This window comes from Streptomyces sp. NPDC055013 (assembly GCF_053608645.1).
Genome location: NZ_JBSGVW010000032.1, coordinates 57,672 through 115,342, shown reverse-complemented (window position 1 = coordinate 115,342; position 57,671 = coordinate 57,672). Strand labels below are relative to the sequence as shown.

The window sequence follows — 57,671 nt, the reverse complement described above, 5'->3', positions numbered from 1 at the left end:
ATCTCCACGTACGTGGCGTGGCAACTCGTGGCGTCCGGGATGCCGTTCTGGCTGGCACTGCCGGTGACCCTGGCGGTGTCCTTCGTCGGCGGCATGCTGGTCGAACGGATCGTCATCCGCCCGGTGCAGAACGCGCCCGAGCTGACGATGGTCATCGTCACGGTCGGTCTGTTCATCTTCGTCAACGCGATGGCCGGTCTGATCTGGTCGTTCACCGTGAAGGACTTCCCGCAGCCGTTCCCCGACGGCGGGATCGACCTGGCCGGGGTGCGCGTGGACTGGTCGAGCCTCGGCATCATCGCGGTGGTGGCCGTCGTGATGGGCCTGCTGTACCTGCTGTTCCAGCACACCTCCGTCGGCCTGGTGATGCGGGCGGTCGCCTGCAACCCCGCCTCCGCCCGCCTGTCGGGCATCAGAGTGGGCCGGGTGCTGATGCTCGGCTGGGGGCTGGCCGCGACAGTCGGCGCGGTGTCGGGCGTGCTCGTCGCCCCGCTGCTGTTCCTCGAGCCCAACATGATGGGCGGAGTGCTGATCTACGCGTTCGCCGCAGCCACCCTCGGGGGCTTCGACAGCCCGGTCGGAGCGGTCGTCGGCGGCCTGGTCGTGGGCGTGGCCGAGACGCTCGCCGGGGCGTACGTGGACGTGATCGGTGCCGATCTGAAGGTGGGCGTACCCCTGCTGATCATCCTGGCCGTGCTGCTGGTGCGACCCCAGGGCCTCTTCGGACGGGCGGCGGTGGAGCGCGCATGAGCACGATCGCCGCACCACTCGGCACCGACCGCGCCCGGCGCCTGCGGGCCGCGCTCACCGCGCTGCTCGCCGCGGGCGTCGCCGTCGGCGCACCGTTCTACTTCGCCCCCTTCCAGGTCTTCCAGCTGACCATGGTGCTGCTGTACGCCGTGGCGCTGGCCGGCCTGAACCTGCTGGTCGGATTCGGCGGGCAGATCTCCCTCGGGCACGGCGCGTTCTTCGCGGCTGGGGCCTACACGGCAGCGGTCATGCTCGACCGCTACGACACCGGCCACTCGGCCACGCTGCCGGTCGCGGCCGTCGGGTGCTTCCTCCTCGGCCTCGGTTTCGGCGTGCCCGCCCTACGGCTGCGCGGGCTGTACCTGGCCCTGGTCACGCTCGCCTTCGCGGTGTTCCTGCCACCGCTGCTCAAGCGGCTCGAACCGGTGACGGGCGGCTCGATGGGCCTGACCGTGGACAAGCTGCAACCACCCGCCTGGAGCGGGCTGGCCGAGGACCAGTGGACGTATTTCGTCGTCCTCGCCGTCACCGCGGTGGCCCTGCTGCTCGCCCGCAACCTGCTGCGGTCCCGGGTCGGTCGGGCACTGCTCGCGGTGCGGGACAACGAGAGCGCCGCGGAGGTCATGGGCGTACGTCTGTCGCTGCACAAGACCCTTGCCTTCGCGTGGAGCGCGATGTTCGCGGGCGTCTCCGGATGCGTCTACACCTGGGTGATCGGCTTCGTCTCGCCCGACTCGTTCAGCTTCGTGCTGTCCATCACGCTGCTGGCCGGCCTGGTGGTCGGAGGGCTCGCCTCACTGTACGGACCGCTGCTGGGCGCGGCCTTCGTGATGTACGTGCCGAGCGTGGCCCAGGACATCAGCGAGGCGGCGCCGGGCGTGGTGTTCGGCCTGCTGATCATCGCGGTGATGTTCGTGGCGCCTACGGGACTCGCCGGTCTGGCGGGCCGTGTCCGGGGCGTCGCCGTTCGCCTCACCCGCACCACCACTCCTGTCCCCGGCGACCGGGAGCCCGACGCCGAACCCTCCGCGCCTCCCACCCCGGCGGAGCCCGCACCTGTCGATGCCCAACCCGTGGGCGCACCGCCCCGCATGGAAAAGGAATGAATCACATGCGCATGACGACCACTGTGCGCGCGGCCGCGGCCGCGTCCGCCGCCCTGCTCCTCGCCACCGCCTGCAACAGCCAGCGCGGGCAGGACGACAAGGACGCCGCCGCCGACGGCGCCTGCCAGGGCCAGCAGACCACCGGCATCACCGACAAGACCATCAAGCTGGGCGGCATCTACCCCCTGTCGGGTCCGGCCTCCGCGTACGGCACGATCAGCAAGGGCGTGAGTGCCTACTTCAAGCACGTCAACGACAAGGGCGGCATAGACGGCCGCACCGTGGAGTTCACCGTCCGCGACGACGGCTACCAGCCGCCCAAGGCGGTCGAGGAAGCGCGCAGACTCGTCGAGCAGGAGAAGGTCTTCGCCGTCTTCCAGACCCTGGGCACCCCGTCCACGGCCGCCGTGTGGGACTACCTCAACAAGCGGAAGGTGCCGCAGCCCTTCGTCGCCACCGGCGCCTCCGTCTGGGGTACCGACGGCGACCACCCGTGGACCACCGGCTGGCAGCCCAACTACATCGCCGAGGCACGGGTGTACGCCAAGTACCTGAAGGAGGAGAAGCCGAAGGCGAAGGTCGCCGTGCTCTATCAGAACGACGACTTCGGCAAGGATCTGCTCGGTGGGTTCGAGGCGGCCCTCGCAGGCAGCGGCATCAAGGTGGTCGCCGAGGAGAGCTACGAGGTCACCGACCCCTCCGTCTCCGCGCAGATGACAAGCCTCGCCCGGTCCAAGGCGGACGTGCTGCTCAACGTCACCACGCCGAAGTTCGGCAGCCAGGCCCTCGCCGCCGATGCCAAGAACACCAAGTGGAACCCGCTGCACATCGTGAACAACGTGTCCTCGTCAGCCACCGTGCTCAAGCCCGTCGGATTCAAGAACGTCCAGGGAGTGGTCTCGGCGACCTACTTCAAGGACCCCGCCGACCCGCAGTGGGCCGACGACGCGGAGATGAAGACGTACCAGGAGGCGCTGCGCAAGTACGCACCCGACTCCGACCCGGCCAACCAGTTCAACGCCTACGGCTGGGCCGCCGCCTCCAGCTTGCACAAGGCTCTGGACGCGATGAAGTGTCCGACCAGGGAGGGGATGCGGGACGCGGTGCGCAACCTCAAGGACGTCAAGGTGGACATGCTGCTGCCCGGTGTCACCCTCTCCACCGGGCCCGATGACGCCTTCCCGATCGAGACGATGCAGCTGATGCGGTTCAAGGGCGAGCGGTGGCAGCTGTTCGGTGAGCCGGTGGACACCCGCAAGGAGTTCGGCCCGCTGGCGAAGTGAGCCGGCGGGGCGGCCCCGGTCGATGCCCTGACCTCTGAAAGGGTGTCGGCCGGTGGCCGCGACGCATTGGTCCTTCCGTGCCATTGGCAGACTGCTGGACCTGGGGAAACGGCACATCCGCGAACACGCCCGCACCGCGTACATCCATGTCAACCTGCCTGCCGTAGTCCCTCGCGCCCGCCACGCCGCGCCACGCCGCGGACAAGGCGCGTCCTCCGCCGGGATTCAATAGGCTGACATGGTCAGCAGGTCAACGTGCATTCGGGAACACCGAGCCACCGCCACGGACGCCGTCATGCCGATCACCGGCCGCGGTCAGGACCCGCGGCAGACCATCGGTGACCGTGTACACGGTTGCGTCCAGCGGTGGAGAAGCGGATGACGGAGCTCAGCGAAGGCCACGACGATCCGTTCGGCCTGCATCTCGCCGCCTTGGCGGTGCTCGACGATCGGGGGGTCGTCGTCGGATGGAACCGGCGGGCTCAGGAACTGCTCGGCCATCCGGACACAGCCGTGATCGGTCGCCCGGCACTCGAGGTTCTGGTCGATCCTCGTGATCGGCCGGCTGCCACCGAGGCCGCGGTGACCTGCAGAAGTGCCGGCGGCTGGTTCGGCGTCCTCACCTTGCGGCACCGCGACGGGCGGCTCGTGGAGCTGGGGCTCAGGGCCCAGGAGCTGTCACGCGATGGCCGGGACCGTGAGTGGTTTCTTGCGGGGGCACCCGCGGCTGACGTCCTGGAATGGCAAGGGGACCGCGCGGTTCTCGACGGGCTGTACCGCCAGTGCCCGATCGGTCTGGTCATCCACGGCCCCGACCTGAGGATTCTCCGGGTCAACCGGGCCATCGAACGCTTCACCGGCGTCCCGGCAGACGACTTTCAGGGGCTGCCCACCGGGCGGATGCTCCTCCCTGACGACGCACGCAAGGCTGTGGACCGGGTGCGCCAGGTGATGGAGACCGGAAGACCCCTGGTCTACTCCGAGCAGTTCGTTCGCCTGGAGCGGGACCCGGCACGAGAGCGGGTCGCGTTGGTCTCGTCCTTCCGGATGGAGGAGCCCTCCGGTCGTATCCTGGGTGTGGCCGAGTTGATCGAGGACATCACCGAACGTCATCGGGCACAGCGCCGGCTCGCGCTCCTCGACCAGGTCGGCAGTCGTATCGGAACCACTCTCGACGTGGCCGAGACCGCCCGGGAACTCGCCGAGGTGATGGTGCCTCACCTCGCCGACCATGCGTCGGTGGACCTGCTTGAGCCGGTGACTCGCGGTGAGGAACCGACGCGCGCCCTGGCAGGGCCTCTGGTGCGACTGGGGGCCTGCAGCGTCGGTGCCCAGCAGCCCGGCCCGCCCCACCCCCACGGCGAGCCCGTGGAGTTCGGGCCCGACACACCTCAGGCCGGATGCCTGGCCGAGGGACGACCTGTCCTGGAGCCGGTTCTCCCGCCCGACTGGTTCTCGGCGGTGGGCCATCAGGGGGCCCATGCTCCCGATCCGGGCACCCACTCCTTGATCGTGGTGCCTCTTGCCGCGCGTGGCATGGTGCTCGGTGTCATGACACTGTGGCGTTCACGCCGCCCCGATGCCTTCGAGGCGGACGATCTCACCCTTGCTCAGGAACTCGCCTCGCGCGCCGCCGTCGCCATCGACAACGCCCGGCGCTTCACGCAGCATCAGCAGACCGCGTTCGCGTTGCAGAGCAGCCTTCTGCCCCGGGCGATTCCGGATCAGTCGGCTTTCGAGGTGGCCCTGCGGTACCTGCCGGCCAGCGCGGGCCCAGGCCTTGGCGGCGACTGGTTCGACGTCATTCCCCTGTCCGGGGCCCGGGTCGCCCTCGTCGTCGGCGACGTGGTGGGGCGCGGCATCCATGCTGCCGCCACCATGGGCCGGCTGCGCACCGCGGTCCATACGCTCGCCAGCCTCGACCTGGAACCGGACGAGGTCCTCTCCCGCCTCGACGACCTGGTCAACCTGGTGGCGGCCGAACAGGAAGCAGTCGGCGAACGGCCCGTGGGTGAGCAGGTCGTGGGAGCCACGTGCCTGTACGCCGTGTACGACCCGGTCTCCGGACGCTGCTCTGTGGCCCGCGCCGGTCATCCACCGCCGGTGGTGACCGCTCCGGACGGGCAGGTGGCTCTGCTCGACCTGCCCGCCGGCCCACCGCTCGGCCTGGGCGGCCTGCCGTTCGAGGCCCGGGACATCGAACTGGCCGAGGGCAGTCTGCTGTGCCTGTACACCAACGGAATCATCGGTGAACGCCACATCGATGCCGACGTCGGCCTGACGAAGCTGTGTGCAGCGCTCACCCGCCCTGCCGACACGCTGGAACGGACATGCCAAGCAGTGGTCGACGCGCTGGTCCCCTCGCTCCCCAGTGACGACGTCGTATTGCTGATCGCTCGCACCCGCATGCTGCCCCCGGAGAACGTCGTTTCCTGGCATCTACCCCCGGAGCCTGCCAGCGCCGCCCGGGCCAGGGCATTGACCTCGGCCAAGCTGACCGAATGGGGTCTGGAGCACCTGGCGTTCACCACCGAGTTGATCGCCAGCGAACTGGTCACCAACGTCTACCGCTACGCCGACGGTCCCGCGACCCTACGGCTGATCCGTGAACGGAGCCTGGTGTGCGAGGTCAGCGACACCAGCCACACCTCACCACACCTGCGCCGCGCCCGTACGACCGACGAGGGCGGGCGCGGGCTGTTCCTGGTGGCCCAGATGACCGAACGGTGGGGCACCCGCTACACCCGCGAGGGCAAAACCGTGTGGACCGAACAACCGCTGACCGGCACGCCGGCCTGACCAGTCACCACCACCGCTCGGATCCGGGCGGGTGCGGTGCCCCGGACACGGTTTCCCTCATCGGCGTGTGATTCATCACAGGACGTTAGGTTGTGCACAATTTAATTGCTGGCTAGGTTTTGGGAATCAACGGCACTGTCACAGGGAGGCAGCACCATGGATCCCGTCCGCTATGAGGATTACCGACCCGTCGAACGCCCTTCATACCAAGCGGAGTTGGAAGCGGTCGTCGCACAGGTGGCACAGCGCACCGGTGCCTCGGTCGAGCGCGAGGCCGTCGGCCGCGCCGTCCGCACCGCCCACGGAAAGACGTACGGACTCCTCAAGGCCACCGTCACGGTCGGTGACAACCAGGGCTTCCACGGGCAGGGCGTCTTCGCCCGGCCCACCGTGTACGACGCCGTCGTCCGCTACTCCAACGGTCTGGGCCACCAGCGTCCCGACCACCAGCTGGGCGCAGCGTGCGGGATGGGCATCAAGCTGTTCGGGGTCCCCGGCCGGTCACTGCTGACCGATGAACCGGACGCCGGTACCTTCGACCTCAACCTGATCAACAATGACGTCTTCTTCGCGAACACCGCCCACGACTACATGGTCATCGAGGAGCTGTTCGCGGAGCTGCCCGAAGGCCTGGCGAACCCCGCCCGCCGCAAGACCTGGATGGCGGAGTTCCTGACCCGCCGGAGCACGCTCACCGATCCCGACGGCTGGCTGTGGGACGAACTGTTCGCCATGCTCTCGTTCACCACCGTCCCGCGCAGGAACCTGCTGTCGTACACCTACAACAGCATGGGGGCCTTCCGGTACGGCGACCACATCGCGAAGATCCGCACCGTGCCGGTGGCCGAGTCCCTGGCCGCCCTCACGCACCAGATCGTGGACGTGCGCGCGGACAACGAGGCGTTCCGCCGCACGCTGGTTGCCGAGGCCGCGGAGCGCGACCATTCCTTCGAGCTCCAGGTGCAGCTCAACACCGATCTGGCGCGCATGCCGGTGGACAACACCTCCGTGACGTGGCCCGAAGAGTTGTCCCCCTGGGTGACCGTCGCCCGTGTGGACCTCCCGCGTCAGGACATCGGCGGGGAGGACAACGTGGCGGCCGCCGACGCCACGTCGATCACACCGTGGCGCTCCCGAGAGGAGCACCGGCCCATCGGCGAGATCCAGCGGGTGCGGCAGGAGGTGTACCGGCGCTCGTCCATCGAGCGGCACCGCATCAATGGACAGCAGCGGAGTGAACCGGTCAGCAGCGCGCACCTGCTCGGCTGAGCCGGCCGAGCAGGCTGGCGGGCCCTACCCCTGCTCGGGAACGGCCATCTCGCCCAGCAGCGACCAGTCGTCCTGCGGAATGTTCGCGTTGACGATGCGGGGTGTCTCGGTCAGATGGGGCGGCAACGTCTGCTGCGCGGCCCTGAAGTGCGCCGACTGCACGTGAGCCGCGCCGGCTTCGTCATCGCGGAAGGCCTCGACCAGGACGTACTCCGTGGGGTCCGTCACGCTTCGCGACCAGTCGAACCAGAGGCAGCCGGGCTCCCGGCGCGTGGCTTCGGTGAAGTCGGCGGCGATGTCCGGCCACCGATCGGCATGCTCGGGACGGACTCGGAACTTGGCGGTGATGAAGATCATCAGCCTTCGTGTCTCCTCGGACGTATGTCGTCTCGGTTGCGGTCCGGCAGCAGATGTCGGAGGCCGGCGCGTGCGGATGCGTGGCGACAGGATCGTACGACGTCAGCCGCGCATGGGCAGTTCACCCGCGCCAGGGAAGTGCATGAAGCAGCACATCGTTCGGCTGCCCCCACGGTCGGTGATCAGATCACCGGGATCTTCACGAAGCGCGTCGCCGTCGCGAACTCCGTCTCGATGCGGGCCGCCGTGGCACGGAGTTGGGGGAGGAGGTCGGCGATGCACTCTTCCGGGGTGCGGCGGCTGTTGTGCATCGCCACGTTGACGGCCGCCACCACCTTCCGGTCGCGGTCGTGCACCGGTACGGCGATCGAGCGCAGTCCTTCGTCCAGTTCGCCTTCGTTCAGCGCGTAACCCTGCTCGGCCACCTGGTCCAGCAACTCCTCCAGCCGCCCGCGATCGGTGATCGTACGGCCCGTGAGGCGCTCCAACGGGCCGACGCGATCAAGGACATCCCGGCGCTCGGCAGGCGGCAGTCCGGCGAGGAGCACGCGTCCCATCGAGGTGGCGTAGGAGGGAAACCGGGTGCCCACGGTGATGTTGACACTCATGACGCGGTAGGCGGGGACGCGAGCGGTGTACCGGATGTCGCTTCCCTCCAGCACCGCCATGGAGGCGGAATCCTGAACCCGGGCCGCCAGGGCGCCGATGTGGGGCTCGGTGAGCTGGGCGAGCGAGGTCCGGGACATCGGTGGGAAGCCCAGCTCCAGGACACGCGGGGCGAGCCGGTAGCGACGGTCCTCGGCGACGACGTACCCGAGGTGTTCCAGCGTGATCAGTACGCGCCGGGCCGTGGCCCGGGGCAACCCCGTCGCCTCGGCCACACCGGTGGTCGACAGGGAATCGTGGCCCGGGCCGAAGGCTGTGATCGCAGCGAGGCCGCGGGCCAGCGACTCGACGAACTCGCGCCCGATGACCTGCTTCGACGTACCGGTCCAGGTCGCCGTCCCGACCGGCGGCTCCGACGTGGGGACGGGGATGCGGCGCAGGGCCTCCTCCATCCGCGCCACCGTTCGCTGAAGCCCGGGCAGGGTGGCGTCACGCAGAGAGGCCATGGTGTGCCGACTGGTGTGGCTGACCACGCTGACGCCGCAGACCCGGCGCCCACGCGGGTCGCGTACGGCGACGCCGAGCGCGAGCAGACCCCCGGCGATCCGCTGGTCGTCCTCGGCCCAGCCACGCCGCGCGGCCTCGGCGCAGACGTCCGGGGAGAAGAGTGCCCGCGGATCGCCCCCGGGAGGTTCGGCCGGGAATCCGTGGATCGTCGGCAGGGCCGGTTCCTCGTACCACTCGGCCCAGGTGTCGGGGGACCAGTCGGCTGCCATGAGCGCCCCGGGCGCGGCCCGTTCCACTGGCAGCAGATCTCCGATGCCGAAGCTGAAGATTCTCGCCCGGCGGTGTTTGACCTGGTGGATCATCCGCAGGCCGGTGCCGTCCGGAACGGTCAGCGACACCGACTCGTCGAGCTGGTCGGCGAGTTCGCGCACGTGCGGGCCGAGGACCTCGGGGATGCGTACGGCGTCGAGGTAGGCGTTGCCCAGTTCCATCACGCCGGGCAGGACCGTCACGTCACGGCCGTCGAGCCGTACGTATCCCATGTGGGCCAGCGTTGCGGCGATCCGGTCCACTGTGGACCGGGCCAACCCGGTGGAGTACGAGAGGTCGCGAAGGCTCAGCGTGCCGCCTGCCTCGGTCAGCGTCCGCAGCACGACGACCCCGCGGACCAGCGGGGTGATGGCCTCGGCCGGTGCCACCGGGGCGGAGGGTGAGCTGATGAGGCTGGTCATGGGCGCTCCGTGGGTCGATGGCGGATGGGGACGGGGCCGGCGGCGGGTCGGGGCTGATGGCAGCGACCCTAACGGCCCGGCCAACGGGTGGGCCGGGCCGGGCTGATGAGCCTCCGAGTCCCTCGGCGGGTGTGCCACAGGACCCCGGGTTCGTCCGCCGGTGGTGGCCGGACCGGCCCGGGGCCGTGCGGCACCGGGTCAGTCGGCGGAACCCGCCAGTGCCGGTTCGCGCTTGGCTGCCGTGTCCTGCCTGCCCCGCCGAGCCAGCGGGACCAGCGAGATCGCGACCGCGGCGAGCACGGCGGCCACGGCGAAGGTGGTGAAGCCGAGCTCCGCGTTGCCGCCCGCGATCACCATGCCGCCGAGCCAGGGGCCGACGACGGCGCCGGTGCGGCCCACTCCGGTGACCCAGCCGAGACCGGTGGCGCGCTCACCCGGCGCGTACAGCCGTGCCGTGGAGGCGTACACCATCACCTGGGCGCTGAAGAGCCACACACCGGTGATGAAGACGACCACGTAGGCAACGCTCAGCGGCAGTTGGGCGCGCAGCAGGAAGGCACCCGCTGCGGTGAGGAGGAACCAGATCGCCGAGACCTTGACCGGTCCGAAACGGTCCGCCGTACGGCCCGCGATCAGCATCCCGACGATACCGCCGGCGTTGATCACCATGAGGAACGTGATGGAGGAGGAGAGCGAGTAGCCGGAGGCACGCATCAGTTCGGGCAGCCAGGTGGAGACGCCGTAGACCAGCAGCAGGCCGGCGAAGGACGCGATCCACAGCAGCGGAGTCGCCAGGCGGGTGCCGGGAGCGAAGAGGGCGCCGATCGCGGCCATCCGTCCCTTGGCTCCGGCAAGAGGCACCTCGGCGGCACCCGGTCGCTCCAGTCCGTACCGGTCGGCGACGGCGTACGCCTGCTCCGAGCGGCCCTTCGCGAAGAGCACACCGGGGGACTCGGGCAGCCACTTCATCACCAGCGGCAGTGCGATGACGGCGGGGAGCGCGCCCGCCCAGAAGACCCAGCGCCAACCGTGGTCAGGGGCAACGGCCAGGCCGATGCCCGTCGCGGCCATGCCGCCCGCGTGGTACGAGGTCATCATCACGCCGGTGGCCAGCGCCGCCCGACCCGGCGGAGCGAACTCCGCCACGAGGGCCAGCCCGATGGGCATCAGACCGCCCAGCCCCAGACCCGATATGAAGCGACCTGCGCCGAACACCGTGGCGTCGGGCGCGACCGCGCACAGCGCCGACCCCAGGGAGAACAGCAGGATGCTGCCCGCGACCAGGGGCTTGCGGCCCAGCCAGTCGGTGAGCGTGCCGGTCGCAAGAGCGCCGATCAGCATGCCGAAGGTGGTCCAACTGCCCACCGTGCCCGCCGTCGAGGGGGAGAAACCGAGGTCCGGGTCATCGAGGAGGTGCGGCATGACCGCGCCGTAGATATTGACGTCCATGCCGTCGAAGAAGACGGCGAGCCAGCACAGCGCGATGACCGGGGCCACGGCTTTGAACGAGCGGGTCGGCGGGGACGCGGGAGGTGCCACTGGATGCTCACTTTCTGTCACATCATCGTGATGAGCGAGGCGGGGACGTGTCTCGGCTCAGGTGCGGGCGGACCGCTGCGGCCTCCGGCTCGGTGGGGCTGGAGAAGGGCTCACCGTCGCGGCTGTGTGCGACGGGTTGCCCGCCTGGTGAAATTTGGTTCAGTTTTGGTGCGGAGGAGTCTGCGGTTGGCTCGGAGGCCTGTCAACCGTTCCGGAGTACAGCGGCCGGATGTGCAGGATGCGGTGATCTTCAGGCAGAGGGAGCCGAGAGTGCGGGCTGCACCGAGCCGCGATTTGCGCGTGCGACGGCTGCGAGTGGCTCAGCCGGAGGAGGCGCAGTGGGAGGGGCGCAGTGAGTGGGCGCAGTGGGAGGGGGCGTAGTGAGGGGAGGAAGAGACTGTGGGCATGAGCCCATCGCGTCCGCCACGGGTCTCACAGCCCGCCCGACACCAGGGTGCCGTCGCGGCGATCCCGTGGGGCCGTCCGCCTACGGGCGGCCCGATCTCGTAAGCAAACACCCCGAGGCGCCGTCCCTGGGTGCCCAGTCCAGCAGCACCCTTCCACCTCAGGCGCCGCAGAACTCCGCTTCCAGTACCGCGTGCTCCAGGGCCTCTTCTCCCCAGTCACCGTTCCTGTTCACCGTGAGCACGTGCTCACCGTCGCGGGTCGCAGCTGCCCTGGACAGGGAGCCGGGGACCTGGCCGCCGTGGACCCAGACGGTCACTCCGCAGGACAGCCTGTCGGAGCGGATGCCGAGACCGTACGTGGCGGTGGCTTTCGCTGTCCCGCCCGTGCTCGCTCGCCCGGGTGGGACCTCCTCGCCATCGATGGGAACGCCCGTGAGTATCTCCTCCATCTGCTCGGCCGGAAGCAGTTCTCCTCGCAACAGAGCTCCGAGGAACCGGTTGAGGTCGGAGGTCGTCGAGATGATCTGGCCCGCCGCTCCGGCCACCGACGGGTTGAACTCGGTGACGTCGTGGATGGCCGCGTCCGGGTCGTCCTCGTAGAGCTTGGAGTAGTGGCGGGCGTGGGGGCCGGGTACACGCGCCGAAGTGCCGGGCACTGTGGTGGCGCGGAGTTTCAGCGGCTTGATGATCTGCTGCTGGACCTGGGAGGCGTAGCTGTCTCCAGTCGCCCGCTCGATGACCATGCCGGCCAGGATGTAGTTGGTGTCGGAGTACTCCCAGCCCTCGCCCGGAGGGAACACGGGGGCGTGGGAGAGGCCGATCCCCACGAGCTCTTCAGGGGTGGCCCGTCGTACCGGTGGGTGAGGAACGGCTTGCCGGTGAACCTGGCGAGAAAGCCGGCGTCGCGGTTGTAGTTGAAGATGCCGCTGGTGTGGTTGAGCAGGTGGCGGACCGTGATGGTCCGGCCGTCGTTGCCGTTGCCTCGGACCAACCCCGGCAGCCAGTGCTCGACGCTGTCGTCGAGCGAGAGGGCACCCTCGGCGTCGAGCCGCAGCAGCACCGTGGCAGTGAATGTCTTGGTGAGACTGCCGACCCGGAAGCGGTTGACCGGCCGGCGCGGCTCTCCCGTTTCGACGTCCGTCACACCCGACTCCCCGAACCACCGTCCCCGGGCGTCGGTGACCTGGGCGAGCGCGCCGGGTGTCCCCGCCGCCGTGATCGCGTCCAGCGCCGCCTGTGCTGCGACATGTGCCTTACGGGCACCGGCCGGCCGATCGGCGGAGCCCGGCCCGGCCACGGCAGTGCTCCCGGCGCAGGCCACGAGAGCCCCAGCCGGCACGAGGACGGCCAATCGACGCCGTACGGAGCGACGACCCGGACCGCGTTCGGGACCGTATCCTTTCGAGCCGGGCCCTTGGGGGACGCTCCTTATCGACAACTTCGATAACCACTTGCTGGCTGCCACTCGTGTTCCCCCTGTCCGCCGATGCCCGGCGCTTTTGAACGCGACAGGCCATGCCGTCGCACGTCCCGCCTTCCCTGTTCACCAGTCAACCCGCGCCGCACGGCACCGGGCATCGGGGATCACACCCACCGACCTCAGGGCCTGCCCTGAGTCTCCCCGGAGATCGACGCGGCGACCGGGCTGGCACTCCTTGTTGCGCAGGGGACCGTGCGTGGTGCTGCCTGCCGGAAAAGCTGCAATCTCATGGGCGTGGTGCGCGGGCGCGCCGCTCCAGCCATGTCGCGGCGAGGCTGGTGAGTGCGAGGAGTGCGCCGCCGGCGAGCAGGTAGAGGACGTGCTCCTGCCAGCCGGTGAGCCAACTGCCGGGGCCTATCGGCGACTCCCACCATGCGGCAAAGGTCAGGCCGACCACCGCTCCGACCAGGAACGGCCAATTGCGCCGCCACCAGGTGGTGTCGGCATCGCCCGGATCGACGGTGACCGAGGGTTCGGGAACCGGACGTCGGGCCGCGAGATGGTCCTGGAACTCGGCATGCCTGAACTGGTAGACGGGGCCGACCGCGCGCAGCAGCCCCAGCCGGTGAGCGTCGTCGAGGAACCTCATGAGCCGAAAGGGCAGATCGCGGTGCCGGGCCGCGTGGATGACCGTCATCGTGTAGGCCAGCCAAGCGCGCTGTCCGGTGAACAGGCCGACACAAATCGCGATGGACACCCATGCCAGGGCCCCAACGGCCAGATCGTCGACCCCGGGATTCTGCCAGAGCGTCATGGCGAACAGCAGACCCGCCGTGCCCACACCGCCGATCAGCCGGAGCAGCGCGGCATCACGATCGGCTCGCAGCGAGCCCAGAGGAGTGCCTGAGCGGTTCTCCCCCAACGCGATGTCAGCCCAGAGCAGGAAGCCCATCCCCATTCCTGTGAACGCGCCCATCACCAGCCCGTATACGAGGTTCGACACCACCGAGGCCGACCACGCGGGCGGCGGCTGCGCCACAGTCGCCCAGACCGCCCCCACGAGCGATGCCAGTAGCCCGCAGAGGCTGCCTCCCAAGCAGCCAAGGAGTGCACCGCCGAACACCCGACGTCGGAAACGAGCGCGGCGGATACTGTGGACGAAGCGGACGTACCGTGGCTCCGCACCCAGTGCGTTGTTCGCGAAGTACAGGCCGAACACCCCGAGGGACAGGCCGACGGCTCCGCCGCCCAACGCCTTGGCAACGGGACTGTTCTCACCTGTGCCGTGGGTGAGCACGCCGCCCGCCGCGCCGGCGATCGCCAACATGGCCGTCCACGCGATCAACTGCACGATCGGCAGGATCCGACGGGACACCGTCAGTTCGGCCAGGTCCCACCAGCGGAGATCGCGGCCACCGTTGGCCTCCGGCGGACCCGAAGTGGCCGATGCCCGCCGCGCGAGGCACCAGGAGAGGTACTCCAGCCAACGCCGTACCGCATCCGGGTCGTGGCTCTGACGCGGCCGCAGTTGATCGGGACTGCCGGGCGAGGGCGGATTCTGTTCCAGGAGGGCAGGGATGAGACGGTCGAGCAGATGACCCCGTAGCGCGGCCGGAGTGGCGAAGCGGCCGGATTGCAGGAGCTCGGCGGGAGACTTGTTGCCCACTGCGTAGGTCGCGCGCAGCAAGCCGAGGTCCAGCGGGGTGGTGACTGCCTCGGCGACGATGGTGAGCGGGTCGGTCCGCGGACCGGGGTCTTCCAAGCCGGAGAGCAGGATCTCCCACTCGGTGGTGAGGGGAGGGGCAAGATGCCTGCGCAGATGAATGGCAGCCGCCTGCGCGGTGAGGGGTTCCGGCTCGATGACCGTCGCAGTCCTCAGCACGCTGCCGTCCTCCTGGACGGCCTGCGCAAACTCGTCGGTTCGGCACGTCAGGATCAGCGGCTGCCGGGTGGTGAGGAGCGTGCCGAGCGTCCGGACGACCATGGCCCGCGCCGCGTCGGGCAGTTCGTCAAGGCCGTCCAGTACGGGCAGCACATGGCCCCCGGCCGTCAGCCGACGGGGGATGTCCGGGCCGAGCGCGGCGATCTGAGGGTAGCTTCGCCCCACCTCTACGGCTATCCACATGGTGAAGTCGGACAGGTAGGAGGGATTCCAGCTGGAGGCGGAGACCAGCACCGGTACGGGTACCGCGTCGTTGTCGGCTCCGGGCTCCAGCAGACTGAGCATGAGCTGCATGCACAGTGTGGTCTTGCCTACCCCGGCGCCGCCGGTGACGACCAGCCTCCGCTGAGGCAACCCAAGGAAAGTGTCGGCGAGTTCGGCTGCCTGCCGCCGTGCCTCGTCATAGGTCGACGCACCAGCCAGGAACACCTGCCCGTGGCCGTCGTCCCGCGACGTCAGACGCCACACCACCGGCATCGGGTACTGCCCGTCCTGGTCTCGTCGACGGGCCTCGTCGCTCCAGCGCTCCCGCACAGCGGCGGAAAGCTCGCGCTTTGCTTGCGCCACCGTCTCCACCGACGAGGCAGCAGCGCGTCCGATCGAGCGCCGGTGCCACACGAGCAGAGCCACAGCGAGGGGTACCACGGCGAGTAGCGCCGACAGCACGCCGGACAGATCTGCTGCGGTCCCCAGATCCTTGGCCAGCAGAACCGCTGTGAGCAGCAGTACGACCAGCCCCAAGCCGATGACACCGGCCGCATAAAAGGCGGCACTCCACCCCCGTCTCCCCATCCGCTCATGGTGGCAGCCCGGAACGACCCGAGGGGAGTACTCGGGTCCCGTTCCACCGGCATCGAGTTGGAGGTGGAGAGCGAGCGAAGTGGCCGCGCGATGCACCGACTGCCCGGTCGAGCCGATGGCTGCGACCGGGCATCTCGCCGGTGCGGCCTCAGTCGGCGGCCGCTCCCTGGAAGCGTCCGACCCAGTACGCCGTGCGATCCAGGTACGCCGTCTGTGCGGCCTCTCCCGTCTGCCCGTACGCCCCTCTGTACGTCTGGTAGCCGTGCCCGGCCGGCGGGGTGGAGTCGGCCGGCTCGATGGAACTCCCTTCGTGCCACTCGTTGAAGGAGGTGACCGACACCCAGGTCGGCGACCCGCCGATCGCCGGATCCAGGGCGTTGGACCACTGCCGGTCGTACGCCGCGCCATCGGCGCGCTCCACGGTGGGGGTTGCGTTGCCCGGCACCGCCCGGTCGTCGATGTAGCCCGGCGCGACGGACGGGGACCAGATCAGGCCGTGGGCGCGGGCGTAGTCGCCGGCCTGCTTCCAACCGGGAGCCGTGGCGCCCGCGATGCCGTCGTAGGTGTACATACCGGAGAAGTGCGCGATCTTGGTGGTGTCCGTGGTCTGGGCGAGGACGATGCTCGTGTCGGTGACCTGGTCCAGTGCCGTCCAGTCGGTGATGTCGAGGCTCTGGAAGACGTAGAACGCGCCCTTGCCTCCGTGGTCCGCCGCGCGGTGGAAAGCGGGGTGACTGCCGTAGGTGCGGTTGATGTACTGGATGTCGGCGGCCGTCGACGCCCCGGTGCGGCCCGAGTACGGCTCCAGATGCCAGGCCACTTGGATGCCCTGCTCCTGGGCAGCGTCGAGTACGCCGCGCGCGAGCCGGTCCTCGTAGCTGCCCCGGCCCCACCAGCTGTGGACGATCACGGCGGCGCCCGACCGGGCGACCCACTTCATGTGCTGGTCGACTGCGCCGTCGAAGTCACCGGAGTCGTACGGGCCGAGTGCCGGGTAGAGGTCGGCGCCGATGCCGTCGGGTGGCGTGTGCCCGCCCTGCTGCCAGTGCCGCCAGCCGCCGTTCACCGCCGGGCTGCCGTACCAGGGGTAGTAGAAGAGGTGGACGTCGTCGGACAGGGTCCCGGCGGTGGGTTCGGCGCCGAGGCTGAAGGTGTCGATGTCGAACAGGGCTCCGCCGCCTCCGGTGAAGCGCAGGATGAGCGGGCCGGACGCGGAACCGGTCAGGTTCGTGGTGACGGTCGTGAAGGTTTCCCAGCCTCCGGTGACCGGTACCGTCACCGAACCGAGCAGGGTGCCGTCGGCCGAGCCGGACCGGATCTCGATGGTGCCGCCCGCGCCCGCGGAGGACACTTTCGCCGAGAAGGTCTGTGCCCCCGCGGTGGTGACCTCGGAGTAGCCCGCCCAGTCCCCGGTCTCGATGTAGCCGAGCGTCAGTCCGCCGCTGGCCGGGGCGTGCGCGGCCACCTGCACACCGGAGCCGGAGCTGTACGACTCGGCCTCGATCTGTCCGTTGCCGGCCGGCACCGAGCAGTTGGCCGTCGCCTGCCCGGCGGCGTACCGCACCCCGCCCAGCAACACTGAACGGAAGGCCGGGTCGGCGTAGGACTCGCTGGTGTGGCCGAGCCCGGTGTAGAAGGATCGGCCCGTGCCCTGGCTGTGGCACCAGGTGATGGGGTGGTCGGCGCCCATCGAGCCCCCGCTGTAGGTGCTTTCGTCCAGTGCCTGGAGGACGCGCACGTTGGGGCGGGGGTTGGCGCGGTAGTTGTACCACTCGTCGGTGCGGGTCCAGGTCGCGCCCAGGTGGGCGGTGGCCGGGTGGGTCCGGTCCTCGTTGCGGATCGTGGCCCGCTGGATCGCCGGGTGGCTCTGGAACCGGGCGCCGACGAGCTGTCCGTAGTAGGGCCAGTCGTACTCGGTGTCGGCCGCAGCGTGTACGCCGACGTAGCCGCCGCCGGAGTCGACGTAGGACTGCAAGGCGTTCTGCTGCGCGGAGTTGAGGACATCGCCCGTGGTGTTGAGGAACACCACGGCCTCGTAGCTCGCGAGATTCGACGCGGTGAACGCCCCGGCGTCCTCGGTGGCCGTGACGGTGAAGTCGTTCTGCCCGCCGAGGGTGCGCAGGGCGTCGATGCCGGCCGGGATCGCGTCGTGCCGGAAGCCGGCCGTCTTGGAGAACACCAGGACCTCGAAGGCCGCCGCGTGCGCGGTGCCGGCCGGGGTGATCAGGGCGCCGAGCAGGCCCAGCGCCAGGGCCGCGGTGCAGCGGCGCAGCCGCCGCATCAGGATGGTCATGGTCATCGCCCCTTTCGCGCCGCGGAGGCCGACGAGTTGAGCGTGAAGGTGTCGACGTCGAACAGGGCCCCGGAGCCTCCGGTGAAGGAGAGGAACAGCGGGCCCGATCCAGCGCCGTTGAGTGTGGTGCCGACGGTGGTGAAGGTGTCCCAGCTGCCGGTCACCGGCACGGTCACGGAGCCCAGCAGTGGACCGGTCTGCGAGCCGGAGCGGAACTGGAGGGTGCCGCCGGCCCCGGCCGAGGAGACCCGGGCGGAGACGGAGGCCGCGCCGGCGGTGGACACGGAGGTGTACCCGGCCCAGTCGCCGTTGTCGATGTACCCCAGCGTCAGACCACCGCTGGCCGTACCGTGCGCGGCCGACTGCACACCGGAGGCCGAACTGTACGACTCCGCCTCCCACGGCGTCGTCGTGGTGGAACCGGAGCCGAGGGTGAAGGCGTCGACGTCGAACAGATTGCCCTGCCCGGTGGGGCCGCGGAACACCAGGAACAGCTCGGTGGTGCCGGCGGGCGCGCCGGACAGGTTGGCGGTCACGTCGGTGAAGGTGTCCCAACCGCCGGTCACCGGCACCGTCACGGTGCCGAGCAGCGTTCCGGTGGCGGAACCGGCGCGCACCTGCAGAGTGCCGCCCGCGCCGCCGGACGCCACCCGGGCGGTGAACTTCGCGGCACCTGCGAGGACGTACGGCTTGAACGAGATCCAGTCGCCGTCATCGGTGAAGCCGACCGTCTTGCCGCCCTCGGCCGTGGCGTGATTGGCGATCTGGATGCCGGACTGGGCGCCGAAGTGCTCGCCCTGCCGATGACGCGGTTGCAGGGTGCGCACGGAGTGCGTGGTCAGGCCGCCGGCGTCCGTGTACTCGGCGTCGAAGACACCGTACAGATTGGCGGCGCTGTCGTGTTCGCCGTCCGCGGGCACGGTGAGGTTGCCCTCGCAGCCGTTGGTGGAGGTGATGGCGTGGGTGTGGCTGTCATGGCCGAGGAGATAGGTGACCTTCACCTTGGAGCAGTCGGCGGTGCCGTCCTCGGGGTCGCTGACCTGCACCTTGAACGGCACGGTGTCGCCGAAGGCGAACGGCTGCCCGTCCAGGGGCTGTTGCAGCGTCACGGTCGGCGCGGTGTTGCCCGCGGTGACCACCAGGCTCGCGGTGCCGGTCAGGCCCTCCGGGTCACGGACCGTGAGGGTGGGCCGATAGGTGCCCGCGCCGGTGTATGTGTGGCTGGGGTTGGCCTGCGTGGACGTGGTGCCGTCGCCGAAGTTCCAGGAGTACGTCAGCGTCCCGCCCTCCGGGTCGGAGCTGCCCTGGGAGGAGAACCGCACGGTCAGCGGCAGGGCGCCGGAGGTGCGGTCGGCGGACGCCTTGGCGACCGGGTTGCGGTTGCTGCCCGCGATGTACTCGATGCGGAACAGGGCCGAGTTGTTGCTGCCGGTGCCGTAGTCCAGGACGTACAGCGCGCCGTCGGGGCCGAAGTCGGTGTCCATCACCTGGGTGCCGTTCCAGGGGACGTCCTCGATCGTCCCGTAGGACCCGTCGCTCTCGACCTCGATGGCCTTGATCCACTGGCGCCCGTACTCGGCGGCGAAATAGCGGCCGTCGAGGGACTGCGGGAACTTCACGGTGGAGGTCGAGTTGGGGTCGTAGCGGTAGACCTCGCCGCCCATCGGGGACTCCGAGCCGCCGCCGAACTCGGGTGGTGAGCCGTCCAGGCCGTACTTGATCCAGCTAGGCCTGGCAGGGGGCAGCTGCGCCTGCCCGGTGTTGCGGAAGGAGTTGTTGGCGGGCCCGCCCGCGCAGTTGTACTTGGCCGCGGAGGGGCCGCTCGGGAAGGTGTACTCGTTGTACGTCTCGCCGGTGGTGTTGGTGCCGGTGCAGTACGGCCAGCCGTAGTTGCCGGGCGAGGTGATGCGGTTGAACTCGACCTGGCCGCCCGGTCCCCGGTTGGGGTCGGTGCCGCCGGCGTCGGGGCCGTAGTCGCCGAGGTAGACGGTGCCGGTGGGTCGGTCGACGGACATCCGGAACGGGTTGCGGAAGCCCATGGCGTAGATCTCGGGTCTGGTGCCGGCGGTGCCCGGTGCGAAGAGGTTGCCGGAGGGGATGGTGAACCCGCCGGCTGCGGTCGGCTTGATCCTCAGCACCTTGCCCCGCAGGTCGTTGGTGTTGCCGGAGCTGCGCTGGGCGTCGAACTGGGGGTTGCGGTTGGTGCGTTCGTCGATCGGCGCGTACCCGGACGAGTCGAACGGGTTGGTGTCGTCACCGGTGGTCAGATAGAGGTTCCCGGCTGCGTCGAAGTCGATTTCCCCGCCGACGTGACAGCACTGGCCGCGGTCGTTGGGAACTTCCAGGACGACCCTCTCACTGGCCATGTCCAGGGTGCCGTCGGTGCGCAGCGTGAACCGCGACAGGTTGAGGTGGCCTGTCCAGGGTTCGAAGTCGGCGGCCGTACCGGTCGTGGGGGCGTCGCCCGCCGGGGTGTTGAGCTTCGGTGAGTAGTAGACGTACACGTAACGGTTGGAGGCGAAGGCGGGATCGGCGGCGATCCCTTGCAGCCCCTCCTCGTCGTGCGTGTAGACGTCCAGCTTCCCGGCCTGCTTCGTGTTGCCCGCGGCGTCCGTGAGGCGGATCGTGCCGTCGCGGGCGGTGTGCAGGACCGACCGGTCGGGCAGCACGGCCAGCGACATGGGTTCACCCATCTCGGCCGCGCCGGTGGCGAGTTGGACCTGTTGGTAGTCGCCGGGCGGAAGGTCCGCCGGGGCGGCGGAGGCGGTGCCGGCCCCGGGTGCCGCCGTGGCGACGCCGGCCAGGAGGAGCGCGAGCGCGGTGACCGTTCTCAGCTCCGCGCGAGGGCGCCAAAGCATGGGGGGTTGTCCTTCCTGACGGTGAGAGAAGTCAGGCAAGGCGCGCGCCGGCCGCGCTTGCCGCATGGTGGTGCGGGGCACGACTACGGAACTGTCGGACCACCGCGTGGGAGCGCTGTACGCGAATTGCGCTGTACGTAAAGGGAATTGCGGCACTCTGATTGCATTTTGCATGCTCGCGGCCGTCGCTGAATATGTCAAGGCCCTGTCAAAATGCTGAGTGGAACTGACTCGCCGCTCACGGTGGGCTCCGGCGCCAAGGTGCCGGTCTGGCGGATGCCGGTGCGCCCGAGGGGCGTGGCCGGGGGAGCGTGGCGGTGCCCTTGAAGGTGGCGCATCAGCTCTGTGACCGCTCTGAACGCCCCCGAACTGCCCCTTTAGGCTCGCCCCATGACCCACGACACCCGCCTTCGTGCCCTCCTCGACATCGGACTCATGGACCGCCTCGACGCTCGCGACAAGAGGGTCCTCGAGCGGCGCGCCGACCTCGCCGGTGCGGGCGAGGATGCGTCACCGGTCGATCCCCGTGGCTGGTGGTACGCAGTGCCTGCGGACGCGTACGAGGGTGTCTTCGAGGTGTTGGGGCTGCATGACCGCTTCCCCTGCACCTTGGCGGAAGGCGCCGACGTGGAGGACATGCGGCACAGGCGGGGAACAATGCCCGTGTTCATCACCCCCGAACTGGACGGGTGGCGGCTCGTGTTCGGCAATCTCGACAGCGTCGTGGGGGTCGACTGGGACGACTGGATGGGGACCGTGGAACGCCTCAGCGTGCGCTGTGGCCGGGCCCAGATGTTCTTCATGGACGGCGCCGGCGGGTCGGACGTCTGGGTGGCTGCCGAGCAGGGACTGATCCGTCGGCGGTACGCGGCCGAGAGCGACCCGGAATGGATAGGCGCGCCCTTGCCGTGGGAGGAACCAGGCCCCGATGGCGAGGATTTCGACGGGGACCAGCCCAACGTGGAGGGAACCGCAGGCGCCGCGGAGGCCTGCGGTGAGCTCTCCGTCGACCCTGCGGAGATCGGTGCCGGGACCCGGGTGCGCGGGCACGGGTGGCTCGCGCTCAGCGCGCCGGGGATCGGGCACGAGGACCTCGGTGTGCTGGTCTAGCCGAGCCTGGGGCGCGCCCTCCGCACTACCGGTCCACGCAGTACGTTGTACGGATGACCGACTCTGTGCCGCCGGGCGGCGCCGTCCTTGGTGCGGACGAACTTGCCGCTCGGTGGGAGGATGCCTGGCGGCCGGGACAGGTCGCGGAGCGGTTGGCTGGGGTCAGGGCGCCCTGGTGCGTCGCGGCAGGATGGGCGCTGGATTTGTTCCGCGGACGGCAGTCTCGGCCACACGGTGATCTGGAGATCGCGGTACCCTCGGCGGGGTTCACGGAGATTCGGGACCGCTTCCCCGAGTACGTGTTTGACGCGGTGGGCTCGGGGCGGGTCTGGGCCAGTGCAGGCACTGAGGTGCTCGCGGCCACGCACCAGACCTGGCTGCGGGATCCGGTGAGCGGTCAGTTCCTGTTCGACGTCTTCCGCGAACCGCACGACGGCGGGACATGGATCTGCCGCAGGGACGAGAGCCTGCGGCTGCCGTACGACGTGGTCATCGAACGGACGGCGGAAGGCATCCCTTATCTGGTTCCGGAACTGGTGCTGTTGTTCAAGGCCAAGGCTTCACGCCCCAAGGACCAGACGGACTTCGACGGAGCCCTGCCGCTGCTGAGCCAGGCGCGGCGCGACGTTCTCACCGGGTGGCTGGCGCGGGTGCACCCCGGACATCCCTGGCTGGAGAAACTGGCACGACGGTGACGCAGGCCCTGGCCTGGGCAACGTACCTTGCCACTAGCCGTCGCGCGGGTCGTCGCCGGCGTGGGAGGCACGCTCGGGCTGGTGCGGTGTTGCGCCGTGCCGGCGCTGGCGGCGGCTGTATTCCGTGACGGCCTGCCACAGATCGCGCCGGTCGGTGTCGGGCCAAAGGTTCGGAGTGAAGTACAGCTCGGCGTAGGTGGTGTGCCAGGGCAGGAAGTTGGACGTGCGCTGTTCGTTGCCGGTGCGCCAGAGCAGGTCGACGTCGGGCATGTCGGGGTGGGGGAGGTGCCGTGCGAAGTCCTTCTCGCTGATGAGGTCGGGATCGAGCTGACCCCGTGCTGTCGAGCGGGCCAGCGCGGCGGCGGCACGGGTGATTTCGTCGCGGCCGCCGTAGTTGATGCACATGGTCAGGGTCAGAGCGGTGCGGGTGCGGGTGGTGCGCTCGCGCAGCCGCAGGAGATCGGTCAGGTCGGTCGGCAGGCGGTCGGCGCCGCCGTGCCAGCGCAGGCGGACGTCGAGGTCCTGGAACGGGTCGGCGCTCACCTCGCTGTGGAGGAGGTCGAGGATCGCGTGGATCTCGTCTGCGTCGCGTTTCCAGTTCTCGGTGGAGAGGGCGTAGAGCGTCAGATGGCGCAGGCCGATTTCCAGGGCGCCGTAGACCGTCTCGCGTACGGCGGTGGCGCCGGCGCGATGGCCTTCGTGCCGGGGGAGATCGCGTTGCTGGGCCCAGCGGCCGTTGCCGTCCATGATCACGGCGACGTGGCCGGGCATCTGCCCGGCCGGGATCTTCGGGGGCCGCTCGCCGCTGCGGTGCGAGGGCGGGGTGCGGAACGTTGATCGCGGGAGTCCCCGGTGGGGGCGAGGGGGTCTTCGCTGCACGGAACCGTTCGGGGGCGGCACGGTCACCGGGGTCAGGCTCCAGGCCAGGGCTGCGCGGGCCTGGGCGGGAGCGAGGATGCGGGCGCTGGTGAGGAGCGAGGGCCGGGGCGGGGTGTGCAGGACGGTGGGGCCGGCGCTCGTGACGGCGTCGAGCTGGGAGCGCAGCAGGCCGGCCATCGTGTGGCAGATGGTGGCGGGAGCGGGGTGCATTCCACGGGTGAGCAAGGGCTGGTTCACCCATTGGCGGGCCAGGCCGGTGAGGTGGCTGATCATCTCGGCGACAGCGGGGCTCCAGCGCCGGCGCATCAGATCGTCCGCGGCACCGGGGTGCTGGTCGAGAACTTCGTCGGGCAGGAGGAGGTCGTGCTGGGCGAGGTCGGCGGACAGGTCGGTGAGGGTGTCGGTGAGCCGCAGGCCGTCAAGGAACTCCTCGTAGACCTCCTGGTTGTCCATGCGCAGGGCCACGGGTACGCCGGCCCGGTCGAACAGGTCACGGAGGAGGTCGAACCACGGCAGCAAGTTGTCACGTGCCCAGGTTCGCCACGCAGGCCAGTCGGGAAAGTGCCTGCCGTGGGCGTCGTCGCGGACCAGGAGCATCGCCCCGCGCAGCCGGGTCAGGTCCAGGCGCCAGCGCAGGGCGGTGTCCACCAGGGCGTGACGGATCGGGTCCGTGCTTGTTCCGTGGTCCAGTTCGTAATCCAGTGCGGTGATCCACTCCTCGACCAGGGCGGCCCGCTCAACGGCGGTGGCCGTACGGTCGTCGGCCAAGTCGTCGATGGCGTTGGCCGCTGCCCACAGCGCCCAGCACGCCGGGCGCAGAGCCGCGGGGACCAGCTGGATCAGCGCGTACTGTGCCGGGTCCTGGTCCTTGGTCTGTCGCCGGCACAGCCGATAGGCCGCCTGCAGCGATGGATCATGACTCATCACCGCCCGCCGCGACAGGGAGCGGTGAACGGGCCGCGTGGCGGTGGTTTGCTGTTCCGCTGATGCGGGGTTGGTGGGGGACATACCGCGCACAACGAGAGCACTGCATCGAGGTTCCGCCGGGGCGACACGCCGTTTCGGCAGGTCAAAGATCCGCCGTGCGGCGTGGGCGACGTGGTGCCGGTACGGACATGCCTCTGAGTGCGGCAGCGGCAAACCACGCCAACTGGATGAGCACGTACCGGGGGCTGCGGCGTGGGAGGAGCCCGCGGAGGTGGCCGTCGCCGATCAGTAAACGTAGACGTACTCGCAGGCGCGGAGCCCACTTGGATGTACCCAGGTAACGATCAATTCGCTGATCTGGAGTTCTTGCGCCGGTTGGCATTGAAGCGCGCCTTCTTCTGACGATTCCCGCACGTGTTCATGTCGCACCATCTGCGGGTGCGGCTTTGGCTGGTGTCGAAGAAGGCGGCTCGGCAGGTTGGTGATGCACACAAGGCCAATGTGCCGTCTCGTTCGCCTGCGATGATGCTGACGGCGTCGGCGGCGATCACGCTGAGGGCGTCTTCCACGCAGGAAGCCGAGCTGAGCCGCCATCGGCGATTGCCCTCGGGCGTCAGGATCGCCGCGGCCCGACCCTGCGTGCTGCAGTCGTTGATGACTTGGACCGCAGACGCAGGGAGAGCGTCCTGGATCGCGGCCGCTGTCGCGGCGGCGTGAATCGACTCCCTCAGCTCTCGGGCGAGGTCGAGCTGGGCAGCGGTGCAGGAGTCCACGGCGAGGCCGTTCACCGCCAGCCAGTCGATGAGTCGCTGCGGCACGGGAATGCGCTCCACAGCGTCGCCATAACGCTCCGACAGGGTCCCCGTGAAGCTGGTCGCCAGCACGGTACCGAGGCGGAAGTCAGGGAATCCAGCACGCATGGAACCACCTTAGACGGTTGCGGCGTGGCTCGGAGAACTGCTAGAACCGGCTTAGACGGTTCGCGATAGTCAGCAGCCGGTTCCGCGACGGCCAGGAGGTCTCATGCCCCGTCCGACCAGCGACGTGCAAGCATTTGAAGCCCACGCAACCGACGCCGACCTCGACGATCTACGCGCGCGACTGGCCGCGGCGCGACTGCCGGAGGCCGAGACGGTCCATCGCGCCGCGCCCGACCCTCGCCGATGGGAACAGGGCGTTCCTCTCGCCGACCTCGTCGATGTCGTGAACTACTGGCGCACCGGGTACAACTGGCGGTCGTTCGAAGCGCGCCTCAACCGGATCGGCCAGTTCCGCACGACCATTGACGATCTGGGAATCCACTTCCTGCACCGCCGATCCGCGCGCGCGGATGCCACTCCTCTGATCTTGACGCACGGCTGGCCGGACAGCGTCGCTCGGTTCATCGATGTAGTGGACGAGCTGGCAGATCCGAAGGATGCAGACGCGCCGGCGTTTCACGTCGTGGTCCCGTCGCTACCGGGCTTTGGCTACAGCGACAAGCCGGCCACCACCGGGTGGGGAACTGAAAAGATCGCGGCCGCATGGGTGGAACTGATGGGAAGGCTCGGATACGGCAAGTTCACAGCCCACGGCGGTGACTGGGGAGGAAATATCACCACGGTTCTCGGCGGCAGATTCCCGGCGCACGTTCTCGGCATCCACACAACGTTCGCGGAGGGACCGCCCGGGTTGACAACGGACGGGCTGACGGCGGTAGAGCGCAGGTGGACCGAGGAGACCCGCGATTTCTGGCGCCACCGCGCGGCGTACGCGAAGCAGCAGGCGACCCGACCGCAGACCATCGGCTACTCGCTCGTCGACTCACCGGTCGGGCTTCTTGCCTGGATCCTCGACAAGTTCGCCGAGTGGTCAGACACCCAGGACAGCCCGTTCGAGACGATTTCCATAGACAGGGTTCTTGACGACGTCACTCTGTATTGGCTGACGCGGACCGGCGCGTCGTCGGCCCGCATTTACTACGAAAGCCACAACTCGCTCGACCCCGAACTCCGGGTCGACGTCCCGTCAGCCATCACTATGTACCCCGGCGACGTCGAGAAGTGTCCGCGCCCCTGGGCACAGGAGCGATACCGACACATCGTCCGATGGGGGTCGCCCGAGAACGGAGGACATTTCCCGTCGCTGGAGGTTCCCGAGTATTTCGTCAGAGATCTGCAAGAGGGTCTGGCGGCAGTGCTGGCCGCCAATCGGTGAACGCATTACCTGGCAGCAGCGCACCCACTCGGCGCCGGCGCCCGCTGCGCCGGCGTTGGAAAGCGACCCCAGTCGCTAAGGCTTCTCCTTGTCAGCGAACCTGGTCGCTCGTCGACCCGACGCCTTTGACCCTGGTCTGAGTTCCGTCCGGGGCGAACGAGTGGTGGAAGGTGAAGGCGTGCGGCGCGGAGCCGTGGTCGTGGAGGTGTTCCAGCCTGGAAACCCCGTCCTGCCAGGTGGGTATCACGCCGTCGGAGACCCACCAGCACGCGTAATTCGGGTGTCCTGTCCTCTCGAACCAGTCGTAACGCCTGTTCAGCGCCTCACGGTGCAGACCGGTGTAGACGGCGTCGAAGGCGGGGCGCAGGTCGGTCCAGAGTGAGAGTGTCGCGGCCAGGGCGGTGGTTTCCACCGTACGGCCCTTGGCGTACCAGGTCGGTACGGCGAACTCTCCCCATGCGCCCCAGTCCGCCTCGAAGAGCATGCCCCGGTCGCCGTCTGCCGTTTCAGCACGCGCGAGGTATCCGGGGTGCTGACTGATCTTCCGGTAGACGGTCTCCCCAATGTCGTAGAACTCGCGCGTGAGGGGTGCGGGATCGACGAGAGGTGACTTCAGGACGCCGAATGTGTACAGAGCAAGATGGGGCATGCGTCTCTCCCTGGTTGGGGCTGCCTGGCGTGGACCCGGTTCGGTGGCTTACGCATGGGGGCGAGGGTTCGGGGGGCATGACCCACTCATCCCGTAGCGGGGGGCTCAGCCTGGAGGAACTCCTGCGCGACCATGGGCGATCGCCGAAGACCAGGTGAAGGTAGCTGCCTCCGCGGGCCTTGTCGAAGTTGCGTTTTTCCTGTCCAAGTGGCCTCCTGCAGCGGTCATTACGGGGGCTGGGGCGGTGACGGGCGGGGCAGGCAGCGGGGGCATGGTCCACACCCCCTTGCACGCTTCCTGGCTCAACCAAGCCGAGATCTACTCCTCGGCCGTCCAGTGCAAGGCCCTCTCGCCCAACGGCTTCACCGACCTGGCCGAGGTCAGGGACGGGCTGCGAGCCTTCGAAGGCGGCTACAACGCCACGGCGCAGGCGTTCCAGTGGAGGTTGACCACCTCCGACCTGGACGATCTGCCGGCCAGGCTCGACCGGCACACCGCCGATCACCACGAAGAATCCTTTGTCGCACCGGCAGCGTGAAGAGCCCCCGAAGAGTTTCGGCGCCGACCACTCGGGGCTGTCTTGGCGATCATGAGCGGAGCCAGATGACGAGTGCTGCGGCGCTGGCGCCGCCGGGCCGCGCACACTACTCAGGCCGCTGACATCGGCCAGGGGTGCGGATTGCTGGGAGTGACTTCGTACGTCAAGCAGCGAGTTGGTAGCGGGCCTGGTGGATGCGCTGGTGCTCCTGGCCGAGATGGTAGGTCCGGTAGCGGTCGAAGTCGCCGTTGGCGAGCAGTGCGCGGAGTTTCAGGACGGCTTCGGCGCCGGCGCTCCGCCCGGCCGTCGACGCGTTCGTCCGACAAATTCGCTACCCGGCGTCCGAAGCGCCGTGATACACAACCGCCGTGCAAAACATCTTGGAGTTCCCCGAGGTCCTGCGGCTGATCGAAGACCGCTCGGCCGCGTTCCGCGCTGCGATCGCGTCCGCCCCCGACCTTGACGTCCAGGTCCCGACCTGCCCGGACTGGACGCTGCGCGAACTGGTGCAGCACCTCGGTGACGGCCGCCGCCGCCAGGCCGCCATCGTCGCGGCGGGCCCGGGCGCTGAGCCGCCGGCGAGGACGGGCCCGAAGGGAGCCCCGACCGCGCCCCGCGACCGCGAAGCCCTGGACGCCTGGCTCGCCGAGTCGACCGAGCTCATGCTCGACGCGATGCGCGAGGCCGGCCCGGACCGCGGCTGCTGGACCTGGTGGGGCCGCTCGCAGGCTCCGGAGACCAGCGGAGCAGTGGCCCGGCACCAGATCCAGGAGATCGCCGTCCACACCTACGACGCCCAGCTCACCCAGGGCGCCGCACAGCCGCTGCCGACGGACGTCGCGGTCGAGGGCGTCGACGAGTTCCTGACGACCGTCTCGGCGACGACCGTCCCCTGGCCGTTCAAGCCGGCAACCATCGACCTGCACACGACCGAGGGCCGCTCCTGGCGCCTGACCCTCAACGCCGACGGCGTCCGCTGCGACGACCTCGCCGCCGACGCGGAGCCGGGCGTCATGGCGATGCGAGGCACAGCGAGCGAACTGGTCCTCTACTTCTACGAGCGCGCCTCGCTCGACGGCCTGGAGACCACCGGCGACACCGAGCCGATGAAGCAGCTCGCAGAATGGGACCCGAACGCGTAAAACGCGCACTTGTGACGCATCTGTCGGTGGTGCGCGCGCTCCTGCGGGCGCCACTGGGCCCGGGGCTGCGGACATCGCGCGGCTGCGGGCAGGCTGCGGGCCTGCTGTTCAAGGGCGAAAGGCGCACCGGCGGGCGGCTGCCGCTGCACTGGGGGCCACTGTGTTGGCGCTCTCTGAAAATATTTTCGAGGATCCCCATCAACTGCGCGGTGCCGTCGCTGCTGTTCAAGGGTGAAGGGCTCTCGCTCGTCCTGACGTCCGGTCAGCGGGCCGACTGCACCCAGTTCGAGGCTGTCATGGAACGGATCCGGATCCGGGTGGCCCGCCTGGCCACCGGCCGGCCTCGCACGACACCCGTCAGCGTCAGCGCCGACAAGGGCTACAGCAACCGTCGCACCCGCGCCTACCTGCGTGGACGCGGGATCCGGCACGTCATCCCGGAGAAAGCCGACCAAGCGGCCGGCCGTCTGCGGCACGGGAGCACCGGTGGCCGGCCACCCGGCTCAGACAAGGAGCGGTACGCCAAGCGCAACCCAGTCGAGCGGGCGATCAACAAGCTGAAACAGTTCCGCGCGGTCGCGACCGGATACGACAAACGCGCCCTGCGTCCACCTCGGCACCGTCACCGCCGCAGCACTCGCCATCTGGCTCCGCTCATGATCGCCAAGACAGCCCCGAGGGCAAGCGCCTCCAGACCGGGATTCGGCCCGCCGAACGCGCAGGTACGGTGCTCGCACGGGGCGCTCGTCCAACGCCTTGTCAGCGCGAAGAGGTCGGATGTATAACGTTGTAAAAGTCAAGCACTGGGACTCGGCGCCAGGCTCACGGTGACCACACCGTACCCGCACCGACCACCCGAGTCGGGCCGCTTCGAAAGGGAATGCCGTGCGGGTCAGCCTCAAGGACGTCGCCGCCCACGCGGGGGTCTCCATCAAGACCGTCTCCAACGTGGTGAACAACTACCAGCACGTCACCCCCGCCATGCGCGAACGCGTCCAACGGTCCATCGACGCGCTCGGCTACCGGCCCAATCTGGCCGCCCGGCACCTGCGCAAAGGCCGCACGGGCATGATCGCCCTCGCCCTCCCCGAACTCGGCAACCCCTACTTCGCCGAACTCGCCGCCGCCGTCATCGATGCCGCCGCCGCCCACGACTACATAGTGCTCCTGGACCACACCGGGGGACGCCGTGAACAAGAACTCCTGGTCAGCCAGGGCTTCCGCGCGCGCGTCATCGACGGACTCATCCTCAGCCCCATCGAGTTGGAGACCGAAGACCTGCGCGACCGAGCGGAGAACGTCCCGCTGGTGCTGCTCGGCGAGCGTGACTACGACCTGCCCTACGACCACATCGCCATCGACAACGTCGCCGCGGCCCGCGCCGCCGTCCGGCACCTGGTGGGCCTCGGACGCCGGGAGGTGGCGTTCATCGGCGACCGGCGCGGCCGCAGCGAGCCCGCACAACTGCGCGTACGCGGCTGGCGCGAGGAACTCACCGCCGCCGGACTTCCGGCCGACGACGGGCTCGTGGCAGCCACCGACGGCTGGGGCCACGCGGACGGCGCGGCGGCCATGACCCGCATCCTCGACTCCGGCCGGCGCCCCGACGCGATCTTCGCGTACAACGACCCGATGGCCATCGGCGCGATGCGCGTCCTGCACGAGCGCGGTCTGCGCGTCCCCGAGGACATCGCGGTCGTCGGCTTCGACGACGTCGTCGAGGGGCACTTCGGCGCGGTCACGCTCACCTCGGTGTCGCCCGACAAGGAGGCCATCGGCCGACTTGCCGTGGAGTCGGTGCTCGCCCACCTGGGCGGTGACGCTCCCGAACCCCGCCGCGTCTGGGCGGACTACCGCCTGGTCGAGCGGGAGAGCACTGTCGGACGCGGGGCGGCGAAGGGCGGCCCCCAAGCCTGACCTGCCCGTAGTCAAGTACACCGAGAACCCTGTCAGTTGGTCGACCGGCACTACGGGGTCAATCGGCCGTGCCGCCGTCGGGGGGCTCCTGTTCCACTGTCAGGGGAGCTCCCGCTCCGCCGTCAGGGGAGTTCCCGTGCCGCGTCAGCCGAGTTCGGGCGCCCCGTCTTCGCCGGTTCGCCCCCGCTTCCACCGTGTCGGCCCAGCGCACTGCGGGACCCTGCGCAGCACCCATCGTGGCCGACGGCCCTGGTGATACGCCGGCGTCGGCACCGGCGTTCAGAGGCTCGTGATCCTTCGGCGCGCCGGCAGCCGGTCCCGCGAGCGTCACATCCTTCCCTGCCGTGGGAAAGAGCCTGGCCGCCCTACGTCCCGAGGCCGTACGGGAGTTGATGCCCGCTGCGAGGACGCCCATCCGGCAAGCGCTTCCCACGCACCCCGGCCTCCTCGCGATGCACACAGGTGTGCGCACGGGGGGTTTACAGCTTCCTTCCAACGATGTAAAAGCCTCCTTGCAGCGGGCCCGACAACGTTGCCCGCCGGGGGAGATGAGCCGTTTCTGCTCATGCGTCAGCTCCCCAGTTCCCTTTCAGCGTCGCCCGGATCGGGGTCACCATGCAGCGCACCACTCACCGCCCTCGTCTCCTTGCCCGCCCTGGGGTCCTGGCCCTGGCCGCCGCGGTGGCCTTGACCGCCGGTGCTTGCGCGAAGTCGGAGGACGACGCGTCGAAGGACACCGAGCCCCCGGCGGCCGCGGGCGCCGAACAGAAGGTCGTCACGCCGAAGCCGGGCAGCAAGTCCTGCGCCATCGACGCCTACGGCGCCGAGAAGCTGGATCTGAAGAACGCGACCGTGGGCTTCTCCCAGTCGGAGAAGGAGGCCAACCCGTTCCGCATCGCCGAGACCCAGTCCATCAAGGACGAGGCGAAGAAGCGGGGCGTCAAGTTGCTCACCGCCAACGCCCAGTCGCAGTTCTCCAAGCAGATCAGCGACGTCCAGGACCTGCTCGCCAAGGGCGCCGACCTGCTGGTGATCGCCCCGCTCAACTCCGACGGCTGGGACCCGGTACTGCAGGCCGCCGCCGCCAAGAAGGTCCCCATCGTCACGATCGACCGGAAGATCAATGCGACCGCCTGCAAGGACTATGTCTCCTTCATAGCCTCAGACTTCGTCGAGCAGGGCAAGCGGGCCGCCGACCAGATGATCGAGGCCACCGGCGGCAAGGGCGAAGTCGCCATCCTCCTCGGCTCGGCCGGGAACAACGTCACCACCGAGCGCACCAAGGGCTTCAAGGATCGGATCGCCGAGAAGGCACCGGAGTTGAAGGTCGTGTTCGAGCAGACCGGTGACTTCGCCCGCGAGAAGGGCCAGCAGGTCACCGAGCAGCTCATCCAGTCGAAGCCCGGCATCAAGGGCATCTACGCCGAGAACGACGAGATGGGCCTCGGCGCGGTGGCCGCGCTCAAGGGCGCCGGCAAGAAGGCGGGCGCCGTCAAGATCGTGACCGTCGACGGCACCCGCAACGCCGTCCAGGGCATCGTGGACGGCTGGATCAGCGGCGTCATCGAGTCCAACCCCCGCTTCGGCCCGCTGGCCTTCCAGACCCTGGACACCTTCACCAAGGGCGAGCAAGTCCCGCAGGACGTCATCATCCAGGACAGCGCCTACGACGCGGACAACGCGAAGACGGAGATCGGCAAGGCGTACTGATCCAGCAGGGGCCCGGGCATCGCCGTCCGGGCCCCAACGCCTGTCCCGCGCAACCTCCTTCACGACGTTCTCCACCCCCTTTCTTCCTGGAGGCACAGGTGGCACCCCCCGCCGAAGTCCTCGCCGTCCGCGGACTGAGCAAGACCTTCCCCGGCGTCCGGGCCCTGGACGACGTGGACCTCACCCTGCACGCCGGTGAGGTCCACGCCCTGATCGGCGAGAACGGCGCCGGCAAGTCGACCCTCATCAAGCTCCTCACCGGCGTGTACCGCCCCGACGCCGGCGAGATCACCTTCCAGGGCGGCAAGGTCTCCTTCGCCACGCCCCTGGAGGCGCAGAAGGCGGGCATCTCGACCATCTACCAAGAGGTCAACCTGATCCCGCTGCTCAGCGTGGCCCGCAACCTCTTCCTGGGACGGGAACCGCGCAACCGCTTCGGCGTACTGGACATCGCCCGCATGAACCGGGAGGCCGAGGAGATCCTGAGCGGCTACGGCGTCCGCGTGGACGTCCGCCGGCCGCTGCGCACCCTCGGGGTCGGCGCCCAGCAGATGGTGGCCCTGGCCCGCGCAGTGGCCACCGACGCCCGCATCGTCATCATGGACGAGCCGACCTCGTCCCTCGAACCGCGCGAGGTCGAGACCCTGTTCTCGGTGATCCGGCGGCTGCGCGACGCGGGCATCGCCGTCGTCTACGTCAGCCACCGTCTCGACGAGCTCTACGCCGTGTGCAGCACGGTCACCGTCCTCCGCGACGGCCGGCGCGTCCACCACGGCCGGCTGGCCGACCTGGACCGCCTCGCCCTGGTGTCCACGATGCTCGGCCGGGACCTGGGCGAGGTCCGCGAGGAAGGTCTCACGAAGTTCACCGGCGACCACCAGGCCGCCGACACCGAACCGGTGCTCGACGCCGCGGAACTGACGGTGCCGCACAAACTGCACGGAGTGTCCCTGAGCATCCGTCCCGGCGAGGTGGTCGGCCTGGGAGGACTGCTCGGCTCCGGACGCACCGAGACCGCGAAGGCCATCTCCGGTGCCCTGCCCGTCCGTTCGGGCCGGGTCACGGTGGCCGGCGTCCCGCTGCGCGGCGGTTCGGCACCGGCCGCCATCCGGGCGGGCGTCAGCCTGCTGCCGGAGGACCGCAAGAGCGAGGGCATCGTCCCCGGCCTGTCGGTCCGGGAGAACATCGCGCTCGCCGTCCTGCCCCGCCTGTCCCGCTTCGGTCTCGTCTCCGAGGCCCGTGTCGACAGCGTCGTCGACACGTTCATCAAGCGGCTGCGCATCAAGGCCTCCTCACCGCACCAGAAGGTCGGCGAGCTGTCCGGCGGCAACCAGCAGAAGGTGCTCCTCGCCCGCTGGCTCGCCATGAACCCCAAGGTGCTGCTGCTCGACGAGCCCACGCGCGGCATCGACGTCGGCGCCAAGGCCGAGGTGCAGAAACTCGTGGACGAACTGGCCGCCGACGGCCTGGGCGTCCTGCTCATCTCCTCCGACCTGGAGGAACTGATCGAAGGGTCCGACCGCGTGGTCGTACTGAAGGACGGTGCCGTCGTGGGCGAGTTGTCCGGCGACGACGTCACCGAGGACAAGCTGATGCGCACCATCGCCGGGGACGCCGCGGTGGAGCACCTGGCCAAGGAGGTGGCCACCGATGGCTGAGGTCACCCTCCGCACCGCCCCGCTGGACAAGGCGCGCGTACTCCAGTGGCTTCAGACCTACGGCGTCTACGCCGGCGTGGCGGTGCTGCTCGTCGTCAACACCGTCATCACCCCGCACTTCCTCTCCGCGGAGAACTTCCGCACCCAGGCCGTCCAGGTCGCCCCGGTCATCATCGTCGCCCTCGGCATGGCCCTGGTCATCGGCACGGAGGGCGTCGACCTGTCGGTCGGTGCCGTGATGGCACTGGCGGCCTCCGTCACCGCGCTCTACCTCGGCTACGGACTCCTGCCCGCGCTGCTCGTGGTCGCGCTGTTCGCCGCCGGGGTCGGGCTGGCCAACGGCGCGCTGGTCGCGCTCGTCGGCGTACAGCCCATCGTGGCGACCCTGGCGCTCATGGTCGGCGGCCGGGGCCTCGCCCTCGTCCTGCTGCCTCAGCTGGAAGACCTGCGCAACCCCTCCCTGGCCTCCCTGGGTTCCGGCGACATCCTCGGCATCCCGTACCTGATCCTGATCGCCGCCGTCCTGGCCCTGCTGGTGGCCTTCGTGGTGCGCCGCACCACCTTCGGACGCCAACTCCTCGCCATCGGCGACAGCCGCCCGGCCGCGCAGCTCGCCGGGCTGCCCGTACGGCGCGTGCTGATCATCGTGTACGTCGTCTGCGCACTGCTCGCCGCCGTCGCGGGCGTGCTGGCGACCGCCCGCCTCCAGGCCAGCGACCCGACCTCGCTCGGCAACCTGATGGAGCTGTCGGCGATCACGGCGGTCGTCGTCGGCGGCACCCCGCTGACCGGCGGCCGGGTCAACATCGCCGGCACCGTGGCGGGAGCCGTCCTCATCCAGCTGCTCACCGCCACCCTCATCAAGCACGATCTGCCGCCCTCCTGGACCCAGATCGCCCAGGCCATAGTGATCGTCGCCGCGGTCTACGCGGCACGGGGACGGGGGAAGCGATGACCGTCACGAAAGCGGACGCGCCCGTGACCACCGCGAGTAACGAGCCGACGGGGGAGACCGAACCGGTCGGATCCGCCCGCTCCGAGAGGCTGAGCGCCCTGATCCAGCAGCACGGCGCGCTGGCCGTACTGGTGCTGGTCTCCCTGGTGGCGTCGTTCTCCTTCGACGCCTTCGCCACCGGCGACAACATCGGCAACATGGCGACCAGCTCGGCCTTCCTGGCGATCGTCGCCCTCGGCATGACCTTCGTGATCATCACCGGGGGCATCGATCTGTCCGTCGGCTCGCTGTTCGCCCTCGGCGGTGTCCTGGCGGCCTGGGGGTCACGCCACGGCACCCTGGTGGCCCTGCTGCTGCCGCTGGCGGTGTGCGGGCTGATCGGTGTCGTCAACGGCCTGCTGGTCGCCCGCTCCCGCCTCGCCCCGTTCATCGTCACGCTCGCCGCCATGCTGGGCGCGCGCGGCCTGCTGCTCGCCATCACCGACGAGGGCGCGGACACCTTCCTGATCGGCAAGGGCTCGTTCCTCGCCGAACTGGGCCAGGGCACCACCCTGGGCCTCGGCAACCCGGTGTGGATCACCCTGGCCCTGTTCGGGGCGGGCGCCGTCGTGCTGCGCCGCACCCGCTTCGGACAGCACGTGTACGCGGTCGGCGGCAACGAGGACGCGGCGGCCCTGATGGGCGCCCCCGTCGCACGCACCAAGGTCCTCGTCTACACCCTGTCCGGGCTCCTCGCCGGGCTGGCCGGCGCACTCAACGCCGCCTGGCTCGCCTCCGGCGTCACCATCCTCGGCAACGGCATGGAACTGGAGGCCATCTCCGCCGTGGTGATCGGCGGGACCCTCCTTACCGGCGGCCTCGGCTACGTCAGCGGCTCACTCGTCGGCGTCCTGCTGCTGAAGGTCATCCAGAACGTCATCAACCAGATCGGCTCCCTCGACTCCTCCTACCAACAGGTCGTCAGCGGCGCCTTCCTCGCCGTCGTCGTCATCGCCCAGACCTGGCTGGGCCGCAGACGGCAGCTCATGTAAAGCCCCGGACGCGGCAGTCGGGCCCCTCTTCCGCCCCGGCTGCCGCGTCCGGTTCCAGGCGGCCGACCCCGGCCACCGCGCGGCCGCTTCTCGCACACGCACGTCTCCCACCCCCTCATCAAGGAGCCACGATGCGTCGAGTACCCGTACGCCGTTCACCGTTCCCCTGGCTGAGACGCAGAGTGCGAGGGGCCACCACCGCGTTCGCCGCGTTGGCCCTGCTGGGCGGCACGGCTCTCGCAGCCGCCGGCAGCGCCGGCGCCGCGCCGAGGGCCTGGACCCCCAAGCCCTCACCCATGACCACCCCGTGGACGAACCAGGTCCCCACCGACAACCCGCTCCCCGAATACCCCCGCCCCCAGCTGACCCGCCCCGACTGGGCCAATCTCAACGGCATCTGGGACTTCGCCGTCACGTCGGCGAACGCCGGCCAGCCGGCCTCCTTCACCGAGCAGATCCGGGTCCCGTTCGCCGCCGAGTCCGCCCTCTCCGGCATCCAGCGCAGGATCACCCAGAACGACAAGCTCTGGTACAAGCGCACCTTCACCGTCCCGTCGAACTGGAACGGCCGCCGTGTCCAGCTCAACTTCGGCGCCGGCGACTGGCGTACGACCGTCTGGGTCAACGGACGTCAGGCAGGCGCCACCCACAGCGGCGGCTTCGACGCCTTCTCCTACGACGTCACCGACCTCCTCAACGGTGGCACCAACACGATCGTCGTCTCCGTCTGGGACCCCACCGAGACAGGCGGCCAGGCGGTGGGCAAGCAGCGGATCCGCGACGTCGCCCCACACCCCGGCGGTGGCATCTTCTACACCGCGGCGTCCGGCATCTGGCAGACCGTGTGGCTCGAACCCACGGCCCCCGCGCACATCACCCGCCTCGACATGGTGCCGGACCTGGCGAACAACCGCCTCAAGGTCACCGTCCGAGGCGCCGGAACAAACGGCCATCAGGCCCGCGTCACCGTCTCCACCGGCGGCACCACGGTCGGCACCGCCACCGGCCCGGTCGGCACCGAATTCACCGTGCCAGTCCCGAACCCGCGCCTGTGGACCCCGGAGGACCCCTTCCTCTACGACGTGAAGGCCGATCTCCTCTCCGGCACCACGGCCGTCGACTCCGTCGGCGGCTACACCGGCATGCGCTCCATCGGCATCGCCCGGGTCGACGGCGTTCTGCGCCCCGTCCTCAACGGCAAGTTCGTCTTCCAGACCGGCACCCTCGACCAGGGCTACTGGCCGGACGGCATCTACACCGCGCCCACCGACGCCGCCCTGCGCCGCGACCTTGAGAAGCACAAGGACCTCGGCTTCAACATGGTCCGCAAGCACATCAAGGTCGAGCCGCAGCGCTGGTTCTACTGGGCCGACCGGCTCGGACTGCTGGTCTGGCAGGACATGCCGTCCATGGAACACACCCCCGACGCCGCCGCCCGCACCCAGTGGGAGGCCGAGTACGACCGCATCATCGACCAGCACCGCAGCTCACCGTCCCTGGTCATGTGGGTCAACCAGAACGAGGGCTGGGGTCAGTACGACCAGGCCCGCATCGCCGACAAGGTCAAGGCCTACGACCCCTCGCGCCTGGTCGACAACATGAGCGGCGTCAACTGCTGCGGCGCCGTCGACGGCGGCAACGGCGACGTCGTCGACCACCACGTCTACGTGGGCCCCGGCATCACCGTGCCCAGCGCCACCCGCGCCGCCGTCCTCGGCGAGTTCGGCGGACTCGGCTTCAAGGTCGCCGGTCACGAGTGGTATCCCGGCGGCGGCTTCAGCTACGAGGACCAGCCCGACCTCGCCCACCTCGACAACCGCTTCGTGGGCCTCATCGACGCCATCCGCGAGGTACGCATGCCCCGCGGCCTGTCCGCCTCGGTCTACACCGAGATCACCGACGTAGAGAACGAGGCCAACGGCCTGCTCACCTACGACCGTCAGGTGGTCAAGGTCGACGAGACCCGGGTGCGCGCCGCCAACCGCGCCCTCATCGACGCCTCCCGCGGATCGACGGCCCCCATCACCCTGCCCGCCAACCAGTACAAGTCCCTGCGCGTGACGACACCCGGCCACACCGAACGGTACGTGCGCCACAAGGACGGAGCGGCCTTCACGGAGGTCGTGGGCAGCGGCAGCGACGCCCTGCTGAAGAACGACGCCACCTGGAAGATCATCCCCGGCCTCGCCAACAGCTCCTGCTACAGCTTCGAGTCGCGCAACTACCCCGGCGAGTACCTGCGCCACCGCGAGTACCGCGTGTACAAGGAGTCCGGCAGCGGCGACCTGTTCCGGGCCGACGCAACCTTCTGCCCCGTCCCGGGTGCGAACGGGGACGTACGCCTCTCCGCCTACAACTACCCGGAGCAGTACCTGCGCCACTACAACGCCGAGCTGTGGCTCGCCACCCCGGGCGGCACCCACGCCTGGGACGACCCCGCCCTCTTCACGGCGGACACCACGTGGGCCGTCGAATCCCCGTGGGCCCCGTGACCGGGGCGCGGTGAACGCAGCCGTACGGCGGCGGCGCGTCATGGGATGCGCCGCCGCCCCGGCCGTACCCCGATCGTCTCCCTCCGGCCTCACCTGGAGCCCCCATGACCGTCCGAACGACCGGCCTCCTGGCCAGGACCCGCGCCGTGCTGCTGGCAGGCGGCCTGCTCGCCACGCTGTCGCCGACCCCGGCCGCCGCCGCACCCGACCACACCACCGCCGAGTCCGGCAACCCCTTCGTCGACGGCTGGTACGCCGACCCCGACACCGTCCGGTACGGCGACCGGTACTGGGTCTTCCCCACGACCTCGAAGGTCTACGCCGAACAGACCTATCTGGACGCCTTCTCCTCCACCGACCTGGTCCACTGGACCAAACACCCGATGGTGCTGTCCACGCCGGACATCCCGTGGGCCGAGTACGCCCTGTGGGCGCCGGCACCGGTGGAGCGCAACGGCAAGTACTACCTCTACTTCGCCGCCGACGACATCCAGAACGACTCCCAGCTCGGCGGCATCGGCGTGGCTGTCGCCGACCGTCCCGAGGGCCCCTACAAGGACGCCCTCGGCAAACCGCTCATCTCCCGGTTCCACAACGGCGCCCAGCCCATCGACCAGGACGTCTTCATCGACGACGACGGCCAGGCGTACATGTACTACGGCGGTTGGCACCACGCCAACGTCGTCAAGCTCAACCCGGACATGACGAGCCTCGGCACCTTCGACGACGGCACCACCTACAAGGAGATCACCCCGGAGAACTACACAGAGGGCTCCTTCATGTTCAAACGGAACGGCAAGTACTACTTCATGTGGTCCGAGGGAGGCTGGACCGGCCCGGACTACTCGGTCTCCTACGCCATGTCCGAGTCACCCACCGGTCCCTTCCGGAAGATCGACAAGGTCCTCGCCCAGGATCCCGCCGTCGCCCGCGGCTCCGGCCACAACTCGGTAGTCAACGTACCGGGCACCGACATCTGGTACATCGTCTACCACCGCCGTCCGCTCGGCGAGACCGACGGCAATCACCGTCAACTCGCGTACGACCGGCTGCACTTCAACACCGACGGAACCATCCGCCGCGTCGAGATGCGCGTGCGGGACAACTTCGCCGACGGCAACGCGCTGGGCTGGAAGACCTACGGCGGGACCTGGTCGGCCGGTGGCGGACGGTACCGGACGGGCTCATCCGCCGGCGGCAAGGCACTTCTCGACACGAACTTCGCCGACCTCACCTACGACGCCGACGTGACGCCTCAGGGGCGCGGTGGCGACGCCGGAGTGACCTTCAGAGTGACCGGGCCGGGGGCCGGCCCGGACAGCTACTCCGGGTACTACGCGGGCATCAGCGCCGGCGGCAAGGTGCTGCTCGGACTGGCGGACGGCGGCTGGACGCCGCTCGGGAGCCGCGAGTTGGCGATCGCCCCGGGTTCCACGCACCGGCTGCGGGTCACTGCCGTCGGCGCCTCGATCGAGGTCTACGTCGACGACATGACGACGCCGAAGATCTCCGTCACCGACAGCACGTACGGCAGCGGCGCCACCGGCGTCCGCGTCTTCGGCACCGCGGCCTCCTTCGACAACGTGGCGGTCTCACCCGCGCGGTGACCTGACGTGAACGGGCCCCGGCGGGGAGTGGTGTCCCGCCGGGGCCCGTTCGCCGCCGCTGTCGCTACGGCTTCTCGTCCGTGTGGAGCGCGCTCACCTCCTCGGCGGTGAGCGCCTTGTCGTAGGCGTGGACCTCGTCGACAGCGCCGTTCCAGAAGTCGGTGTCGTTGCCGCCCCACTGGGCGCGGCCGACGGCCAGGGAACCGGTGCTGGGGTAGGCCGCTCCGCCGGTGGCGCTCGCCGCCGGCTTTCCGTCGACGTACAGCTTGATCGTGTTGTCGGCGCTGTCGCGGACGCCGACGAGGTGGTACCAGCGGCCCTTCTCCGCGGTCGTGACCAGGCGGGCGCGGTTCTCGCCCGGTGTGCTGAAGGCGAACGCGCCCTGCCCGTACTGGAGGTAGAACGGGCTGGCCTGGCGCCGGGTGTCCTGGCTGACCGCGGTGGCGTAGTTGCCGGGGAGCTCGTCCAGCCGGACCCACGCGGACACGGAGTAGCTTCCGGTGGTGTCGAGCACCGGCCCGTCGGTCTCCGCGTACTGGCCCTGACCGTCGGACTTCAGCGCGCTGCCGCGGACACCGGGCGTCCAGGTGGTGCCCTCGCTGAGCGTCAGGCCCTTGGCGTTCGGACCGGAGTCCTTCGCCGTGTTCCCGCTGCCCTCGTCGAGGGCCCAGGACCCGCCGCCCTCGAGCGTCTGCCGTTCGCCCGCGGCGGCACCGGCGGCGATGACCGCGCGGTTGACCTCGCGGACCCTGACCGGGTCGACCTTGATCTCCCGACGGTCGTACGTGTACAGGCCGTTGAGTTCGTTCTCCAGGTCGGAGATCTGGGTGTAGACCGAACCGGACAGCTCGGCGCCGGCCTGGTCGACATAGAACTTCTCTGTGTTCTCGACGTACTTGCGGGTCAGCGCTTCCTTGTCGGCGACACCGCTGTAGATCACCGTCGGGGCGCCCGGCCACATGTGCCCGGGGGTGCGCAGGGTGAAGCCACCGTGCTCACCGTCCATCGCGGCCCGTCTGTCGTCGGGGAACGGCGGGTCCTCGTTGTTGTAGTCGTGATGGTCGATGATGTCGCCCTTGCCCGAATCGCCCTTGGAATTGCAGCAGTTGACACCGCTGTGGGCGTTGACGACACGGGAGGGGTCGGCCTCCTTCACGGCCTCGGCGATCTTGCCGGTCTCGGTGCGGTCCCACTCGCCCCAGCCCTCGTTGAAGACGATCCAGCCGATCACGGAGGGCGCGTTGTGGTGCTCCCGCATCATGTCCCGGCCCTGGTCGACGAAGGCGCGCCGCCCGGTCTCGTTGGTGATGTTCCCGGAGACGAAGTCCTGCCAGACCAGCAGGCCGAGCCGGTCGGCGTGATAGAACCAGCGCGCGGGCTCCACCTTGATGTGCTTGCGCACGGCGTTGAAGCCGAGCTCCTTGTGGGCCTTCAGATCGAACGCGAGGGCCTCGTCGCTGGGCGCGGTGTACAGGCCGTCGGGCCAGAAGCCCTGATCGAGGGTGGCGAGGGAGAAGACCGGTTTTCCGTTGAGCACGAGTTTCTGGAAGCCGCCGACCTTCTCGATGCCTATCTCGCGCATCCCGAAGTAGCTGCCGATCCTGTCGCTCGACCTGCCGTCGGTGAGCTTGACGTCGAGGTCGTAGAGGTAGGGGTCGTCCGGGCTCCACAGGTGCTGGTTCGCCACCGGCAGCCGCAGCTGCTTGTTGGCCGGCCCGCTGACCTTGCCGACGACCTTGCCGCGCTTGTCGCGGGCCACCGCCTCGACCCGGGCCCCGGCGGACGCCTTGCCGGACTCCACCGTCACCGCGAGGCTGCTCGTGTCGATGTCGGGTGTCGAGACAACGTTATCGATCGCGGCGCCCGCGACCGGCTCCATCCAGACGGTCTGCCAGATGCCCGACGACTGGGTGTAGAAGATGCCGCCCGGGTTGGTGGACTGCTTGCCCATCGGCTGGTCGGCGCCCCCGGTGTCGGTGACCGCGACCACGACCTCCTGCGGCCCGGTGCCCTTCAGCGCGTCCGTGATGTCGGCGCTGAAGGCGTCGTATCCGCCGGTGTGTTCGGCGACCTTCGTGCCATTGACGAAGACACGGGCCTGGTAGTCCACGGCGCCGAAATTGAGCTTCAGCCGGTTGCCCTCGCCGTCCTTGCGGACCTTCCAGTCCTTGGGGACGTTCACCAGCTTGCGGTAGAACATGTGGTCCTCGTGCCGCTCCAGCCCGGAGAGCTGCGACTCCACCGGGTACGGCACGACGATCTTCTCGTCGAGGTCCTTGCCGAACACCGGCTGCTCGCCCGCCTCGGCACCGCTGAACTGCCAAGGACCGTTGAGGTTCTTCCACTTGGAGCGCACCTGCTGCGGACGCGGGTACTCCGGCAGCGGCTTCTTCTCGTCGACCTTGTCGCCCCACTTGGTGGTGAGCCGGTGGGTGGAGGCGTTGTCGGCGTAGCGGATGACCTTCGGTACGGTCTCGCCGCCGGACGTCAGGCCGCCGGCGCCGTCGTAGGTGACCCGCACCTGCTGGTTCTTCTGGATGGGTTCGGCGAGCGTCACCAGCAGGGAGTTGCGGTCCCCGGGAGCGACGGTGACCGACTTCAGGGGCATGGCCGTGGTGTCGGCCTCGACCTTCAAGTGGTCCTTGACCGCCTGGAGGTCGCCGACCCTGCCCTCGAACCGGGCTCGCAGACGGCGCCCGTCCGCGGCCACGGACAGCTCCACCGGGTAGACCTCGAAGCCCTCGGGCGGGGTGAACGCCGACATCGGCACGAGCTGCTTGGACAGGCCCGGGCCGGCCCAGCGCAGGAACATGTTGGAGCCGCCGAGGTCCTGGAACATCTCCAGGCGGAAGTCGTGCTTCTCGCCCGCGGTGAGCCGGATCGCGGAGCTGGTCTGCTCCTTGTCCCAGTCCGGCTCCCAGTGGTCGATGACCGGCTCGCCGTCGATGTGGAGGCGGAAGCCGTTGTCGCCGATGGCGTAGAAGGTGTAGTCGCCGGTGGCGGGCGCCTCGATCTGGCCCGTCCAACGGGCGGTCGTGTGCTCCGTCTTGCCGGTGAGCTCCTGGAAGGTGCTGGTCAGGCCCGAGAAGTTGACTTGCGGGTCGAGCAGCGTGCCACCGAGTTCGGCGAAGTCCCGTGCGCCGGGGGCCGACATGCTGAAGTACTCGCCCTTGAGGCCGTGCACCTCGACGTCGGCTGCTTCGGTGGCGAGCACTGAGGCGCTGCCGGTCGGCTCAACTGCCGACGCGGTGGCGGCCAGACCGCTCGGGGGCACAACGAGAGCGGCCGTAGCCAGCAGCGCCCACAGTCTGGTCCGTGGGCGGATGTGTTGTCTTGTCATCGAACCTTTCCTCGCACAGAGGCCGCGGACCGGGGCCGGTCATCTGGAAGGACCAGGCCGCACTTGAATGACGTAAGGCCGTTACGGACGCGGTCGGGCGGCTCTTTCAACGTTGGAAATCCTGCGACAGCCGAAATGACAACACGGCCCTCGACTGCTGTCCAGACCTCGCGCACCACTCGGTCGGTCACGCTCACCAGGCTTCTGCGGCAGGCGACTTGTGGCACTCGGCCCTCTGTGGCATTGACATGCGCGCGACTCGTAACGATGCTGCTGGAGAGCTGTTCCATCGATGGAAAGCGAGACGTCGCGGTGACCATGAAACGTCCTCGCCGCATCACCGGCGCCGTGGCCGTGCTGCTGTCCGGCCTTCTCGCTGCCGTCCTGTCCCTGACGTCCGCCGATCCGGCGCAGGCGGGCCAGACGAGTCTGCGGGCCGCGGACCCGAGTGTGCTCCGGGTCGGTGGCACCTACGTCTCGGTGCAGTCGGCCGGTGGCGGCATCGTCGTGCGGCAGGCCCCGTCGACGGACGCCCTGGCGACGGCGCCCGCCCGGCAGGTCTGGAGCGACGCCCGTAACCTCGGTGAGGTCTGGGCTCCAGAGATCGTGCGGGACGGCGGCCGCTACTACATCTACTTCACGGCGGGCCGCGGACCGGCCCACCGCATGTACGTCATCAGCTCAGCCGCCCCGGACAGCGGATACTCGGCCGAGACCGAACTGGCCCTGCCGGATGACAAGTGGGCCATCGACGGCACCCTGTTCACCTTCAATGGGCAGCGCTGGTTCGTGTGGTCCGGTTGGGCCGGCGACACCAACGTCGAGCAGAACCTCTACATCGCCCGCATGAGCAGCCCCACCACTCCGACCGGCGCGCGCCACATCGTCTCCCAGCCCCGGGAGAGCTGGGAGCGGGTGGTCGGCGACCCGTTCATCAACGAGGCTCCCGAGGCCATCAAGGACCCCAACGGTCAACTGCACATCGTGTACTCCGCCAACGGCAGCTGGAGCGAGCAGTACTGCCTGGCCGACCTGCGACTGCGCGCCGGGGGCGACCCGACGTACGTGTGGGACTGGTACAAGTCCAACGGCTGCCTCTTCGGTCCCAACCGCGCCACGCTGATGCCCGGCTGGGATCCGACCCTGAACGTCAACGGCCCCGGACACCACAGCTTCGTCCTGCTCGACGGCGACATCGGCACGAGCCCACCCGCCGGCCCGAGGTTCCCCCTGATGTTCCACGCGGTCCCGAAGGGGACGCCGTACGCGTGGGAGAACCGGTACTGGTACACCGGCACGTTCTGCTGGTGGGGCAACACCACCTACAGCCGCGCCAACGTCCCCGGTGCGAACACGAACACCGGCTGGAGTCTCAAGTTCTTCGAGTAGGTTCAGCCGGCTCATGCCCAGAGCCGCCGTGCCGATGGCCCTACCGTCCCTCCAGGTCGCACAAGGTCCCTCCACCTGAGGGGGCAACGATCCGGCCGGTTCGGCAGTCGTAGGGGAGTGACGGACTTCCGTCACTGGAGCCCTCTGCCAACCGCCGTTCCCCTTCCGGTGGTTGGCGGCAGGGCCTGTCATCCCTGGGAGGGTTCATGAGCCGCTACGCCACACCGCTCGGCGACAGACCGAGCGGCGGGGACGACATCGCTGCGTCCACCGCCGGCGCAAGTGCCCCGCAGAGCAGACCCGTCGGTCGCGGGGCGAGCCGCGGTGTCGTGCTGGGGGCTGCCGTCGTTCTGCTGGCCGGTGTTGGCGCCCAGGCCGATGCGGCGGCCGGCGAACCTGTGGTCAGCGGTGCCACCGTCAACTCCGGACGGGACGTCATCGTGGGTATCACGCACGACGTGGTTTTCCCGGTCACGGTCGGTGGCTCGGACGACTCCGGCCTGTCCTTCGTAGACGTGGATCTGAAAGGCCCGCACGGCGGCTTCTACACCACCGACGCGTTCTGCGAGAGCGCGACGGCCTGCACGACGGTGTTCACCGTCAACGCCCACCCGGCTCCAGGCAGCGACGATCCGGTGGACCTGGCCAACGCCAACGCGGGAACATGGTCGGTCGACGCCTTGGCCGACGCCAACGACGGCGCGTCCGTCTTCGCCCCGCGCGTGGGGTCGTTCAGCCTCAAGCGTGCCGCGCAGCTCACGGTCAACGCGTCACCCGAGCCGGTGACGAAGGGCGCTCGTATCACCGTCACCGGCAAGCTCGTGCGGGCCAATTGGGACACCTATCGGTATGCGGGATACACGGGCCAGACCGTGCACCTGCAATTCCGCCCGAAGGACAGCAGTACCTACACCACGGTGGCCGCGGTGAGGACCAGCAGCACCGGAACACTGCGCACCACGGTCAAGGCGGTCAAGGACGGCTACTGGCGTTGGAACTTCGCCGGCACGACCACGACCGGCCCGGCCAAGGCCACCGGTGACTACGTCGATGTACGCCCCTGATCCGACACACACCGCGGCTCGCAGGCCGGGCGGCTCGTCCCCCGGCAACAGCGCGCCACGACCCCGCACCTACGACGTCCCGTCGTCACGTCCCTGCGCTGACAAGGTGTCGATGCGTCGTATGGTTCCCGCTGAGGTCGCTGCGCCGGGATGTGAGGGTGTGCAAAATGTCGTGGCTGAGGAAACCCGGTAGGCGGACGGTCGGGCTCGTGGTCGCGGTCAGTGCGGCGCTGGCGCTGACCGCCTGCGGACCGGGAAGACCTGACGACGCGTCCTCGGGGGACCGTGAGGCGAAGTACAAGCGCGTCATCGAGGACCCTCACCCGCGCCCTGCCGACGTCATCGAGATGGCCGGCGCACCCACCGGAGTGGTCCGCGCGGGCGAGGGCTCGCTGCTTCTCACGTACTACGCCGGCAATGTCGAGGACGACGAAGGGCCGGCTGCGTCCGCGTGGCGCATCATCGGCCCGGACGGCGCTACGGTCGCTCAGCACGCGGAACACGCCGACGCGGAGGCGACACGAGCCGCGTACAAGGGAGTGACCGGCGGTTTTGTGCGGGTGCCGCCGGGTGAAGGAGCCCAGGGAGCGTACGCCCTCGATGTACGAGGCAAGCGGCAGAAAGTCGTCATCACCGAGACCCCGTTGCGCACCCGACCCGGCGACGTCCTGCTCGCCGAACTGGAGCCGACCCTCGTCTACCGTCCCGCCACGCGCACCGTGGCGCCTCCGGCCGGAGTGCCGGAAGACGCCGTCCGTCTCGCCGTGGACGAGCGGGGCACGGTCTGGAGCCTGGACCAGTCGCTGACCGGGGACCCCGACCGCATCCGGTGGCAGCTCGACGGCCGCACCTCGGGCTCCACGGCGGTACCGAAGCCGTACGCGGGTGGCGTCCTCGTCGCGCGCGGTGGCACCGCGGCGCTGTCCCTCACCCGGGACGAGAGCGTGAGCGGTCTGCTGGTGACGACGGACAGCGGCGAGCACTGGAGGACGGTCCTCGACGGCGGTGTTGCCTGGACGGACTTGACGCGTGGCCCGGAGTCGCTGGTCCTGGACGTCCTTGACGACGGGCGACTGCTCGTCGGCGAGGAAGGCGGCCGCTACTGGCTCGCCGACGACCACACCAACAGCGCCTTCCGTGAACTGAAGACGCCGACCGCGTTCACGTCGCTCACCGTCCACGGCAAGACGCTCTACGGCACCGCGGACGCGACGACAGCGACGTACAGGCTGGTGAAGGGCGAAGGGCTGTGGATCTCTCGTGACGGCGGCCGTGACTGGCGGCGCCACGAGGCCACGTGTTCCGCTTTGTCCTCTGGCCAACGCGCGTAGACCGCGGGCACCATTCTTCCTGTACCACCTGCACAGCCGCCCCACAGGAACCGTGGCCCACCGCAGGAAGGTCCCCCCATGAAGGTCACTCAGGCCTTGAAGCTCCGCTCGGTCCTGACCGCTCTCGCGCTCGTCATCGCCCCGGGTGCCGTCGTCATCGGCACCGCCGGCGATGCGTTCGCCGTCACCAAGATCAGTCACGCCACCGCGACCTCGATGTTCCAGCAGGTCGGCATCACCTGGTCGTCGTCCGGGAACTGCTCCAACCGCAACAATCCCACCTGTACGTCCTTCGAGCAGCTCAACCTCGCCACCGCACAAGGCGCGCAGACGCTCAAGCGTGCCAGCGGCTGTGCCCTGAACATCACGGGCGGCACCGAGACGGGACACGCCTCCGGCACGTACTCGCACTGGAACGGCTACAAGCTCGATTACGGCAAGTACGCCTGTCTCGGGAACTACATCAAGAACACTTTCACCTACATCGGCCCGCGCGGCGACGGGGCTCCCCAGTGGCGTTCCGGCTCGGGCAACATCTACGCCGACGAGGGCAACCACTGGGACGTCCTCTACTACAACTGCGGCGGTTGCTGAAGCCCGCGCCCGCACGGCACCGATTCGTCTCTGCTCTTCCGGCAGTCTTCCTGGGGCTGCCGGAAGTGCTCGCATCGTCATCTCGTGCCTCGGGCTTCGCCTGCTGGGCTGGGGCCTGCCCTGGCGATGAGCAGGGCTACGTCGTCGTGGTCGTCATCGTCACGCAGGGTGTGCAGGAGGAGGTCGCAGGTGGCGTCGATGGAGCGGTTGGGGTCGTCCAGGACGTTGAGGAGAGCGTCCAGGCGGGCGTCGATCGGCTGGTCGCGGGTCTCGATGAGGCCGTCGGTGTACAGGACGAGCTGATTCCCGGGCCCGAACTTGATCGAGGTGGAGTCGAAGGAGATGCCGCAGCCGCCCAGGGGCGCGCCGGTGGGCAGGTCGAGCAGCTCACGTGTGGCGTCCGGGCGGAGGAGTACGGGCGGTAGGTGTCCGGCAAGGGAGACGTGGCATTGCGCGGTGTGGGGATCGAAGACGGCGTAGACGCAGGTCGCGATGGTCTCGAGGCCGTCCGTGATGTGGTCGAGGTGGTGGAGGACCTCGTCGGGCGGCAGATCGAGGTCGGCCAGCGTTCTGGTGGCGGTACGTAGCTGTCCCATGGCGGCAGCGGCTGTGACGCCGCTGCCCATGACGTCGCCGACGACGAGGGCGGTCTTGTCGCCGTTCAGGGGAATGACGTCGAACCAGTCGCCGCCGATCTCGATGGTGGCCTGGGCGGGGCGGTAGCGGAAGGCGACATCGACACCAGGCCGTTGTCGAGGGGGATGGGGCAGCAGGCTGCGCTGGAGGGTGAGGGCGGTGCGCCGCTGTTCCTCCACGGCGTGGTGCCGGTCGGTGACATCGACGCTGGAGGTGGCCACGCCCAGCACTTTCCCGTTGGGGGATTCGAGCCGGTAGAACGAGATCGACCAGGCGTGATCGTTGTCCGGGTCGGCCGCCGTGCGGCCGACGATGTACTGGTCGACAATCGGTGTCCCGGACGCGAGGACTTCCCGCATGGCGCCTTCGAAGGACTTGTCCAGGTAGGGCACCACCTCGTGGACGTGGCGGCCGATGTGCTCGGCGGCCGGCACGCCGTTCATCCGTTCCTCGGCGGGGTTGACCGAGATATACCGAAGATCGGTGTCCAGCATGCCGAGCCCGATCGGTGACTGGGACACCAGCTGGGCGGACAGGGCCAGGTTCCGCTCCACCTGCCGTAGCGTCGCCTGATCCGTGGCCAGGCCCAGAGCCCAGTACTCGCGGTGGTCGTCCTGCAACCGCATGTTGCGGAACTCCACCAAGCGGCTGCTGCCGTCCTTGCGCCGGACGGGAACGACCCCGGCCCAGCTCTCGCCGCCCTGCATGACCTGCGCGAACAGCGCCAGCACCGTATCGAGCTGCTCTCTGTCGATCAACAGCTGGCCCGCGTACTGGCCCAGTGCCTCCTCGGCGGTGTAGCCGAAGAGGGTCTCGGCCTGCGGGCTCCAGAGATCGATCCTGCCCTCGGCGTTGAGGAGGACCGCGGCCACGTTCAGCACATCCAGCAATCCGCCCGGCCTGGACGCAACCACACCCGCCGTGCCGGGATCGTCGCGGAAGGGTTCGGTCGCGCCCATACCTCAGGCCTCCTTCCCGCCGCAGATCAGGCTGCCGCACTGCCAGGCTGACAGGTGCGGGCACCAGTACCCGGCAATCCCATCGTCCTCCTCCGCAGCCGACGCGTGCACGCCAGCGCCGGCGAGAGCGGCAGCCTGCCGGACACCACCTCGCCGGGTTCGGCGGCTGGGCTTGTTGCGCCGACGGGCTTGCGGTTCGCCGGGGGCAGGCCGGCTATCTGCGGATGGCCGGTCTACGTGGGCCCAGGCATGCCAACGTGGACGACCTTCTCGGAGCTGCAGGGCCCAGCTCCGAGCTGCAGGTCATTCACTCCTACGCCTTCCGGGCGAGTCCGCCGTGTTCGGCAACGACCTCCGCGGTGGGCAAGCCGGGCTCGGGTCGCCACCGCGTCACCGAGACGACACCGGGTGCGATGAGGTCCAAGCCGTCGAAGAACGTGGTGATCTCGTCGATCGTGCGCAGGTTGTAAGGAACGGCGCCGCTGTCGTTGTAGGCGTCCTGGGCCTGCTCGAAGACCGGGTCGATGCCGCGGGAACCGTCGTTGATGGAGAGATAGCTGCCCGAGGGCAGGGCACTCATCAGCCGGGTGACGATGGAGCGGGCCTGGTCGTAGTCGGCGACGTGGCCCAGGATGTTGCTGAGGATGAGCGCGGTGGGGCGGCCGAAGTCCAGTGTCTCGGAGGCGGCGGCCAGGATGCGGTCCGGGTCCGTCACGTTGGCGTCGATGTAGGCGGTCGCACCCTCCTGGGTGGAGTAGAGCAGGGCGCGAGCGTGGGCGAGCACCATCGGATCATTGTCCACGTAGACGATCCGAGTCTCGGGGGCCAGCTGCTGGGCGACCTCGTGGGTGTTCTGCGCGGTTGGAAGACCGGTGCCTATGTCCAGGAACTGCCGGATGCCCGCCTCGGAGACCAGATACGAGATGTTCCGGCGCAGGAAGGCCCGGCTGGAACGGGCGATGGTGACGATGCCGGGGAAGACCGCGGTGTAGGCGTCGCCTGCTTCCTCGTCGACGGGATAGTTGTCCTTGCCGCCGAGCCAGTAGTTCCAGATCCGGGCGGAGTGCGGAACCGAAGTGTCGATCTTCTGATGGTTCGCGGGTTCCGGCGTCGTCACAGGGTCGGTCATCAGTCGTGTCCGTTCTTGAACCGCAACATGGATGCTTCACGGCACAACCTACGTCCGAACGCCCTCTGTATCCGCACCAGTTCACACTTTCCCGGCTGGTGCGGCAGTCGCCGCGATGCCGCCGAACAGCTTCTCCCCGAGGGTGAATCCTCGGTGCGGACGCCCGCCCCGCTCGCCGACCGGTACGGCGCTGCCCCTGAGCAGCCCGCGTTCGCCCTGTAGCGGCAGGCCCAGTCGCCACCGGGCTCACCTGATCCTGTATGCCGCTACTGCTCGTTGACGGCGAGGCCCGCCGCGGGTACCCCTGCCTGAGCCTGCTCCGGCTGTGTGGCCATGGCCCTCAGCGTCTCGAAGGCGGCCGCGGTCGGGCCGGCCGGTTCAGCCTGATAGACCACCAGTTGCTGGTGCGAGGCCCGGTTGACGGTGAAGGCCGCGAACTTGACGTGCAGGTCTCCGACCTGGGGGTGTTTGAGATGCTTGCCCTCTTGGGACTTGCCCTTCACGTCGTGCGTCCGCCAGATTTCGGCGAACTCCGTGCTCTGGGCGGACAGTTCCGCGACGACTTCGGCGATGCGGGCCGATTCGGGGTCGTGTCCGTACGCGGCCCTGATCTCGGCGACGCAGGAGTGCGCGGCTCGCTCCCATTCCTGGTAGAACTCGCGTCCTGCCGGGTCGACGAACATCATGCGGGCGAGGTTGTCGAACTTCTCGAACCCGCTGTGGAGGGCTGTGGCGAGGGAGTTGCCCGCCATGACGTCGAGGGCCGGGCCGACGACGAAGGCCGGAGTGTGCTCCCATCCGTCCATCAGCTGCAACAACTGCTGGCTGACGTCTGTCCTGCCCCGGTCGCGCGGGCGCTGCGAGGCGGTGAGGCAGAGGCGGTTGAGATGGTCGGTGGCTTCCGCGTCCAGTTTCAGGGCCCGTGCCACGGCATCGAGGACCTGCGGGGACGGGCTGTTCTCGCGCCCCTGTTCCAGCCTGACGTAGTAGTCGGAGCTGACCCCTGCGAGGAGCGCGACCTCCTCCCTGCGTAGTCCCGGCACCCGGCGTCGCCCGTGTTCGGGAAGACCGACGTCGTGTGGCTTGAGGGCTTCTCGGCGGGCTCTGAGGAAGTCACCCAAAGGCGTCTCACTGCTCATGTGGCAAGACTAGGAGCTGGCCGGGCGATCATGTGACTGCCCCGAGAAGGACGATCCGTTACGTCGACGCCGCCGTCGCCCAGCTACCAGGCCGAGGGTCACGCGATCCGCGAGGGGACATCACCCGGCTCTCCCCTCTCCAGCATGGCGACCTGAACCTGCTCGGCCGCTACAGCTTCACCGCCTCACCCCGGCCGCCGGCGCCCTGGGCCGACCTGGCGGCCTGCTCGATCTTCGCGCAGTAGGCTGCACGGGCTTCCTCGTCGATCTGCTGCTCGTTCTCGGCGCGCACCCCGGTCCGGCCGTCGAGGCCCTCGCGCAGGATGTCGGCGTGCCCGGCATGCCGGACGGACTCGCCGAGTACATGGACCATGACGGCGAACAGGTTCGTGTTGGGATAGCGCTCCACCCACCACGGCACGTGGCCGGGGGCGTCGAGGGGAAGCTCGTTGATCGTCGCGTCCGAGTGTTCCCACGTGCGCCGGTAGAACCCGATGATCTGATCGCGGGTCTCGTCCTCGGTCGCCCACTGATCGCTGCCGTCGGAGTCCTGCCACCGGCACAGCGGTTCCGGGGAAGGGCGGTCGAAGACCTCGCCGAAGTACCTGGCCTCGACGGTGGCCACGTGTTTGACCAGACCGAGGAGGTTGGTCCCGGTCGCTGTCAGAGGCCGGCGGGCGTCGTATTCGGACAAGCCGTCGAGTTTCCAGAGCAGCGCCTCGCGGTCCCGCCGTAGTCGCCTGTGCAGGTTGTCCTTCGCGAATTCATCGATCATGCGGCATGAACCTTTCCATGGGCTGTTCGTGGTCTCAAGATCCCGTACGTGGTCCGCAACGCCTGGCAGAGCCGAGGCTTAGGACTCCTAGCACAGTGAGCTACCGGGAATGGCTGTGCGTCAGAGAGACGTGGGGGTGGGGTGCGTGACGGCTCGCGGCCGACCGGACCCGCGACGGTTACTGCGCAGGAGAAATACACGCATGCTGTTCGGTGCCGTTCTCTGATCCCGTTGAGCAGTTCGGGACGGGGACCGGGGAGGTGGGCGGGTGCCAGGTGAGAATCCAGCCGGCGGTGAGCACTGCCGCGCCGCCTGCCAGGGCGATTGCGCCGCCTGTTCCGATGCCGGCGGCCACCGAGCCGAAGCAGGCCGGCCCGACGCCCTGCAGCGTCATGCTGCCGGAGCCGAGCAGACCGAAGGCCTGGCCCTGGCCATCCCGCGGCAGGGCGTCCAGGAACGGCCGTTGCAGGCCGAGACCGTAGGCCAATCCGAAGCCGCAGAGCAGCAGCAGACAGGATGAGACGCCCACTCCGGGCTCGGTGGCGAAGCCGACCAGCGGCAGTCCCGTCAGCGCAATCAACGGGACTACCAGTCGCTCCCGGGCGGGCGGCCGTAGCAGTCGACCCACCAGCAGGTCACCGACAAGCATGCCGACCGGCAGACAGCCCATCAGCACCGCGTACCAGCCGGGCGCGAAGTGGCGTCCTCCCGCGTAGGCGACGATCAGACCTTCCGCGCCCGCCACGAACCCGGGCGGTAGCCACTGGGCCAGCATCAGTCGTCGTACCGTGCGTCCGCGCAGCAGCAGGCCGGCACCGTGCAGGCTTGCCCGGACGGCCCCGCCATCGCCCCGGGCGCGGCCGGGTGTGCCGCCGAACTCTCCGGGCTCCAGCCGGGGTAGCCGGATGCGGATGGCGAGCGCGCAGCCGAGGAAGAGGGCGGCGCTCACCGCGAGCGCCCGGTGCGGACCGAGTACCGCGACGACCGCACCTCCCAGCGCCAGACCGAACAATTGCGCGCCAGAGGAGGCGATGTTGTTCAGTGAACGGCCCAGTACATAGGCGTCGCCCTTCAGCCACTGCGCGACCAGCCGACTCGACGCGCCGCCGAACACCGGTGTGGCGAGGGCGACCAGCGCCACTACACCGAGGCTTACCGCGATCGGCATCCGCACCAGGGCGAGCAGCAGGGCGGCGGCGCACTCCAAGGCGTAGCCGCCGGCGATGAGCGCGCGGGGCGGCAGTCGGTCGGCCAGTGAGCCCAGCAGCAGCGAGCCGAACAACTGCGGGAGAAAGCCGATGCCGAAGGCCAGCGCGCTCAACAGCGCGGAGCCGGTGGCCGCGAAGACCAGCACCGAGAACGTGGTGATCCGCAGCGAGCCCGCAGTGATCGCGACGGCGCGGGTCGAGAAGAGCAGCCGGAATCGCGGCTCGGCCAGCACCTCCCGGTAGGTGGCACGGTGGTTGCCCTGCGCGGGTTCGGCGGTTGGGGTCATGACGCCGAGCCTCGCCGTGCGCCCACGCCACTCACCAATGATTCGTCGCTGGACGAATCGAAACAGACGTCCGGCGGTAGCATCGCAGGGTGCTCCGCTTCGAAGTCTCCGTCGAGGACCTGCTGCGCAGCCGCTTCGCACTGTCGCCCGCGATGGACCTCTGCCTACTGCTGCGCTCGCTCGCCGGCCAGAACCGGCCGCTGCCGCGAGCCTGGGCCACCCGGCTCCGGCCGGCCTTTGAACGGCTTCGCCGCGAGACCGAACTGGACGCCGCCCTCGCCCTGCAAGCCCCGCAAGGTGGACCGAACTTCGTCGCCCCGCCCCCGCGCGGCACCAACCAGACCTGGGCGGACGACCTGGCCATGATCCGGGCCACACCGCTGGAAGCGGCCCGCCACGAATTCGCCACCACCGCGACCGGCCCGTCCGCCCGTGATCCCCGCGTACGCGCAGTGCTGGACTCCACGGACGCCGTCTCCAGGATCGCCGAGGCGATGGATCAGGCGTGGCACGAGCTGCTCGCCACGGACTGGCCGCAACTGCGCGCGATCTGTGAGCGCGATGTCGTGCACCGGGTGGGTGTGATCGGCGAACACGGATGGGCCACGGCCATCGAGAGCCTGCATCCGAGCATCGCCTGGCGCGCCGGCGGTATCGAGATCGGCTTCTTTTCCCCAGTCGGAAGCGTCCGCCTCGCCGGCGACGGGCTACTGCTCATCCCTTCGGTCTTCGTCGCGAATATCGCCGCCCACCTGGAAGACCCCTGGCCCAGGACCTTGGTCTATCCCGCGCGCGGCACCGCCGCCCTGTGGGGCGAACAGGCGACCGTCCCCCAACCGGACGCGCTGACCGCTCTGGTCGGCCGGGCCCGAGCCCGGCTGCTGTTGGCGCTGGACGCCCCGGCCAGTACCAGCCACCTCGCCCGAAGCCTCGCCATGGCACCCGGCGCGGTTGGAGACCACCTCGCCATCCTGCGAGGCGCGGGGCTGCTCGTCCGCGCCCGATCCGGACGGTCGGTCCTCTACCGGCGCACCCCGCTCGGCGAGGCGCTGGTCGCTGGTTCGGGCTGAGGGCTCAGATCAGCACTGGTTGTCGCGGTCTTCCAGGGGCCGTACCTCTCGGGAAGATCCCGCCACTGCACTCCGGGCCGCACCTGGTGCATGCTGGCAACAACACCCCAGGCACGGGGCAGTCACATGACGCCCGGAGCCGGGGCGGCGGGGATGTTCAGGGGGTCGAGGTGTTCAGCACGTATTCGCGTGACGCGTACACCTCGCTGCGCAGGGCGTTCAGGTCGATGTCGAGGACGTGTCCGTCCCACTTGCGGGGTTCGCCGTTGATGAGAACGGCGCTGATGTTGCGCGCGTCGGAGCCCAGCACGATCGTGCCGATGGGGTCGTTGAGCGGCATGTTGTTGAGGTCCTCGGCCCGGATGACCAGCAGGTCGGCCTTCTTGCCCGGAGTGAGTGAGCCGGTGACGCCGGCCAGACCGTTGGTGTGGGCGCCCTGGAGGGTGGCGAAGTCCAGGACGTCGTGGGTCGTGATGCGCAGGGGCTGGCTGTCGGTGCCGTAGGCGGCGTGGACCGCGCGCATCCGCTGGATGGCGTGCAGGGCCCGCATCTGCGTGAACATGTCGCTGGCCAGGGCGACTTCGACGTCGATGCTCAGGCCGGGGCGGATGCCGACGGCGAGGGCCTCGTCGACGGCCGGTATCGCGGTCTCCAGTCCGATCTGGGCGTCGGAGGTCGGGGCGAGGGCCACGGTGGTACCGGTCCCTCCCATGGCCTTCCATGCCTCGGAGGTCAGTCCTGTTGAGTGGATGAGGGCGACGTCGGGACTGAGGATGCCGTCCTCGGCCCAGCGCAGGACCGCCTCGGAGGAGGACGTGCCGAAGACGGCGTCCACGCTCACACCGATGCCCAACTCCGCCGCAACACGCGCTAGTTCGGGACCGTAGGCGAGAACCGGGCCGGCGATCTCGTCGGTGGCCAGCGTCGCCAGGCGCAGGGTGAGCAACTGGTCGGTGCTGCTGAAGTACTGGTCCTTGAGGCGGGTCAGGTCGCCGGGCCACTGCCGGTCCCACTCGCCGAAGTGCGGTCCCATGGAGGCGTGGACGCCGCGGATGCCGGTGTCGACGAGGGCCTCGATGGCGGCGTCGGAATGTTCGCGGGTGCGGGAGTTGTGGGAGAAGTCGAGCATCGTCGTGATGCCGCTGTCGATCGCGGTCAGGGCGGCCAGCTTGGTGCCGGTGTACATGTCCTGGGGCCGGTAGACGGTGGCGTATCCGGCCAGGGTGGACATGACGTAGCCGCCGAGGTCGTCGACGTCCGGCATGATCCGGCGCAGCTGGGCCTGCCAGGCGTGCCGGTGGGTGTCGACGAATCCGGGGGTGAGGATCGCGCCCATGGCGTCGACGACCACGGCACCGTCCACGTCGAGGTGACGGCCGACGGCGGTGATCGTGTCGCCCTCGACGAGGAGGTCGCCGCCGTTGATGACGCCGAGGTCGGGGTCCATGGTGACGATGGTCGCGCCGCTGAACAGGATGCGCCGCCGGTCGGCCGGCCGACGCCGGACTTCTTCGAGGACGGCGGCGCTGGTGGTGTCGTTGACGTGCAAGAGAGGTCTTCTTTCGGTACGGCGGACAGGGCCGTGAGGATGGGCCTTGCGCTGGAGGAGGGGAGGGGAGCAGGGGAGACTGAGATGCTCGAACGCCAGCCGGGACGTGAGTCGCGGCGCCCAGGGAGGGTCAGCCGAGCTTCATGACGTAGCCCGCGTGGTGCAGTTCGTCGCCCTGGAACTCGCCGTAGGCCCAGAAGCCGAGGTCGTCCAGGTAGTCGATGCGGTCGCCGTCGATCCAGTACCGGCCCTGGTAGGCGTGCGGGCGCCCGCCCCGGGTCTCGTCGTAGCGGCCGTCGGCGGTGAGCTCTTGGTGCAGGAAGTCGTTCCTGTCGATCCAGACGCCGAGGCGGGGGCTGCCGGTCAGGTCCGCGGCGGCCGGGATGCCCGCCTCGGGGGCGGTGGCCCGACCCGGAACGTCGGTGCCGGACCACAGGACCGGCCGGCCGGCTGCGACGAGTGCGCGGACCTGCTCGGGCCGGGTCATGAGGGTGGCCACCGCGCTCGGCACGTCGGCGGCGAGCGAGTCGGGCACCACCAGAAACTCGGGGTTGTTGCCCGGGGTCAGCGTCGCGACGTACTCGGAGCGGTGGCCGCGGCCGCCGACCAGCGCGACGGTGTCCACCACGGCGGGGGCGATGGTCATACCGGTGCAGTCGACGACGATGGCGTTGTCGTCCCCCCGCGGCGGTGATGATGCCCGGTCCGACGCCCACGAGCAGGGAGCCGACGAACAGGAGGTCGGCGCCGCGCATGGTTCCGATCAGCGGATCCATCGTCAGGATGCGGGCGTTGGTGAAGAGGACGGGACGCCCCTTGTCATTCGAAAGGATCTCCTCGAGAGCCTCGGGGTTCCAGCGCACGGTGCTGGTGACGGTGGTGCTCATCGCATGCTCCTCAGCGGGGTCGCCTCACCGGTTTCCCCGCCGCGCGATATGGGCGCCGGTGCGGGTCCGAGGCGAGAGTCCGGCAGCCGCAGTGGCTGCCTGCCCACCAGGTTCGTCGCGCGGTGGCGCCGGAACCAGGC

The 57,671-nt window shown here is 69.4% G+C and carries 39 protein-coding genes and 2 pseudogenes (1 of these 41 only partly in view); 23 read left to right on the top strand and 18 right to left on the bottom strand.

Features of this window, described 5'->3' with window-relative positions:
- The 5 genes from ACWGDB_RS31810 to ACWGDB_RS31790 all read left to right on the top strand — a co-directional run.
- Positions 1 to 750 carry the 3' portion of a branched-chain amino acid ABC transporter permease gene (locus tag ACWGDB_RS31810; protein WP_453825600.1) on the top strand. Its footprint begins 132 nt before the window's first position, so 750 of the gene's 882 nt are visible here — the last part of the coding sequence; the start codon falls outside the window, past its left edge; the stop codon is at positions 748 to 750.
- Positions 747 to 1,856, top strand: a complete 1,110-nt coding sequence (locus ACWGDB_RS31805) for a branched-chain amino acid ABC transporter permease (protein ID WP_453825599.1) — start codon at positions 747 to 749, stop codon at positions 1,854 to 1,856. Before ACWGDB_RS31810 ends, ACWGDB_RS31805 begins: the two co-directional genes overlap by 4 nt.
- A gap of 11 nt (positions 1,857 to 1,867) precedes the next feature.
- Positions 1,868 to 3,139 carry an ABC transporter substrate-binding protein gene (locus ACWGDB_RS31800; RefSeq protein ID WP_453825598.1) on the top strand — a complete coding sequence of 424 codons (1,272 nt, stop codon included), beginning with the start codon at positions 1,868 to 1,870 and terminating at the stop codon, positions 3,137 to 3,139.
- Positions 3,140 to 3,517: 378 nt separating this feature from the next.
- Positions 3,518 to 5,938: a SpoIIE family protein phosphatase gene (locus ACWGDB_RS31795; RefSeq protein WP_453825597.1), complete on the top strand. Its 2,421-nt coding sequence runs from the start codon at positions 3,518 to 3,520 to the stop codon at positions 5,936 to 5,938.
- 216 nt (positions 5,939 to 6,154) lie between these two features.
- Positions 6,155 to 7,207 carry a catalase family protein gene (locus tag ACWGDB_RS31790; RefSeq protein ID WP_453825596.1) on the top strand — a complete coding sequence of 351 codons (1,053 nt, stop codon included), beginning with the start codon at positions 6,155 to 6,157 and terminating at the stop codon, positions 7,205 to 7,207.
- Between the two features lie 24 nt (positions 7,208 to 7,231).
- Here the strand turns inward: ACWGDB_RS31790 and ACWGDB_RS31785 are convergent, their stop codons facing one another.
- The 7 genes and pseudogenes from ACWGDB_RS31785 to ACWGDB_RS31755 all read right to left on the bottom strand — a co-directional run bounded on the left by ACWGDB_RS31785 (position 7,232) and on the right by ACWGDB_RS31755 (position 20,668).
- The gene (locus ACWGDB_RS31785; protein WP_453825595.1) at positions 7,232 to 7,564 is read right to left on the bottom strand and encodes a putative quinol monooxygenase; all 333 of its coding nucleotides are present in this window, start codon (positions 7,562 to 7,564) and stop codon (positions 7,232 to 7,234) included.
- A 182-nt stretch (positions 7,565 to 7,746) separates the two neighbouring features.
- Entirely contained in the window at positions 7,747 to 9,408 is a 1,662-nt protein-coding gene (locus ACWGDB_RS31780) for an IclR family transcriptional regulator domain-containing protein (protein ID WP_453825594.1), read from the bottom strand.
- A 198-nt stretch (positions 9,409 to 9,606) separates the two neighbouring features.
- A complete protein-coding gene (locus ACWGDB_RS31775; protein WP_453825593.1) occupies positions 9,607 to 10,947 on the bottom strand; it encodes an MFS transporter in 1,341 nt (446 codons plus the stop codon).
- Positions 10,948 to 11,512: 565 nt separating this feature from the next.
- Positions 11,513 to 12,705 (bottom strand): annotated as a pseudogene (locus ACWGDB_RS31770) (serine hydrolase domain-containing protein).
- Positions 12,706 to 13,060: 355 nt separating this feature from the next.
- Positions 13,061 to 15,457, bottom strand: a complete 2,397-nt coding sequence (locus ACWGDB_RS31765; RefSeq protein WP_453825592.1) for an NACHT domain-containing protein — start codon at positions 15,455 to 15,457, stop codon at positions 13,061 to 13,063.
- Positions 15,458 to 15,665: 208 nt separating this feature from the next.
- Positions 15,666 to 17,798, bottom strand: coding sequence for a ThuA domain-containing protein (locus ACWGDB_RS31760; protein WP_453825606.1), 2,133 nt, complete (start codon positions 17,796 to 17,798; stop codon positions 15,666 to 15,668).
- 14 nt (positions 17,799 to 17,812) lie between these two features.
- Complete coding sequence (locus tag ACWGDB_RS31755; RefSeq protein ID WP_453825591.1) at positions 17,813 to 20,668, bottom strand: carbohydrate-binding protein; 2,856 nt, start codon at positions 20,666 to 20,668, stop codon at positions 17,813 to 17,815.
- A 390-nt stretch (positions 20,669 to 21,058) separates the two neighbouring features.
- Here ACWGDB_RS31755 and ACWGDB_RS31750 point away from each other — a divergent pair, with 390 nt between their 5' ends.
- Both ACWGDB_RS31750 and ACWGDB_RS31745 read left to right on the top strand, forming a co-directional pair.
- The gene (locus tag ACWGDB_RS31750) at positions 21,059 to 21,778 is read left to right on the top strand and encodes a hypothetical protein (protein ID WP_453825590.1); all 720 of its coding nucleotides are present in this window, start codon (positions 21,059 to 21,061) and stop codon (positions 21,776 to 21,778) included.
- A 53-nt stretch (positions 21,779 to 21,831) separates the two neighbouring features.
- Positions 21,832 to 22,473, top strand: a complete 642-nt coding sequence (locus tag ACWGDB_RS31745) for a nucleotidyltransferase domain-containing protein (RefSeq protein WP_453825589.1) — start codon at positions 21,832 to 21,834, stop codon at positions 22,471 to 22,473.
- 33 nt (positions 22,474 to 22,506) lie between these two features.
- On the opposite strand, the gene uppS is transcribed toward ACWGDB_RS31745, so the two are convergent.
- A complete protein-coding gene (uppS, locus tag ACWGDB_RS31740; protein ID WP_453825588.1) occupies positions 22,507 to 24,276 on the bottom strand; it encodes a polyprenyl diphosphate synthase in 1,770 nt (589 codons plus the stop codon).
- A 347-nt stretch (positions 24,277 to 24,623) separates the two neighbouring features.
- The gene (locus ACWGDB_RS31735; RefSeq protein ID WP_453825587.1) at positions 24,624 to 25,199 is read right to left on the bottom strand and encodes a CGNR zinc finger domain-containing protein; all 576 of its coding nucleotides are present in this window, start codon (positions 25,197 to 25,199) and stop codon (positions 24,624 to 24,626) included.
- Positions 25,200 to 25,302: 103 nt separating this feature from the next.
- Between ACWGDB_RS31735 and ACWGDB_RS31730 the strand changes: the two genes are divergently transcribed.
- A complete protein-coding gene (locus ACWGDB_RS31730; protein WP_453825586.1) occupies positions 25,303 to 26,475 on the top strand; it encodes an epoxide hydrolase family protein in 1,173 nt (390 codons plus the stop codon).
- A gap of 91 nt (positions 26,476 to 26,566) precedes the next feature.
- Here ACWGDB_RS31730 and ACWGDB_RS31725 read toward each other — a convergent pair whose 3' ends face one another.
- Entirely contained in the window at positions 26,567 to 27,124 is a 558-nt protein-coding gene (locus ACWGDB_RS31725; RefSeq protein ID WP_453825585.1) for a DUF3291 domain-containing protein, read from the bottom strand.
- A 271-nt stretch (positions 27,125 to 27,395) separates the two neighbouring features.
- On the opposite strand from ACWGDB_RS31725, the gene ACWGDB_RS31720 reads away from it, so the two are divergent.
- From ACWGDB_RS31720 to ACWGDB_RS31675, 10 genes and pseudogenes are all read left to right on the top strand, one after another.
- Positions 27,396 to 27,662 (top strand): hypothetical protein, encoded by a 267-nt coding sequence (locus tag ACWGDB_RS31720; RefSeq protein WP_453825584.1) that lies wholly within the window; start codon positions 27,396 to 27,398, stop codon positions 27,660 to 27,662.
- A gap of 368 nt (positions 27,663 to 28,030) precedes the next feature.
- The gene (locus tag ACWGDB_RS31715; protein WP_453825583.1) at positions 28,031 to 28,804 is read left to right on the top strand and encodes a maleylpyruvate isomerase N-terminal domain-containing protein; all 774 of its coding nucleotides are present in this window, start codon (positions 28,031 to 28,033) and stop codon (positions 28,802 to 28,804) included.
- Positions 28,805 to 29,034: 230 nt separating this feature from the next.
- A pseudogene (locus ACWGDB_RS31710) lies at positions 29,035 to 29,464 on the top strand (transposase); the annotation flags it as partial.
- Positions 29,465 to 29,689: 225 nt separating this feature from the next.
- The gene (locus ACWGDB_RS31705) at positions 29,690 to 30,721 is read left to right on the top strand and encodes a LacI family DNA-binding transcriptional regulator (RefSeq protein ID WP_383612126.1); all 1,032 of its coding nucleotides are present in this window, start codon (positions 29,690 to 29,692) and stop codon (positions 30,719 to 30,721) included.
- Between the two features lie 615 nt (positions 30,722 to 31,336).
- Positions 31,337 to 32,431 carry an ABC transporter substrate-binding protein gene (locus ACWGDB_RS31700; RefSeq protein WP_453825582.1) on the top strand — a complete coding sequence of 365 codons (1,095 nt, stop codon included), beginning with the start codon at positions 31,337 to 31,339 and terminating at the stop codon, positions 32,429 to 32,431.
- Positions 32,432 to 32,529: 98 nt separating this feature from the next.
- Positions 32,530 to 34,089 carry a sugar ABC transporter ATP-binding protein gene (locus tag ACWGDB_RS31695; RefSeq protein WP_453825581.1) on the top strand — a complete coding sequence of 520 codons (1,560 nt, stop codon included), beginning with the start codon at positions 32,530 to 32,532 and terminating at the stop codon, positions 34,087 to 34,089.
- Complete coding sequence (locus ACWGDB_RS31690; RefSeq protein WP_453825580.1) at positions 34,082 to 35,044, top strand: ABC transporter permease; 963 nt, start codon at positions 34,082 to 34,084, stop codon at positions 35,042 to 35,044. The genes ACWGDB_RS31695 and ACWGDB_RS31690 overlap by 8 nt, the downstream gene beginning before the upstream one ends.
- Positions 35,041 to 36,075, top strand: coding sequence for an ABC transporter permease (locus ACWGDB_RS31685; protein WP_453825579.1), 1,035 nt, complete (start codon positions 35,041 to 35,043; stop codon positions 36,073 to 36,075). The genes ACWGDB_RS31690 and ACWGDB_RS31685 overlap by 4 nt, the downstream gene beginning before the upstream one ends.
- A 131-nt stretch (positions 36,076 to 36,206) precedes the next feature.
- The gene (locus ACWGDB_RS31680) at positions 36,207 to 38,567 is read left to right on the top strand and encodes an AbfB domain-containing protein (protein WP_453825578.1); all 2,361 of its coding nucleotides are present in this window, start codon (positions 36,207 to 36,209) and stop codon (positions 38,565 to 38,567) included.
- A gap of 104 nt (positions 38,568 to 38,671) precedes the next feature.
- Positions 38,672 to 40,174: a glycoside hydrolase family 43 protein gene (locus tag ACWGDB_RS31675; RefSeq protein ID WP_453825577.1), complete on the top strand. Its 1,503-nt coding sequence runs from the start codon at positions 38,672 to 38,674 to the stop codon at positions 40,172 to 40,174.
- Positions 40,175 to 40,238: 64 nt separating this feature from the next.
- Here the strand turns inward: ACWGDB_RS31675 and ACWGDB_RS31670 are convergent, their stop codons facing one another.
- Complete coding sequence (locus ACWGDB_RS31670) at positions 40,239 to 43,514, bottom strand: LamG-like jellyroll fold domain-containing protein (protein WP_453825576.1); 3,276 nt, start codon at positions 43,512 to 43,514, stop codon at positions 40,239 to 40,241.
- 318 nt (positions 43,515 to 43,832) lie between these two features.
- On the opposite strand from ACWGDB_RS31670, the gene ACWGDB_RS31665 reads away from it, so the two are divergent.
- The 4 genes from ACWGDB_RS31665 (at position 43,833) to ACWGDB_RS31650 (ending at position 47,892) form a co-directional block, all read left to right on the top strand.
- Positions 43,833 to 44,903 carry a glycoside hydrolase family 43 protein gene (locus tag ACWGDB_RS31665; protein WP_453825575.1) on the top strand — a complete coding sequence of 357 codons (1,071 nt, stop codon included), beginning with the start codon at positions 43,833 to 43,835 and terminating at the stop codon, positions 44,901 to 44,903.
- A gap of 206 nt (positions 44,904 to 45,109) precedes the next feature.
- Positions 45,110 to 45,967 carry a calcium-binding protein gene (locus ACWGDB_RS31660; protein WP_453825574.1) on the top strand — a complete coding sequence of 286 codons (858 nt, stop codon included), beginning with the start codon at positions 45,110 to 45,112 and terminating at the stop codon, positions 45,965 to 45,967.
- 209 nt (positions 45,968 to 46,176) lie between these two features.
- Positions 46,177 to 47,298: a hypothetical protein gene (locus tag ACWGDB_RS31655; RefSeq protein WP_453825573.1), complete on the top strand. Its 1,122-nt coding sequence runs from the start codon at positions 46,177 to 46,179 to the stop codon at positions 47,296 to 47,298.
- Positions 47,299 to 47,376: 78 nt separating this feature from the next.
- The gene (locus tag ACWGDB_RS31650; RefSeq protein ID WP_453825572.1) at positions 47,377 to 47,892 is read left to right on the top strand and encodes a hypothetical protein; all 516 of its coding nucleotides are present in this window, start codon (positions 47,377 to 47,379) and stop codon (positions 47,890 to 47,892) included.
- 77 nt (positions 47,893 to 47,969) lie between these two features.
- On the opposite strand, the gene ACWGDB_RS31645 is transcribed toward ACWGDB_RS31650, so the two are convergent.
- From ACWGDB_RS31645 to ACWGDB_RS31625, 5 genes are all read right to left on the bottom strand, one after another.
- Entirely contained in the window at positions 47,970 to 49,487 is a 1,518-nt protein-coding gene (locus ACWGDB_RS31645) for a SpoIIE family protein phosphatase (protein ID WP_453825571.1), read from the bottom strand.
- A gap of 313 nt (positions 49,488 to 49,800) precedes the next feature.
- Positions 49,801 to 50,616: an SAM-dependent methyltransferase gene (locus tag ACWGDB_RS31640; RefSeq protein ID WP_453825570.1), complete on the bottom strand. Its 816-nt coding sequence runs from the start codon at positions 50,614 to 50,616 to the stop codon at positions 49,801 to 49,803.
- A gap of 266 nt (positions 50,617 to 50,882) precedes the next feature.
- Positions 50,883 to 51,755, bottom strand: coding sequence for a helix-turn-helix transcriptional regulator (locus tag ACWGDB_RS31635; protein WP_453825569.1), 873 nt, complete (start codon positions 51,753 to 51,755; stop codon positions 50,883 to 50,885).
- Between the two features lie 169 nt (positions 51,756 to 51,924).
- Positions 51,925 to 52,530 (bottom strand): DinB family protein, encoded by a 606-nt coding sequence (locus tag ACWGDB_RS31630; protein ID WP_453825568.1) that lies wholly within the window; start codon positions 52,528 to 52,530, stop codon positions 51,925 to 51,927.
- Positions 52,531 to 52,708: 178 nt separating this feature from the next.
- Positions 52,709 to 54,025, bottom strand: a complete 1,317-nt coding sequence (locus ACWGDB_RS31625; RefSeq protein WP_453825567.1) for an MFS transporter — start codon at positions 54,023 to 54,025, stop codon at positions 52,709 to 52,711.
- An 89-nt stretch (positions 54,026 to 54,114) separates the two neighbouring features.
- On the opposite strand from ACWGDB_RS31625, the gene ACWGDB_RS31620 reads away from it, so the two are divergent.
- Positions 54,115 to 55,095, top strand: coding sequence for a winged helix-turn-helix domain-containing protein (locus ACWGDB_RS31620; RefSeq protein WP_453825566.1), 981 nt, complete (start codon positions 54,115 to 54,117; stop codon positions 55,093 to 55,095).
- A 157-nt stretch (positions 55,096 to 55,252) separates the two neighbouring features.
- On the opposite strand, the gene ACWGDB_RS31615 is transcribed toward ACWGDB_RS31620, so the two are convergent.
- Positions 55,253 to 56,644, bottom strand: a complete 1,392-nt coding sequence (locus ACWGDB_RS31615; RefSeq protein WP_453825565.1) for an amidohydrolase family protein — start codon at positions 56,642 to 56,644, stop codon at positions 55,253 to 55,255.
- Positions 56,645 to 56,774: 130 nt separating this feature from the next.
- Entirely contained in the window at positions 56,775 to 57,290 is a 516-nt protein-coding gene (locus ACWGDB_RS31610) for an Atu4866 domain-containing protein (RefSeq protein ID WP_453825564.1), read from the bottom strand.
- Between the last annotated feature and the right edge of the window lie 381 nt (positions 57,291 to 57,671).

Coding starts and splice junctions, on each gene's coding strand:
- ACWGDB_RS31805 (WP_453825599.1), top strand. CDS start 747: ATGAGCACGATCGCCGCACCACTCGGCACCGACCGCGCCCGGCGCCTG.
- ACWGDB_RS31800 (WP_453825598.1), top strand. CDS start 1,868: ATGACGACCACTGTGCGCGCGGCCGCGGCCGCGTCCGCCGCCCTGCTC.
- ACWGDB_RS31795 (WP_453825597.1), top strand. CDS start 3,518: ATGACGGAGCTCAGCGAAGGCCACGACGATCCGTTCGGCCTGCATCTC.
- ACWGDB_RS31785 (WP_453825595.1), bottom strand. CDS start 7,564: ATGATCTTCATCACCGCCAAGTTCCGAGTCCGTCCCGAGCATGCCGAT.
- ACWGDB_RS31780 (WP_453825594.1), bottom strand. CDS start 9,408: ATGACCAGCCTCATCAGCTCACCCTCCGCCCCGGTGGCACCGGCCGAG.
- ACWGDB_RS31760 (WP_453825606.1), bottom strand. CDS start 17,798: ATGCGGCGGCTGCGCCGCTGCACCGCGGCCCTGGCGCTGGGCCTGCTC.
- ACWGDB_RS31755 (WP_453825591.1), bottom strand. CDS start 20,668: ATGCTTTGGCGCCCTCGCGCGGAGCTGAGAACGGTCACCGCGCTCGCG.
- ACWGDB_RS31750 (WP_453825590.1), top strand. CDS start 21,059: ATGACCCACGACACCCGCCTTCGTGCCCTCCTCGACATCGGACTCATG.
- ACWGDB_RS31745 (WP_453825589.1), top strand. CDS start 21,832: ATGACCGACTCTGTGCCGCCGGGCGGCGCCGTCCTTGGTGCGGACGAA.
- uppS (WP_453825588.1), bottom strand. CDS start 24,276: ATGAGTCATGATCCATCGCTGCAGGCGGCCTATCGGCTGTGCCGGCGA.
- ACWGDB_RS31735 (WP_453825587.1), bottom strand. CDS start 25,199: ATGCGTGCTGGATTCCCTGACTTCCGCCTCGGTACCGTGCTGGCGACC.
- ACWGDB_RS31730 (WP_453825586.1), top strand. CDS start 25,303: ATGCCCCGTCCGACCAGCGACGTGCAAGCATTTGAAGCCCACGCAACC.
- ACWGDB_RS31725 (WP_453825585.1), bottom strand. CDS start 27,124: ATGCCCCATCTTGCTCTGTACACATTCGGCGTCCTGAAGTCACCTCTC.
- ACWGDB_RS31720 (WP_453825584.1), top strand. CDS start 27,396: ATGGTCCACACCCCCTTGCACGCTTCCTGGCTCAACCAAGCCGAGATC.
- ACWGDB_RS31700 (WP_453825582.1), top strand. CDS start 31,337: ATGCAGCGCACCACTCACCGCCCTCGTCTCCTTGCCCGCCCTGGGGTC.
- ACWGDB_RS31690 (WP_453825580.1), top strand. CDS start 34,082: ATGGCTGAGGTCACCCTCCGCACCGCCCCGCTGGACAAGGCGCGCGTA.
- ACWGDB_RS31685 (WP_453825579.1), top strand. CDS start 35,041: ATGACCGTCACGAAAGCGGACGCGCCCGTGACCACCGCGAGTAACGAG.
- ACWGDB_RS31680 (WP_453825578.1), top strand. CDS start 36,207: ATGCGTCGAGTACCCGTACGCCGTTCACCGTTCCCCTGGCTGAGACGC.
- ACWGDB_RS31675 (WP_453825577.1), top strand. CDS start 38,672: ATGACCGTCCGAACGACCGGCCTCCTGGCCAGGACCCGCGCCGTGCTG.
- ACWGDB_RS31670 (WP_453825576.1), bottom strand. CDS start 43,514: ATGACAAGACAACACATCCGCCCACGGACCAGACTGTGGGCGCTGCTG.
- ACWGDB_RS31665 (WP_453825575.1), top strand. CDS start 43,833: ATGAAACGTCCTCGCCGCATCACCGGCGCCGTGGCCGTGCTGCTGTCC.
- ACWGDB_RS31660 (WP_453825574.1), top strand. CDS start 45,110: ATGAGCCGCTACGCCACACCGCTCGGCGACAGACCGAGCGGCGGGGAC.
- ACWGDB_RS31650 (WP_453825572.1), top strand. CDS start 47,377: ATGAAGGTCACTCAGGCCTTGAAGCTCCGCTCGGTCCTGACCGCTCTC.
- ACWGDB_RS31645 (WP_453825571.1), bottom strand. CDS start 49,487: ATGGGCGCGACCGAACCCTTCCGCGACGATCCCGGCACGGCGGGTGTG.
- ACWGDB_RS31640 (WP_453825570.1), bottom strand. CDS start 50,616: ATGACCGACCCTGTGACGACGCCGGAACCCGCGAACCATCAGAAGATC.
- ACWGDB_RS31635 (WP_453825569.1), bottom strand. CDS start 51,755: ATGAGCAGTGAGACGCCTTTGGGTGACTTCCTCAGAGCCCGCCGAGAA.
- ACWGDB_RS31630 (WP_453825568.1), bottom strand. CDS start 52,530: ATGATCGATGAATTCGCGAAGGACAACCTGCACAGGCGACTACGGCGG.
- ACWGDB_RS31625 (WP_453825567.1), bottom strand. CDS start 54,025: ATGACCCCAACCGCCGAACCCGCGCAGGGCAACCACCGTGCCACCTAC.
- ACWGDB_RS31610 (WP_453825564.1), bottom strand. CDS start 57,290: ATGACCATCGCCCCCGCCGTGGTGGACACCGTCGCGCTGGTCGGCGGC.